Here is a 56213-nt window from a genome sequence, read left to right on the forward strand (position 1 = left end):
AACGGCGACCTCGCCACCCTCCTCGCCGGCAACGACACCTGGATCGTGCCCTGACCGTCCACTGATCGTCCGCTGACACCCGCGGGGACGACCTCCGACCAACGAACGTGAGGGACAACGTGCCGCCTGCAATGACCGGTTCCGTCACCCGGGCGTGGGTCCGGCGCTTCCACCCGATGGCGGACGCGCCGGTCCGCCTGGTGTGCTTCCCGCACGCCGGCGGCGCCGCAAGCTTCTTCCACCCGCTGTCCGCGCAGCTGCGGCACCGCGCCGACGTGCTGTGCCTGCAGTACCCGGGGCGGCAGGACCGATGTCGCGAGCCGCTGCTGGACTGCATCGCCGACCTCGCGGACGGCGCGATGGAGGCGCTCGCCCCCTGGCGGGGCCAGCGCCTCGCGCTGTTCGGGCACAGCATGGGCGCCGTCATCGGCTACGAGGTCGCGCGGCGGATGGCGGCGGACGGCCGCGGCCCGGTGCGGCTGTTCGCGTCCGGCCGCCGCGCACCCTCGGCGTACCGCGACGAGAACCTGCACCGCGCCGGCGACGACGCGCTGCTCGACGACATCCGCGCCCTGGACGGCACCCCGCCCGAAGTGCTCGCCGACGAGGAGGTGCTGCGGATGGCGCTGCCGGTGCTGCGCAGCGACTACCGGGCCGTCGAGACCTACCGCCACCCGGCGGGTCCGGTGCTGGACTGCCCGGTCACCGTGCTGACCGGCGACCGCGACCCGCGGGTGACCGACCCCGAGGCGCGGGCATGGGCCGGCCACACCACGGCCGGCTGCGAGGTGCGCACCTACGCCGGCGGGCACTTCTTCCTCGCCGAGCGCTGGCCGGAGATCGGCAGCCTGGTCCTCGACCGGCTGACCGCCGCGCCCGTCACCACCGGCTGAACCGCACGCCCCCTCGCACGCCGCGGGGGGACGACGGGAGCCCGGCACCACCGGTGCCGGGCTCCCGCCGCGCCCGGGGCGCGGGCGCCGGGATCAGGCCATCGCGCTCGCCGCCGGGATGAGCGCGGCGTCGTCGGTCAGAACGGTCTGGTGCGCCATCCGCAGCTCCACGCCCGGCTCGATGCCCAGCTCCTCGACGAGCTGCGCGCGGGTGCGGCGGTAGACGTCCAGCGCCTCGCCGCTGCGCCCGCTGCGGTGCAGCGCGAGCATCAGCCGGGCGCAGAAGCCCTCGTTGAGCTGGTCCTCGGCCAGCAGCCGGCGCAGCTCGCCGATCAGCTCGTGGTGCCCGCCGAGCGTGAGGTCGACGTCGATCCGGCGCCGCAGCGCGGTCGTCCACGCCTCGTCGTACTGCAGCGCCGCGCCGGCGAGCGCCGGGCCGTCGCGCAGGTCCTCCAGGGTCGGGCCGCGGCGCAGCGCCAGCGCCTCGCGGTACAGCCCGGCCGCCGCCTCCAGGTCGCCGACGTCGGCCCGCTCGCGGGCGCGCAGGCACAGCCGCTCGAACCTGACGGTGTCCAGCACCCGGTCGTCGACGGTGAGCTGGTAGCCGGGCGTCCTGGTGCGCAGCGTGCAGAACGCGTCCAGGCCGTGCCGCACCAGGAACTTGCGCAGCTGCGAGACGTACACCCGCAGCGCCGACAGCGCGGTGGCCGGCGGCTGGTCGCCCCACAGGTCGCGGATGAGCGACTCGCTGGAGACGGTGGCGTTGGGGCGGATCAGCAAAGTCGCCAGCAGCTGGCGCAGCTTGCGCTGGGGGAGCGGTACCTCGGTGGAGCCGGCGACGACCTCCAGCGGGCCGAGCAGGCGCAGCGCCACCGCGGGCGCCGCCCGGTCGGCCGCGGCGCGGTCGGTCTGCGCGCGGTCCACGGCGGACCGGCCGCGCAGGGGACCGGTGCCGGGCCGGCAGGTCAGATCACGTACCGCAGCGCCGCCGGCCCGCACCGCGTGCGGGAACTTGGATTCGAAAACGCTCAGGCTGTCCACGTGGTCCCCTCTGAACGATCGCATGCACTCCGTCCCCGTGACGGAGTGGCCGGTCGCCGGGAAGGCCGAAAGGCCGGTCCAGGCCGTGCTGATTGCGCATACGGACAGGGTGTGCCGTACCAAACGAATTGGTAACCCGTGGTGCGGATGCCCATGAGCTTACCGAGCGGCCGACGCGCTGCCTATGGCCCCAGGGATGAAGGGGCGCCGTACTTTCGGGCAGTACGGCCCCCCGTCAAGGGGGTGCCGGCGCCGGGCAAAGGCAATCGAATCACCCGAAGGCGCCCGCCGGGCTGCGTTTTTGCCGCCCCTCATGCGCGCTTTGCAGGCCGCCGCGAATCTGATCGGGTCGCTTCTTTGCGCGGCGCCCATGAGTGGAGGAATGACATGCGCAGCACGCTCATTGTGGCTCGGATGAAGCCGGACTCGGCAGCGGAAGTCGCCAGAATCTTCGGCGATTCGGATTCCGGTGAACTCCCGCACCTCATCGGTGTGCGGGAACGCCGGCTCTTTCGATTCCACGATCTGTACATGCATTACATCGCCGCCGAGGAAGAGGTCCGCAGGCCGCTCGCGGAGGTGCGCGACCACCCGCTCTTCACCGACGTCAACCAGCGGCTGGCGGCGCACATCGCGGCGTACGACCCGCAGACCTGGCGCGGCCCCGAGGACGCGATGGCGACCGAGTTCTACACCTGGCAGGCGGACTGAGAGGAGTCGGCGATGGCCGACGCACGGATGACCAAGATCGCGGCGGACGACGTGGAGCCCAACCGGCGCCGCGGCGGTGACCTGCGGACCCTGCTCAGCCCCAGCACCGCCGGCGCGACCAGCGGCTTCATGGGCGTGCTCACCCTGGAGCCCGGCGAGGTCGTCACCGAGCACTACCACCCGTACTCCGAGGAGTTCCTCTACCTCGTCGAGGGCGACATCACCGCCCGGATCGACGGCGAACCGGTGGAGCTGACCACCGGGGACGCGCTGCACCTGCACATCAACGTCAAGCACCGGCTGGAGAACACCGGCGGCAGCGTCGCGCGCCTGGTCTTCCAGTTGGGACCGCTCGCACCGCGGCCCGAGCTCGGCCATGTGGACACCGAGCCGCTGCCGGGGACGGAACAGGGGGACTCATGAACCAGCGCCGAGCCGTGGTCACCGGGATCGGCGTGGTCGCTCCCGGCGGCGTCGGCACCAAGGCGTTCTGGAAGCTGCTCACCGACGGCAGGACCGCCACCCGGGCGATCTCGCACTTCGACGCCTCGGGCTTCCGCTCCCGGATCGCCGCCGAGGCCGACTTCAACCCCGCCGCGTGCGGGCTGACGGCCGAGGAGACGGTCCGCATGGACCGCGCCGCGCAGTTCGCCGTCGTCGCCGCGCGCGAGGCGCTCGCCGACAGCGGCGCCGCGCCGGAGGAGGTGCCGGCGCACCGCATCGGGGTGTCGGTCGGCACCGCCGTCGGCTGCACCGTCACGCTGGAGCAGCAGTACACGCAGGTCAGCGACAACGGCAGCCGCTGGGTGGTGGACGCCGCCGACCCGTTCCCGCACCTGTACCGGGCGCTGGTGCCCAGCGCCATCGGCGCCGAGGTGGCGTGGGCGGCCGGCGCGCAGGGACCGGTGCGTACCGTCTCCACCGGCTGCACCTCGGGCCTGGACGCGGTCGCGCAGGGCGCGCAGTACATCGAGGACGGCACCGCCGACCTGGTGCTCGCCGGGGCCACCGACGCGCCCATCTCGCCCATCACCGTCGCCTGCTTCGACGCCATCAAGGCGACCTCGCCCAACAACGACGACCCGGCGCACGCCTCCCGGCCCTTCGACCGGGACCGCGACGGCTTCGTCCTCGGCGAGGGCTGCGCGGTGCTGATCCTGGAGGAGGCCGGCGCCGCCCGCCGCCGCGGCGCCCGGATCTACTGCGAGATCGCCGGCTACGCGCAGCGCAGCAACGCCTTCCACATGACGGGCCTGCGCCCCGACGGGCTGGAGCTCGCCGAGGCGATCAGGGTCGCGCTGGACCGGGCCCGGCTGCCGGTGGACAGCGTCGACTACGTCAACGCGCACGGCTCCGGCACCCGGCAGAACGACCGGCACGAGACGGCCGCCTTCAAGGCCACCCTCGGCGAGCACGCCTACCGGGTCCCGGTCAGCTCCATCAAGTCGATGGTGGGGCACTCGCTCGGCGCGATCGGCGCCATCGAGGTGGCCGCGTGCGCGCTGGCCATCGAGATGGACACCGTCCCGCCGACCGCCAACCTGCACACCCCCGACCCGGAACTGGGCCTGGACTACGTGCCGCTGGAGGCCCGCGAGTACCCCGTCGACACCGTGCTGAGCGTCGGCAGCGGCTTCGGCGGCTTCCAGACCGCGATGGTGCTCACCGCGCCCCGCCCGGAGGTGGGCCATGACTGACACCCAGGCCGCCCCCACCGCCGTCCCCGCCGCCTCCGCCGCCACCGGGGTCGCCGTCGTCACCGGCGTCTCGGCGCTGGCACCGGGCGGCATCGGGACGGCGGACTTCTGGGACGCGCTGCTGGAGGCCCGCAGCGGCCTGGGAGCCGTCACCCGCTTCGCCGCCGACGGCTTCCCCGTCCGGGTGGTCGGCGAGGTCGCCGGGCCCGAGACGGTGCCGGGCGTCGACCCGCGGCTGGCCGTGCAGACCGACCGCTGGAGCCAGCTGGCGATGGTCGCCACCGACGAGGCGCTGCACGACGCCGCCCTCGACCCGGCCGCGCTGCCGCCCTACGACCTCGGCGTCATCACCGCCTCGTCCTCCGGCGGCAACGCCTTCGGGCAGCGGGAGATCGAGGCGCTGTGGTCCAAGGGACCGCGCTACGTGGGCCCGTACCAGTCCATCGCGTGGTTCTACGCGGCCACCACCGGGCAGCTGTCCATCCGGCACGGCATGAAAGGCCCCTGCGGGGTGCTGGTCGCCGAGCAGGCCGGCGGCCTCGACGCGATCGGCCAGGCCCGCCGCACCGTCCTGCGCGGCGACGCCCGGGTCGTGCTGACCGGCGGCACCGAGGCGCCGCTGAGCCCCTACGCGCTGACCTGCCAGCTCGCCTCCGGGCTGCTGAGCCCCGGCGCCGACCCGCAGCGCGCCTACCTGCCCTTCGACGAGGCGGCCACCGGCCACGTCCCCGGCGAGGGCGGCGCCCTGCTGCTCGTCGAGGACGCCGGGCAGGCCGCCGCTCGCGGGGCGCCGCGGCCGTACGGCGAGATCGCCGGCTACGCCGCCACCTTCGACCCGCCGCCCGGTGTGCGGCCGGGCGGCGGGCCCACCGCGCTGCGGCGGGCCGTGGAGGGCGCGCTGGCCGACGCCGGCGCAACGCCCGGCGAGGTCGACGTCGTCTTCGCCGACGCCGCCGGCAGCCCCGACCTGGACCGCGCCGAATCCGCCTGCCTGGCCGAGGTGTTCGGGCCGCGCGGGGTGCCGGTCACCGCGCCCAAGTCGCTGTACGGGCGGCTGTACGCCGGCGGCGCGCCGCTCGACGTGGTCACCGCGCTGCTCGCGCTGCGCCACCAGGTGATCCCGCCGACCAGCCCGTACGTCACCCGCGCCGCCGCCCACCCGATCGACCTGGTCGGGCGGGCCCGGCCGGCCCGGCTGCGCACCGCCCTGGTCGTCGCCCGCGGCTACGGCGGCTTCAACGGCGCCATGGTGCTGCGCTCCACCCCGCCCACCGACAGCCACCGGATACCGAAAGGACGGGTCCGATGACCCTGCCGCCCCTGGCGTACAACGAGTTCCTGAACATCATCCAGCGCTGCACCGGCGTCCCCTCCGAGGTCCTGGCCACCGCCGCCGACCCCGCGGTGACCATCGAGGACATGGGCGTCGACTCGCTCGGCCTGATCAACGTGCTCACCGAGGTCGAGAACCGCTACGACATCACGCTGGACGCCGACGGCGTGCAGTGCTTCCCGGAGATCTACCAGCTGATCAACGACCAGCTGGCGCCGGCCGCCGCCCGCACCGAGAACGCCGTCGTCATCGACGCGCCCTTCGACCTGGTGTGGGAGATGACCAACGACGTCGCGAACTGGCCCCGGCTGTTCAGCGAGTACGCCGAGGCCACCGTGCTGCACCGCGAGGGCGACACCGTGCGCTTCCGGCTGTCGCTGCACCCCGAGGCCGACGGCAAGGTCTGGAGCTGGGTGTCGGAGCGCACCATGGACCGCGCCGCGCGCAGCGTGCTGGCCCACCGGGTCGAGACCGGGCCGTTCGCCTTCATGAACATCCACTGGACGTACCGGGACGCGCCCGGCGGCGTCGAGATGCGCTGGGTGCAGGAGTTCCACATGCGGCCCGACGCGCCGGTCGACGACGCCACCATGACCGCCCGGATCAACGGCAACTCCAAGGTGCAGATGGCGCTCATCAAGGACCGTATCGAGCAGGCCGCCAAGGCACGCGCGGCCGGGGAGCTGGTGGGGCAGTGATCGACCTCGACCTCAAGGGCGGCAACGTCATCGTCACCGGCGGCTCGCGCGGCATCGGCCGGGCCATCGTGCTCGCGCTCGCCGCGCAGGGCGCCACCGTCACCGCCGCGTACGTCCACGAGTCCGACGCCGTCACCTCGCTGCGAGGGGAGCTCGCCGCGCTCGGCGCCCGCGCCGAACTGGTCCGGGTCGACGTCACCGACGCCGCGCAGACCACGGTGCTGGCCGCCCGGGTCGCCGAGGCGCACGGGCCGGTCACCGGCCTGGTCAACAACGCCGGCGTCATCAGCCACCTGCCGCTGGCGGCCCTCACCCCCGACGAGTGGCAGCGCATCCTCGACACCAACCTCACCGGCGTCTACCACCTCTCGCGCGCCACCCTGCCGCACTTCGCCGACACCGCCGCGATCGTCAACATCAGCTCCGCCGTCGCCCACCACGGCATGCCCGGCGCCGCCCACTACGTCGCCTCCAAGGCCGGCGTGATGGGCCTGACCCGGGCGCTGGCCAAGGAACTCGGCCCGCGCGGCATCCGCGTCAACTGCATCGCCTCCGGGCTGGTCGAGACCGACCAGATGCAGGCGGTCAGCGAGGAGGGCAAGGCACGCTACCGGCAGATGATCGCGCTCGGCCGGCTCGGGCAGCCCGACGAGATCGCCGACGCCGTGCTCTTCCTGCTCTCCCGCGCCGCCCGCTACATCACCGGCGCCACCCTCGACGCCGACGGCGGCATCTGATGCTGCGCACCGTGCTGCGGATGACGGTGCGGGCCGGCGCCACCGAGGAGTTCCGGCAGGCGTGGTCGCGCACCGCGAAGCTCGCCGCCGCGATGCCCGGCAGCGTCGCCCAGACCCTGCTGTGCGACCCCGCCGACCCGGCCGTCCACCTCATCATGGCCGACTGGGCCGACCAGGCCTCGCTCGACGCCTTCCAGGGCAGCGAGCACCGCCGCGCACTGAGCGCGCAGCTGGACACCTTCCGGGAGTCCGCCGACAAGAGCGTCCTCGACGTCGTCGAGTACGTGCCCGGCACCACCCGCCCATGACCCCGGACCGGCCGCCGAGCAGGGCGGCCCGGCCCGACCCCACCGAGCGAGAGGCACACCGTCATGCCCGTACGCGTCATGGTCTCGGCCACCATCGAGGAGCAGCACCGGGAGGCGTTCGAGGAGGCGTACCGCCAGGTCACCTCCGTCGTCCGCGGCACCCCCGGCCATCTGCGCGACGAGCTGCTGCGCGACACCGAGCAGCCCGGCCGCTACATCCTGCTCGCCGAGTGGGAGAGCGAGCAGGCCTTCCGCGCCTGGGAGGACGCCCCGCAGCACATGCAGATGGCCGCGCCGATGTTCCCGTACTGGAGCAACGGCGGCATCGAGCGGCACATCTACGACGTCCGCGCGCGGCTCGACAGCGTGCCCACCCCCGGCTGAGCGGAGGGCGACGATGGCGCGCATCGGCAAGGCCCTGGTCATCGGGGCCGGACTCGGCGGCCTGACCACCGCGGCCGGCCTGCTGCGGCAGGGCGTCGAGACGGAGGTGTTCGAGGCCCGGCCCACCCCCGGCCGGCTGCTGACCGGCGGCGGGTTCATGCTCTGGCACAACGTCTTCCTGTCCCTGCGGCGGATCGGCCTCGACGAGGCCGTCGCGGCGAACGCCGTGCGCATCCGCCACCACGAGTTCCGCTCCGACAAGAACCGCAGGCTCGCCCGCTGGGACCTCGACGGGCCCACCGACAAGTGCGGCGCCCCGGCGTGCGTGCTGCGCCGGTCCTCGCTGCACAAGGTCCTCACCGAGGCGGTCGGCGACCACCGCATCCGGCTCGGCGCCCGCTGCACCGGCTACACCCAGGACGCCGACGGCGTCACCGCCCACTTCGCCGACGGCTCCACCGCCCGCGGCGACGTGCTGATCGGCGCGGACGGCCTGCGCTCCACCGTCCGCGCCACCATGCGCAAGGGCTTCGAGCCGCCGCCCCGCTACGCCCGCTACACCGCCTGGCAGGCCATCACCCAGCTGCCCGGCGAGGACGTGGTGCCCACCGGGACCTTCTTCAACCTGTGGGGGAGGGGCGGGCTGCGCTTCCTGTACTGCCGGCTGGGCGAGAACGAGGTCTACTGGGACGCCGTCACCAGCGACCGCGCCGCCGCGGCCGGTATCGACACCATCGGCTCCACCCGGCGCGACGCCATGGCCCACGCCTACCGGCACTGGCCCGCGCCGGTCCCGCAGATCATCGCCTCCACCGAGGAGGAGGCGATCCTGCCCGTCCCGATCCACGACCGGCCCCCGGCCGGCGGCTGGAGCCAGGGCCGGGTGGTGCTCACCGGCGACGCCGCCCACCCCATGACGCTCAACCTCAGCCAGGGCGCGGGCCAGTCCATCGAGAGCGGGGTGGTGCTCGCCGGGCTCCTCGGCCGCGCGGACAGCGGCGACGTGCCCGGCGTCCTGCGGCAGTTCGAGCAGACCCGCCGCGAGCGCACCGCCGACATGGTCACCACGTCCTGGAAGATCGGCACCCTCGGGCTGATCCACCACCCGCTGCTGTGCGGGCTGCGCGACCTGTTCATGCGCACCACCTTCGACAGCATCGCCCGCGGCCAGAGCTACGCGCTGATGCTCGACGGGCGCTTGGAGCGCGGGCCCGTGCTGCCGGCCGGCGGGGGAGGCGAGTGACGCCGTGGACGCGCTGACCGCCGCGCTCGCCGTGGTGTTCGTGCTGTGCACCGGGGTGCTGGCCGGCGCGCTGGTCGCGGTGGAGCGGGCCGTGGTGCCCATGCTGCTGCGGCTGCCCCGGCAGACCTGGACGCAGGTCCACCGGCTGCTCGACCCCGGCTTTGACCCGCTGATGCCGACGGTCAACAAGGTAGCGCTCGCCACCGGGTTCGCCCTGGTGGTGCTCGCGCCGGGCGCCGCGGCCAGGGCGGTCTTCGGCGCCGCCCTGGCCGGCGTCGCCGGGGTCGCGCTGGTCTCGGAGCTGCGCAACGTCCGGATGAACCGGCGGATCGACGCATGGGTGGCCGCCGGTGAGATCCCCGACGCCTGGCAGGGCCTGCGCGCCCGCTGGGCCCGCGCCAACGCCTGGCGCACCGCGTGCGCCCTCGCCGCGTTCTGCGCGGCGCTCGGGGCCTGCTGGCTGGCCTGGGGGTGACGCCCCGCCCGCCCTGTCCGCCCCGCCCGACCCGTCCGTACCGACGTCTTCTTCGACGCGAGGAGCTGACCGATGAACGAGTTCGACGGCAAGGTGGCGCTGGTGACCGGCGCCGCAAGCGGCATCGGCGCGGCCACCGCGCGGCTGCTGGGGGCGCGCGGCGCCCGGGTGGCGGTCAACTACCGCTCCGGCGCCGGACGCGCCGAGGACGTCGCCGCCGCCATCCGCAAGGACGGCGGGCAGGCCGTCGCCGTCCAGGGCGACGTCACCGACCCGGAGTCGGTACGCGCCCTGGTGGCGCGGACCACCGCGGAGCTCGGCGACATCGACGTCCTGGTGCTCAACGCCATGGGCCTGGGCGCGCACGAGGCCCGGATCGCGCCAGTGCAGCAGCTGGTGTGGGAGGACGTCGAGCGCATCGTCACCCAGCAGCTGAAGTCGCTGTTCCACCTCGCGCACGAGGTGCTGCCCGGTATGCAGGCCCGCGGCCGGGGCGCGGTCGTCGCGGTCGGCGCCGCGCTCGCCCGCCGCTCCGCGCCCGGCTTCCTCGCGCTCGCCGCCGCCAAGGCCGGCGTCGAGGCGGTCGTCCGCACCCTCGCCCTGGAGGCCGGGCCGCACGGGGTGCGGGTCAACGCGGTCAACCCCGGGCTGATCCTCACCGAGCTGTCCGGCATGATCCCCCAGGAGCAGCGCGCCGCGGCTGCCGCCCGCGCGGCCGTCCGCCGCAACGGCACCCCCGACGACGTCGCCGAGCTCATCGCCTTCGCCGCCAGCGACCGGGCCGGCTACCTGACCGGCGCGAGCCTGATGGCCGACGGCGGCACCGCGATGATCTGACGCCCCGCCCGCCGGCCCGCGACCGCCGGCCGCCCCGGGGTTTTCGCCCGCTTTGCCGATCCCTTTACCCGCTGCTGATTTCCTGGCGCACAAGCGCCGCGCACCACGACCCGGAGAAACCACACGGAAAGGCCAGGTCTGCCGTGAAGAAACCGGAAAGGAAAGTCGCCAGCCGAGACGGCGTCGAAGCCGTCTGCTGGCTCGGCGAGGAGGGCCGGTTCCTGCTCAACAAGGAGGACACCGGTGGCCTCTACAGCTTCTACCAGATCACCACACAGCCCGGCAGCGGCCCGCCGCTGCACATTCACGAGACCGCGGACGAGGCTTTCTTCGTCAATGCCGGCACCTATGAATTCGAGGTCGGCGGGGTCACCGAGGTGATACCCACCGGTACGGTGATCTTCGGCCCGCGCGGGGTTCCGCACCGTTTCCGCAATATCGGAGAAGAGCCCGGGCAGCTGCTGGTGATCGCCACGCCCGGCGGTGTCGAGAACTTCTTCATCGGGCTCAGCAAGCTGGTCTCCGACGGCCCGCCGGACTGGGACAAGATGGCCGAACTGGCCCGGGCCAACGAGATGCAGGGCTTCCGCCCGCCGCCCGGCACGCACGGCGGCCTCGGCGGCCCGCCGCTGGGCGCCAGGGCCGGCGGCAGCGCGGCCTGACCCTCCGCCGGCCCACCGCCGAGCACGGCCCACCGGGGCACCGCGCGACGCCGCGGTGCCCCGGTGCGCGTCACCGGCCGTTTACGACCGGAACCGTACGACCGGACCCCTACGACCCGATCCGATCCGATCCGACCCGTACGACCGACCGACCGATTCCCGTGTCCTCCAGGAGGCTCCCATGCCCGGACAGCAGTCCGGCCACCGCTCCACCCCCCGGCCCGCCGCCCCGCAGCGCTACGACGTGATCATCCTGGGCTCCGGCATCGCCGGCTCGACCCTCGGCGCGATCCTCGCCCGCAAGGGCGCGTCGGTGCTGCTGCTGGACGCCGGGACGCATCCGCGGTTCGCCGTCGGCGAGTCGACCACCCTCTACACCCTGAAGGTCTTCCGGCTGCTGGCCCGCCGCTACGACGTCCCCGAGCTGGAGCCGCTCACCTCCTACGACGGCTGCCGCGACGAGATCGGCCCGACCAGCGGCACCAAGCGGCACTTCGGCTTCATCCGGCACGAGGAGGGCAAGGAGCCCGACCCGGCCGAGTTCAACCAGTTCAGCCCGCCGTCGAAGGTGCTGCAGACCAGCCACCTGTTCCGGCAGGACACCGACGCGTACCTCTTCCACACCGCGATCCGCTACGGCTGCACCGTCCGGCAGGCCTTCCGCGCCGAGGAGGTCGAGCTCGCCGACGACCACGTCGCCGTCGTGGGCCCCGGCGGCGAGCGGTTCGAGGGCCGCTACCTCGTCGACGGCAGCGGCTTCCGCTCGCCGCTGGCCCGCAAGCTCGCGCTGCGCGAGGACCCGGCGAAGATCAAGCACCACTCGCGGTCGATGTTCACCCACATGATGGGCGTGCGGCCGACCGACGAGTGCCTGCGTGTCGAGGCCGCCGACCGGCCGCCGATCCCCTGGGTCGAGGGCACCATGCACCACCTCTTCGAACGCGGCTGGTTCTGGTCCATCCCCTTCAACAACACCGCGGACTCCAAGAACCCGCTGGTGAGCGTGGGCCTGACGCTGGACGAGCGGAGGTACCCCAAGGCCGAGGGCCTCAGCGCCGAGGAGGAGTTCCGCGCCTTCGCCGCCCGCTTCCCCGCCGTGGAGCGGCTGTTCGCCGACGCCCGCACGGTACGGCCGTGGGTGTCGGCCGGCCGCATCCAGTACGCCTCGACCCGTACCACGGGCCACCGCTGGGCGCTGCTGTCGCACGCGGCCGGCTTCATCGACCCGCTCTACTCGCGCGGCCTGACCAACACCGGCGAGGTCGTCAACTCGCTGGCCTGGCGGCTGCTGGAGGCGCTCGCCGACGACGACTTCGCCGAGGAGCGCTTCGCCTTCGTCGACGAGCTGCAGCGCGGGCTGATCCGCTACAACGACGAGCTGGTCAACTGCTCGTTCATCTCCTTCGCCGACCACGGCCTGTGGAACGCGGTCTACCGCGTCTGGTGCGCCGCCGAGGTCCCGATCAACCTGCGCTTCGACCGCTTCACCGAGCGCTACACCGAGTCCGGCGACGACGGTGTCCTGCGCGCGATGGAACGCGCGGCCCATCCCGGCCTGCTGGTGCCGGGCTCGGTCGGCTACAAGGCGCTGTTCGACGACATGGTCCGGATCTGCGAGGCCGTCGACCGCGGCGAGCGCCCCGCCGCCGACGCCGGCCGCGAGCTGATGGCCGTGGTGCGGAACTCGCCGGTGGTCCTGGACCACATCGGGGTACGCGACCCCGAATGCCGCTTCATCTACCCGCAGAACGCCGACCTGCGGAAGATGTCGCACTGGCTGGCCCACGAGGGCCCCGACGAGCTGCGCTACCTGACCACCGGCGTCGACGTGCACGGCAACGCGCTGCCCGCGCCGGTGTCCGGCCCGGCCCGCGAGGAGATGGCCGTCCCGCACTGAGCGCCCCGCCGGCCGCGTACCAAGGAGCCGCCCCCGGAAGGTGACTTCCGGGGGCGGCCCCTTCACGCGGTGGGCGCCGGTGCGCGCCGGGGTACGGCGGCGGGCGCGCCGGCGCTCAGCCGGGCTTGCGGGCGATCAGCGCCGTGTTGTGCGCCGGCACCCGCAGCGTCGCGGTGACCTCAAGTCCCGCGTCGGTGAGCCACCCGGCGCACTGCCGCGGCGTGAAACCGGTCGCCTGCGCCGACTGCATCATCATGATCAGGCTCAGCACCAGGCTGTCGGTCCTGCTGCGGTCGTCGTCGAGCATCGTGTCGTAGACCACCAGCGCGCCGCCCGGGCTGACCGCGGCAGCGGCCTTGGACAGCAGCAGCGTGCGCCGCTCGCCGGGCCAGTCGTGCAGCACCCCGCCCAGGATCAGCACATCGGCGGGCGGCAGCTCGTCGGTGAAGAAGTCACCGCCCACGTAGCGCAGCCGGCCGGCGACCCCGCGGTCCTCGACCAGCCGGTCGAACAGCGGGTCAAAGCCCGGCCGGTCCAGCACCGTGCCGCTCAGGTGCGGGTAGGCGCCCGCCAGCAGCGCCGCGAGGTTGCCCCGGCCGCCGCCGATGTCGCTGAAGGTCGAGAACTGCGCCCAGTCCAGCGCCTTGACCAGCTCCGCGCCGATCGCGGTGCTGAAGCTGTCCATCGCGCCGAGGAAGAACTCCAGCCGCACCGGATCGGCGAAGATCCGGGTGAAGGGCACCTCGCCGCCCTGGTTCTGCCCGCGGGCGTTGCCCGAGCGTAGCAGCCCGGTCAGCGGCGCCTGGTCCTGGCCGAGCAGCTCGGTGGTGGTGCCGAGGAAGCCGCCCACGTAACCGGGCACGTCCGGCAGCAGGTAGCGCACGGCGGCCGGGCTGTTGCGGTAGCGGTCGCCGTCGCGCACCAGCAGCCCGAAGGCGGCCAGCGCGTCCAGGAACTCCCGGCAGGCGCGCGGGTGCAGCTCCAGCCGGGCGCGGATCTCCGGCTCGGTGAGCGCCTGCTCTCCCAGCCGGGTGAAGAGCCCCAGCTCCAGGGCCGCGGACACCACCCGGCTGCGCATGAACGACCAGCCGAGCATCATCACGTCGAAGGGATCGTCGAGACCGCCGCCGCCCGGGAACTCCCGGCCGGCGGCGGCGATGCCGTCCGCCGTCACCGTACGGCCCCCGCCCTGATCGGCACATCGGTGGCCAGCCGGCCCCGCTGCGGGCTGACCTTGTGGCGCACGTACCGCTCGATCGGCCGCTCCACCACCATGAACAGCAGCGTGGCGACGACCACCGCGATACCGAGCCCGAGCAGCACCCAGCCGAGGTTGCCGCTGGCCGGGGTGACCGGCTGCATGTAGAACTTCAGGATGTTGTTGCGGTGCGTGACGTGCTTGGCGATCTCGAACAGCACGGTGAAGTGGATGAGGTAGAAGGCGAACGACCACTCGCCGAGCATCACCATCGGCCGGGTGCTCAGCCACGACCTGCGCCCGCCGTCGAGCTGCCGCACCGCGAGCGAGACCACCAGCAGCGCGTACAGCGGCGCGGTGACCTGGCTCAGCGCGTCGTACGGCACCGCGACGCGGAACTTCTGGTCGCGCAGCTCCCACAGCACGAACAGGCCCACCGCCAGCAGCGCGGTGGCCAGCACCGGGGGGATCCGCGGGCGCCAGCCGGCCCGTACGGCGGCGGCGGCGACCACGCCGAGCAGGAACTCCCACACCCGGGCTATCGGCGAGTACACCCAGAAGGTCAGGGTGTTCATGTTGGCGTTGAAGTTGGGATGCGCCGGCGGCGGGTACTCCTGCCACATCCAGATCCTGATGCCCCAGCCGACGGCCACCAGCACCACCGCGGCCACCGCCAGCCAGCGCAGCGAACGGCGCAGCGTGAAGCCGGCCAGGAACGGGAAGAGCGCGTAGAAGAACGCCTCGCACGACAGCGACCAGGTGACCGGGCTCGCCCCGCCGAGGATGTCCTTGGGCACCCACGCCTGGTAGAAGAGGATCGCCGCACCCGCGGCGCCCACCATCACGTCGTCCTGGCCGGGGAAGGCGTCCGGCTTCATCAAGATCAGCGGCACGATCGCGCCGATGATCAGCAGCGGCCAGATCCGGCCCAGCCGGCGGGCGTAGAAGGCGGCCGGGCCGTCGTCGGAGGTCCTGGTCCAGGTCAGCACGAAACCGGACAGCACGAAGAAGAACGTGACGCCCGACGAGCCGAGCAGGAACACCTCGCGGGTGTGCGGTACCGGCAGCAGCGTGGCGGTGTGGTTGAGGAACACGCCGAGCGCGGCCAGCCAGCGCAGCCCGGTCAGCGAGTCGAGCCGGGCCGGCCGCGTCGAGCCGGCGCCCTTGGCCGCCGCGGCGGACGGCGGCACGGCCGTGCGGGCGGTCGCGGTCGCGGCAGCCGCGGGCGGATCGGCGGCCGGTCTTTCTTCGGGTGAGATCACGGTGGTCACCAGCCATTTCAGGGACGACGGAGTCGGTGGGTATTTCGGCCACGCGTGTGCCGGTAAATTCCAGCAGTCCGGCGTGAACCCCCCGTTAAACACCGCTAAAACGCGCGTCCCGGCCGCTGGCCCGTAATTCGGAGCAACGATAACCTCGAACTCGTGCATGCCCAATTACCGCAGAGATTCGGGGAATCCGATGGGTGAATTTCCGTACCGCACGGCCATGGTGACCGGCGCGTCCGGCGGGATCGGCGAGGCACTGGCCCGGCAACTGGCCGCCCGCGGGGTCGACATGGTGCTCGTCGCCCGCCGCGCCGACCGGCTCAAGCAGCTCGCCGACGAGCTGCGCGAGCGGCACGGCGTGCATGTCGACGTCCTGGCGCTCGACCTGACCGACGACGAGAGCTGCGCCGAGGCCGAGCGGCGGCTCGCCGACCCGCACCGCCCGGTGGAACTGCTGGTCAACAACGCCGGCTCCAGCGGCTCCGGGCTGTTCGCCGAGCTCCCGCTGCGCCGCGAGCTGCAGACCGCGGTGCTCAACGCGGTCGTCCCGCTGCGGCTGACCCACGCGGTGCTGCCGGCGATGATCGCCCGCGGCGCCGGCGGGGTGCTCAACATCTCCTCCATGTCCGCGCTGCTGCCCCGGCCGCGCTCGGCGACGTACGGCGCGTCCAAGGCGTTCCTGTCCTCGCTCGGCGAGACCCTGGCGATGGAGGCGGGACCGCACGGCGTCCAGGTCACCACCGTGCACACCGGCCTGACCAGGTCGGGCTTCCACCAGGCCGCGGGCGTGCGCACCGACGCGCTGCCCGACATGGCGTGGCTGACGCCCGAGCAGGTGGCCGAGGAGTCGCTGGCCGCGCTGGTGGCCCGCCGGCCCGCGGTCGTGCCCGGCCGGGGCTACCGGCTGCGCTACCCGGTGCTGCGGGTGCTGCCGCGGTGGCTGCTGCGGCGCATCGTCCGCCGCGAGCACCAGGCCTGATGTGCCGTCAGGGCGGCGCGTGATAAGAAGCTCCCCATGACGACGCAGAGTGCGATCAGGCCGAAGGACAAGGTACGCAACCGGGTGGTCGTCCTCCTCCACCGCCTCGGACTGCCGGTCGGCCCCATGCAGTTGCTGACCGTCCCCGGACGCAAGACCGGCATCCCGCGCACCAACCCGGTCGCGCCGCTGGTCATCGACGGCACCACGTACATCTGCCAGGCCTATCCGCACTCGGACTGGGTGAAGAACGCCCGCGCCGCCGGCCACGGCACCCTCACCCGCGGCCGGCACACCCGGGCCGTCGACCTGGTCGAGGTCCCCGAGCAGGAACGCGGCCCGCTGCTGCGGGAGTTCCCGGTGCAGGTCCCGCGCGGCGCGGGCGCCTTCGTCCGCAACGGCCTGGTGTCCGCGGCCACCCCCGAGGCGTTCGCCGCCGCGGCCCCGGGCATCCCGATGTTCCGCGCCGTCGAGCGCGCCCAGGCACAGCGCTGACCGGCCCCGCGGCGGCCTCGTCCGCTTTATGCGGGCTTTGCCGCCGCGGTCTATGTTCGCCGGATGAGACGGATCTCCCGATGGCTGCTCGGCCAGCTGGTGGAAGGGCTCTCCAGCCTCGGCCGATTCTGGTTCCACCTGCCCGACCCGACCGGGGCTTATCCCGAATTGCTTTTCGCGCCCGATGCGGCCGGCCCGCCCGCCGGGCATCCGGAACGATTGTGCCGGGAAATCCCGCTCACCAGGACGGAGCTGATGCTGATGGCCGAACTCGACGGCTTCGGTGACGGCGGCCGGTGACAGCCCCTCGGCGGACCCCGCTTCGGCCGTTAGGCTGACCGTCATGGAAGCCGACATCCTCAGGGGCAATCTGGAAGGGATGCTGCTGTCCGTGCTCGAAGACGGCGGACTGCACGGCTACGCGGTGATCGAGGAACTGCGGCGGCGCAGCGGCTCGGCGATAGACCTGCCGAGCGGCACCGTCTACCCGGCACTGCACCGGCTCGAAGCCGCCCGGCTGGTCCGCAGCGAGTGGGCCGTGGTCGGCGGCAGGCGGCGGCGCACCTACCATCTGACCTCCGCCGGGCAGCGGGCGCTGTCCGACAAGCGCACCGCCTGGCGGGAGGTCTCCTCACTCATCTCGGTGGTCCTGGGAGGCGGTTCGTGAGCACACCCCCGGCACTGGAGCACTACGCCGACCGCCTGGCCCGCCGGCTGGTCGGCCCGCCGGCCCGCCGCAGCGCCATCATCGACGAGGTCCTGGACGGGCTGCTGTGCGCGGCCGAGGAGCACGCCCGCTCCTGCCCCGACCCGGAGGAGGCCGCCCGCGCCGCGGTCGCCGAGTGGGGCCCGCCGGACGAGATCGCCGCCGCCTACAACGACGCCACGCTGCGGCTGTCGGCCGGGCGGCTGTCGCTGCTCGCGGTCGGCGTGCTGCCGCTGCTCGCGGTGTCCTACGCGGTCGCGCTGCTCGGCGGGCCGCGCGGGCCGTGGCCCTCCCACCCGCCGGTGCTGATGGCCGGCATCGGGCTGCTCGGCTTCGGCTGCGTGCTGTGCCTGACCGGCGGCGTCGCCGCGCTGCGCGGCGGCGGGGGACTGCCGGGCGCGGCCGGCCGGCGGGCCGCCGCGGTCACCTCGGGCACCTGCGCGGCGCTGGTCGGCGTGCTGTGCGTGCTGGTCGCGCTCATCGTGCTGCTGCTCAACCGGGGCCTGACGCACCCCGGTTCGCTCGACTGGGGCGCGGTCGCGGCTCCCGCGGCGCTCACCGTGCTGGCGGTCGCGTACTTCTCGGTGGCCCTGCGGCGCTTCCTCGCCGTGGTCCGCCCGGACCGGGCCTGAGGCCCCTGACTCCCCGTCGGCCCGATTCCGCGTCGGCCCGATTCTCCGTCGCCCTGATGTCCCGTCGCCCTGAGCGCCGGTCGGCCCCCTTTCGCCCCTTGTGCTCCCCACGGTCCGTCAACATCACGTGACGGAATCGGAGTTGTGTGTTGCCACCGTGCCGCGCGTACCGCTAGCGTGCTCTCCATAAGTAGCGTCACTACATATGGGAGCAGGAGGTCTCGTCGTGGAGCGCATGACCAGATGGGTGCTGGCACACCGCTGGCAGGTGGTCCTGGTCTGGGTGGTGCTCGCGCTCGCGGGAGGCGCCACGGCGAGCGGCACGGTCGACAAGCTGAGCTACGAGTCCAAGCTCCCGGGCCGCCACTCCCAGCAGGCCAACGACGACCTGAACCGGCAGTTCGCCACCACCGGCGGCAAGAACGCCCCGCTGCTGCTCACCGTCACCCTGCCCGCCGGCACCGGCTTCGACACCCCGGACGTCCGCAACCAGTGGACCGCCCTGGTGGACGGCGTCACCCCGAAGAACGGCCGCAACGTCACCTACGCCAGCGGCGGCGCCGGCAGCACCGACGCAGCGCTGGTCTCCAAGGACGGCCGCACCACCGTCGCCCTGGTCTACCCGCCGGCCAACCCCACCACCGCCCCGTACGACGCCTGGCTGCCCGGCATCAAGAAGGAGCTCGCGCACGCCACGCTGGCCGGCGCGCCCGTGGAACTCACCGGCCAGCCGGTGGTCTCCGGGCGCGACAGCGGCGGGGCGCGCAGCCCCGTCGGCGAGACGCTGGTCGGGGCGCTCGGCGCGCTCATCGTGCTCGCGCTGGTCTTCGCCAGCGGACTCGCCGTGCTGCCGCTGCTGATGGCCGCGGTCGCGATCCCCACCACCTTCCTGCTGGTGCGCGGGGTGGTCTCGGCCACCGACGTGTCCTTCATCGTGCAGTACCTGGTCGCCCTCATCGGCCTCGGCGTCGCCATCGACTACGCCCTGCTCGTCGTCACCCGCTGGCGCGAGGAGCGCGGCAGGCCGGGCGCCGGCGGGCCGGAGCCCGAGGTGCGCAAGGAGGCCATCGTGCGGGCGCTGGCCAGCGCCGGGCGGGCGGTCGCGCTCAGCGGCGCCACCGTCGCGATCTCGCTGGCCGCCCTCGTGGTGATCCCCGTGCCCTTCCTGCGCAGCGTCGGCTACGGCGGCCTGCTGATCCCGATCGTCAGCGTCGCGGTCGCCACCACGCTGCTGCCGGTGATGCTGTACTCGCTGGGCGACAAGCTCGACCGGCCGCGCCGCACGCACAACCCGGACAGCCGGCTGTGGTCGTCCGTCGCCCGCTTCACCGTGCGCCGCCCCGCGATCGCCGCGGTGGTCAGCGGCGCGGTGCTGCTGGCGATCGCCGCCCCCGTGCTGACGATCCGGCTCGGCGCCCCCGAGACCAGGACCCTCGCACACGGCGGGCAGCCGGCCGCGTCCTTCCAGAAGATCGTCGACGCCGGCTTCGGCGAGGGCATCGCCCGCCCGGTCGAGGTGCTGGCCCCGAAGGGCGACGCGGCGTCGCTGACCGGCAGCCTGGCCCGGCTCGACGGGGTCTCCGGCGCCGTCTCGCCCGCCGGGTGGGCGCGCGGCGACCGTACGGTGGTGGACGTGTGGACCACCGCCGACCCGTCCAGCCCGGCCGGCCGCGACGCCGTCTCGGACGTCGTGGACACCGCGCAGCGGACCCCGCAGGTGCTGGCCGGCGGCACCGCGCCCGCCGAGATCGACTTCATCGACGCGGTCTACGGCAACCTGTGGCTGATCTTCGTCTTCGTCGCGCTGCTCACCTTCCTCGTGCTGGCCAGGACGCTGCGCTCGATCGTGCTGCCGATCAAGGCGCTGGTGCTCAACGCGCTGTCCACCTGCGCCGCCTACGGAGCGGTGGTGCTGATCTGGCAGAAGGGCTACGGCAGCGACGCGCTCTACAACACCCCGGCGGTCGGCGCGATCACCATCTGGGTGCCGATGACGGTCTTCGCCTTCCTGTTCGGCCTGTCCATGGACTACGAGGTCTTCATCCTGCACCGCATCAGGGAGACCCACGCCGACCTCGCCGCCCGCGGCGAGCAGGACACCACCGTGCCCGCCGTCGTCACCGGCATCAGCCGCACCGGACGGCTCGTCACCTCGGCGGCCTTCATCCTCTTCCTGGCGTTCGTGTCGCTGTCCACGGTGCCCATCACCGACGTACGGGTCTTCGCCACCGCGCTCGCCGCGGGCATCATCGTGGACGCCACCGTGGTCCGCGGAGTGCTCGCGCCCGCCCTGGTGACGCTCATGGGCCGCGCCAACTGGTGGTTCCCGGACTGGGCCGCCAAGGCGCTGCTGGTACGCGGCCGGCCCCGCCCGGCCGCCGCGGGCGCTCCCGTGAGCGGGGCGACCCCGGACCCGGCGGGCCCCGCCGAGCGCCGCCGCGACCCCGTCTGACGGCCCGCCGGCCCGTACCGTACGACCCCCGGTACGCCTCCCGTACGACCCCCTCCGGCGGCCCCTGACGCCCCGCCGGACCAGCTGACCGCAGGCCACCGCCTCCCCCGTGCATGGGCGGTGGCCTGCATTATGCGTGCTTTCTCTGCCCTTCACGCCCCGGTGACATCGTCAGAAGGCGGACGTCGGCCCGACTGGGTGTCCGCGATCCGACAACCGGGAGGCATTCCTTCATGTCCACTTCCAGGCCCGAATACGACGTGGCGATTCTCGGGGCCGGCATCGCCGGGTCCTCGCTGGGCGCCGTGCTCGCCAAGCAAGGCGCGAAGGTGCTGCTCGCGGACGCGGGCAGCCATCCGCGGTTCGCCGTCGGGGAGTCGATGATCCCGCAGCTGACCGCCTGGATGGAGGTACTGGCCCTGCGCTACGACGTCCCGGAGCTGTTCGCGCTGGCCGACGCCAACGTCATCAACGAGAAGGTCAGCAACACCTTCGGGCGCAAGCGGCACTTCGGCTTCATGCTGCACCACCCCGGTGAGGAGCCCGACCCGTCCCAGGCCCACCAGTTCGTCATCCCCAAGCAGCTGTCGGAGTCCAGCCACCTGTTCCGGCAGGACAGCGACGCGTTCCTGTTCCGGCTCGCGGTGAGCAACGGCTGCGACACCCGGCAGAACTGGATGGTCACCAAGGTCGCCTTCGACGACGACCGGGTCACCCTGCTCGGCGGCGACGGCCGCGAGGTCTGCGCGCGCTACCTGGTCGACGCCAGCGGCTTCCGCTCGCCGCTCGCCGAGCACCTGGAGCTGCGCGAGAAGCCGGCCCGCTTCCGGCACCACGCCCGCTCGATGTTCACCCACATGGTGGGCGTCACGCCGTTCGACGACGTCGTCGACACACCCGACGCGCTCAAGCCGCCGGCCCGCTGGCACGAGGGCACCATGCACCACCTCTTCGAGCGCGGCTGGTTCTGGATCATCCCGTTCGACAACCACGACAAGTCCCGCAACCCGCTGTGCTCGGTCGGCGTGACGCTCGACGAGCGGCTGTACCCCAAGCCCACCGACATCACCCCGGACGAGGAGTTCGCGCAGCTCATCGCGCGCTTCCCGGCCGTGGAACGGCAGTTCACCGGCGCCCGCAAGGTGCGCGAGTGGGTGTCCACCGGCCGGATGCAGTACTCGTCGAACAAGACGGTCGGCAAGCGCTGGTGCCTGATGTCGCACGCGGCCGGCTTCCTCGACCCGCTGTACTCGCGCGGCATGTCCAACACCTTCGAGCTGATCAACGTCCTCGCCCCGCGGCTGCTCGCGGCGCTGAAGGACGACGACTTCAGCGAGGAGCGCTTCGCCTTCGTCGAGGAGATGGAGCAGGGGCTGCTGAACTGGAACGACATCCTGGTCAACTGCTCGTACATCTCCTTCACGCACTTCCGGCTGTGGGACGCGGTCTTCCGCGTCTGGGGCAGCGGCACCACCCCGGGCACGCTGCGGATCAACAACGCGATCCGGGCCTTCCGCGCCACCGGCGACCCCGCCGTCTTCGAGGCGCTGGAGAAGGCCCCGCACACCGGCCTGTGGTGGCCGGACAGCGACGCGTTCAAGGAGCTGGTGGAGGCCACCGAGCGGGCCTGCCTGCTGTACGAGTCCGGGGAGATCGACGGCGACACCGCCGCGGACATGATCCTGCGGATGGTGGAGTCCAGCGAGGCGGTCTCCCGCAGCTTCGGCTGGAAGGACCTGGACCACCGCTTCGTCTTCCCCAGCCAGAGCGACATGCTGCACTACCTGGAGGAGATCTCCGGCTCGCCGCTGCCCGAGCTGTCCGCGCTGGGCACGCAGGCGCTGGCCGCCTTCCGCGCGCAGGCCGCCAAGGGCGGCTGGACGGGCCGGTGAGCGGCCACGCCCGGCCGGCCGTCGTCGACCGGCACCGCGGTGTCGACGAGCAGCAGGCCAACAAGGACCTCGCGCGCTACTGGTTCGAGGAGGGCTGGACGCGCGGCAACCTCGACGTGGCCGACGCCGTCTTCGCCCCGGACTTCGTGCTCGGCGGGAAGCCGGTGGGCCCCGAGGGGCCGCGGGCGAGCGTACGGGGCCGCCGGACGGCCTTCGCGGGCCTCCAGGTGTCCATCGGCCTGCAGATCGCCGAGGGGCCGTGGGTGGCCACCTGGTTCACCACCCGGGCCACCCATGTCGCCGAGTTCGCCGGGGTGCCGCCGACCGGGCGGCTGGTGGTTTCCGAGGGCATCCAGCTGTGGCGGGTGGCCGGCGGGCTGGTGGTCGAGGACCGCAATGTGTTCGACCGCTGGGCCGTGGTCTCACAACTGCGCGGCGCCGGCTGACGGAAATTCCCTCGGTTCCCCGGCATAGGGAGGCGGATTCTCCTGCTTTCGTATGCCGGGGGCCCTGGAAATACGTCAGGAGCGGGAGTGCACGATATTGCGCTCATAGGCGAAAATGACCGCGTGCACCCGGTTGCGCAACCCCAGCTTGTCCATGAGATGTTGAATGTGGGACTTCACCGTGCTTTCGCTCACCTGGAGCGAACCGGAGATCTCCGCATTCGAGTAGCCCCGGGTGATGAGCCGGAAAATCTCCACCTCGCGGTCCGTCAGCCGGGCCAGCGGGGAATCACCCCTGCCGTTTTCCGCCGGCAAAAGCAGCGAGGTCCCGGTCGCCGTCAGGCGCACTCCGGCGGCAAGTTCCGCCGCGCTGCTGCGATTGGGCAGCAGCCCCTTCGCGCCCGCCCGCAGCACCTCGTGCGCCTCGCCCGCAGGGCCGCTGATCAGCACCAGGACGTTGGCCGGAGCTGCCGGAGGATGCATCGCGGTCAGCGCCACGACCGTGCGGTGCGCCTCCGAGGCATGGGCGTGGGTATTGACTATCACCACATCCGGCAGGAGTTTCCGGTATGCGGACTGCACGTCCTGGTCGTCCTCCAAGGTGCCCACCACTTCCAGATCCTGGTAGTTATCCAGGATTGTCCGCAATCCGGCGAGCGAGATCGGATGGGAGTCGACGATCAGAATCCTGGTGGCCGCCGTACCTGGCATGAGTCCCCCCGGGCTTGGATGGCGGCGCAGATACGGCCGGCTGCCGCAACGGCGCCGTGCTAAATCCGTTTCAGGGTGCGGGGGCCGTCGGCCGGCTGTCACCGCTCAGATTGCTGTCCGGGCGACAGATGCCGAGATGGCCGGAACCGTAAAACTAAACAGCTGTATAGTTTTTATGGTCACCACGTCAGCCTGTTGTTCCGTACAACCGCGTGGAGGTTCCATGTCCCTGGAAGACAAGGTCGCCCCGGCGCGCGTCGCCGCGGAGCCGTTGCCCGGAACGCGCCATCCCGCACTGGCACTCTTCGTCCTGACTGGCGCCGAGCTCATGGTCGTGCTCGACGCCACCATCGTGAACATCGCGCTGCCCAGCATCCGTGACGCCTTCGACATCTCCGAGAGCAACCTCGCCTGGGTCGTCAACGCCTACGCCCTCGCCTTCGGCGGGCTCATGCTGCTCGGCGGCCGGGCCGGCGACCTGTTCGGCCGCCGCCGGATGTTCCGAGCCGGCGTCACCTTCTTCACCCTCGCCTCGTTACTCGGCGGCATCGCGCCCAACTCCGCCGTCCTGATCACCGCCCGGGTCCTGCAGGGCGCGGGCGCCGCCGTCGCCGCACCCACCGCGCTCGCCCTGATCGCCACCACCTTCGCCGAGGGCAAGCCCCGCAACCGCGCCATGGGCCTGTACGCCGCCATGGCCGGCGTCGGCTCCGCCGTCGGCCTCATCCTCGGCGGCGCCCTCACCCAGTACCTGGACTGGCGCTGGGTGCTGCTGATCAACGTCCCCATCGGCATCGCCGTACTGATCGGCACCGCCGTGCTCCAGGAGCCCCGCAAGGTCAACGGCCGGCTCGACGCCCCCGGCGCCGCCGTCGGCACCCTGGGCCTGGTCTCCCTCGTCTACGGCATCAACCGCGCCGGCATCGAGGGCTGGGGCGACCTCGGCACCCTGATCTGCTTCGCCGCCGCCGCGGTGCTGCTGCCGGCCTTCGTCCTCACCCAGATCCGCGGCAGCCACCCCATGCTGCCCATGAACGTCCTGCGCGACCGCAACCGCGGCGGCGCCTACGTCGTCCTGCTGTGCACCGGCGTCGGCATGTTCTCCACCTTCTACTTCACCACCCTCTTCCAGCAGCAGATCCTCGGCTACGGCGCCGTCAAGACCGGGCTGTGCTACCTGCCCTTCACCGCCGCCATCGGCCTGGCCGCCACCGTCAGCTCCCGGCTGGTGTCCAAGGTGCCGCCCCGCGTGCTGCTGGTGACCGGCCTGCTGCTCGCCGCCGTCGGCATGCTGATCCTCAGCTCCCTGCGCCCCTGGTCCAGCTACGCCGGCGGGGTGCTGCCGGGCACCATCATCACCGCGCTCGGCCTGGGCAGCACGTTCGTGCCGCTGACCGTGCTGTCGGTACGCGGCGTCAGGCCGCACGAGTCGGGCAGCGCGTCGGCGATGCTCAACACCTCCCAGCAGATCGGCGGCGCGCTGGGCCTGGCCACCATGACCACCCTGGTCACCGCCGTCGCCAACCACCGGCTGGCCGACGCCGGCGACAAGCTCATCGACGCCTTCAAGAACCACGACACCAAGATGATGTACCGCGCCGCCGACGCCATCACCCACGGCTACGACCGCGGCTACCTCGTCTCGCTCGGAGTGTTCCTGGTCGGCGCGGTCTTCGCCGCGTTCGTGCTCGACGCACCCCCGCAGGAGGGCACCGAGGGCGGCGCGCACGGCGGCCACTGACGCCCGCGAGCCGCTGCCGCCGGCTCCCCCCGGGGCCACGTACGCCCCTTCGGCCCCGGGGGGAGCCGGCGGTGTCCTCTACAGTCGGGCGGGTCCACCGAGGAGCTGATGCCATGACAGGTGCCGACACCCACGAGGCCACCAGGCCCCGGGCCGGGACGACCGCCAGGACCCTGGCCGGGACGACCGCCGAGCCGACCGCCCCGGCCAGGGCCGAGACCAAGGGCGAGCGCACCCGGCGCCGTATCCTCCAGGCCGCCCGCGCCGAGTTCGGCCGGCACGGCTACGAGAAGGCCACCATCCGCGGCATCGCCCGGGCCGCCTGCGTCGACAAGGCGTCGGTCATCGGCTACTTCGGCACCAAGGACGCGCTCTTCCGGGAGGCCGTCCACTGGCACGCCCGGATAGACGAACTCGCCGACGCCGACCCCGACCGCACCGCCGACAACTACCTGCGCGCCCTGCTCGGGCGCTGGGCCGCCGAGGAGGACAGCCCCATGTCCGTCCTGCTGCGGGCCAGCATGACCAGCGCCGAAGCCGCCGAACTGCTGCGCCGGCACATCACCGGCGAGGTCGTCGACCGGGTCGCCGCCCGTATCGAGGGCCCCGACGCGCGGCTGCGGGCCGCCGTCTTCGCCGCGGTGATGATGGGCGTGGTCTCCCAGCGCTACCTGCTGCGGCTGCCCGACCTCGCCGAGGCGCCGCTGGAGGACGTGCTGCGGATCGCCGTCCCGCTGGTGCGGGCCGTCATGGCACCGGAGGAGTGACCCACCCCGGCCCCGGCTGCCGCGGCAGCGCCCCGTCCGCGGCGCCGTCGGCGTCGTCCAGCATCGCCCGGTGCAGGTTCTCCACCCACGGCGACGGCTCCAGGCCCAGCTCGTCACGCAGCACCCGGCGCAGCCGCTCCATCGTCTCCAGCGCCTGCGCGCGCCGGCCCGAGCGGTGCAGCGCCAGCATGTACTGCGCCTGGACGTACTCCTCCGACGGCTCGTTCGCCGCCAGCCCCGCCAGCTCCGCCAGCAGCTCGCGATGCCGGCCCAGGCTCAGGTCGGCGTCGATGCGCTGCGTCCTGACGCTCAGCAGCTCCTCGTGCAGCACCGCCAGCTGCTGCTCCAGCACCGGCCCGGCCGGCACCCCCGCCAGCGCCGGGCCCTGCCACAGCTCCAGCGCCATCCCCAGCAGCCGCGAGGCGCCCCGGTCGTCACGGTGCATCAGCGCGCTGCCGCGCCGGGCGAGCGCCCGGAACCGCCCCAGGTCCAGCGCGTCGACCGGCACCACCAGCGAGTAGCCGTTCTCCCGGGTCTCCAGCAACCGCCGGGCCGCCGCCGCGCTCCCGACGCTCGGCATCGCCGCCAGCATCCGCCGCAGCGACAGCACGTACGACTGCAGCGTGGCCGCCGCACTGCTCGGCGGCGCGCCGCCCCACAGCTCGGCCACGCAGCGGCTCGCCGGGACGACGTTCCCGGCGTCGAGCAGCAGCAGGGACAGCAGCTGCCGCTGCTTGGGGGCGGTGGGCGTGTGGTCACGGTCCGCGTCGCGGACCCGTAACGGACCGAGTACACCGAACTCCAAGCGGGGTCACTCCTCGCGGCGTCGTGGCGGATCCCGGCGGCCGGGGCCGGCCGCACGATCGCCCGAGTCTACCGGCGCTCCCGTCGCGCGCCCCCGCCGTTGAACGCCCGCAGCCGCCGCCGTGCCGGGAGGGGCTGCTATGGTCGAAGGTGCGGAAGATCGAGGTCCGGGCCGGGGAAGGCCCGGACGGCAGCCAGGGAGGGCCCGCGTGGCGGGTGACGACGACATCTCCGGGTGAGTCCGGAGCCCCGGGCCACCGGTAGGGCGCGCAGGGCGCCGCACCGGGTGGCCGTCCCGTCGTTCCCCGAGTGCCTTCCTTCTCCCGTTCACGTGCCCCGGCCCGCGGCCGGCGCGCGGCCATGCGCAGCGAGGTCCCGCCATGTCTCCTTCGTCCACTTCCCCTCCTTCCCCGCCTTCCTCCCCTTTCTCGGCGTCCGCCGCTTCCCCCGCCGACGCCCGCGTCATCTGCTCCCGGCTGTCCTTCGGCTGGCCCGACGACACCCCGGTCTTCCAGGAGCTGTCCTTCACCGCCGGCCCCGGCCGCACCGGCCTGGTCGCCCCCAACGGCGCCGGCAAGTCCACCCTGCTGCGGCTGATCGCCGGCGAGCTGCGGCCCACCGCCGGCACGGTGACCGTCGACGGCGTGCTCGGCTATCTGCCGCAGACGCTGCCGCTGGCCGGCGACCTCAGCGTCGCCGACGTCCTCGGTGTCGCCCCCGTCATCGCCGCCCTGGACGCCATCGAGGCCGGCGACACCGACGAGCGCCACTACGCCGCCATCGGCGACGACTGGGACGTGGAGGACCGCAGCCGCGCCCAGCTCGACCGCCTCGGCCTGGCCGACGTCGCCCTGGACCGCCGGCTGCACACCCTCAGCGGCGGCCAGACCGTGAGCCTGGGCCTGGCCGCCCGGCTGCTCGCCCGCCCCGACGTGCTGCTGCTCGACGAGCCGACCAACAACCTCGACGGCGACGCGCGCGCCCGGCTGCACACCGTCGTCGAGGAGTGGACCGGCTGCCTGCTGCTGGTCAGCCACGACCGCGAGCTGCTGGACCTGATGGACCGCACCGCCGAGCTGCACGCCGGTGAGCTGCGGATGTACGGCGGCGGCTTCACCGCCTACGAGCAGGCCCTGCAGGCCGAGCAGGAGGTCGCGCACAAGAACCTGCGCGCCGCGGAGGCCGAGGTCAAGCGGGAGAAGCGGGAGATGCAGCAGGCCAGGGAGCGCGCCGAGCGCCGGGCGAGCACCGCGGCCCGCAACCTCGGCAGCGCCGGCCTGCCGAAGATCGTCGCCGGCGGCCTCAAGCGCCGCGCCCAGGAGTCCGCGGGCCGGGCCGGCGGTGTGCACGCCGCCCGGCTCGGCGACGCGCGGGCCCGGCTGGACGAGGCGGGGCGCGCGGTACGCGACGACGACCGGATCGCCCTGGACCTGCCGCTGACCCGGGTGCCCGCGGGCCGTACCGTCTTCGCCGGCGAGCATCTGCGGATCAGCCGCGGGCAGCGGCAGATCTTCGCCGGCCAGGGCGCCGACCTCATCGTCCGCGGCCCCGAGCGCATCGCGCTGACCGGCCCGAACGGCGCCGGCAAGTCCACCTTGCTGCGGCTGGTCGGCGGCGACTTGGAACCGGACTCCGGCGAGGTCACCCGGGCCGCGGGCCGCACCGCGTACCTCACGCAGCGGCTCGACCTGCTCGACCCCGCCCTCAGCGTCGCCGCCAACCTCGCGGCGTTCGCGCCGGCCATGCCCGAGCCCGAGCGGATGAACCTGCTGGCCCGCTTCCTCTTCCGCGGCCCGCGCGCCACCCGGCTCCCGGTCGGCGCCCTGTCCGGCGGCGAACTGCTGCGCGCGACGCTGGCCTGCGTCCTGCATGCCGAGCCCGCGCCGCACCTGCTGCTCCTGGACGAGCCCACCAACAACCTCGACCTGGCCGGTGTCGCCCGGCTGGAGGCGGCGCTGACGGCGTATCAGGGCGCCTTCGTCGTCGTCAGCCACGACGAGCGCTTCCTCGCCGGCATCGGCGTCACCCGCCGGCTGGACCTCACGGACGGCGTCCTGCGCGAGGCGAACCCGCCGGGGGAGTGACACCGAAGCCGCCGCGCCCGCGGCGCCCGCCCGCCCCGCCTGCCCGCCGCGGGCGCGGGCGGCGGCGCGGGTTTGCGCGGGAGGCGTTGACGGGGCGTGGGAGCGCTCCCATCATGACTGCGGGTCACGCTCCTTCCCCCCACCCCTGGAGGACTCCATGACCACCCCCCACCCCCGCGCCCGGCGCCGCCGCGCCTGGGCGGCGACCACGGCGGGCGCGCTCGTCGCGGCCGGCGCCGCATGGGCCGTGCAGGCACCGCCGGGCGCCGCGGCGGCCACCGCCGGCTGCGCGGTCGACTACACCGTCACCAGCTCCTGGCAGGGCGGCTTCGGCGCCTCCGTGACGATCCACAACCTCGGCGACGCGGTGTCGTCCTGGACCCTGAAGTGGACCTTCGGCGCCGGCCAGACCGTCACCCAGGCGTGGAACGCCGACGTGACGCTCGGCAGCGCCCAGGTGACGGCCACCAACGCCGCCTACAACGGCGCCGTCCCGTCCGGCGGCACCGCCACCTTCGGCTTCAACGGCGCCCTCACCGGCTCCGCCACCCCCACCACCCCGGCCGGCTTCACCCTCAACGGTGCCGCCTGCACGGGCGCCCCGACCGGCCCGCCCACGTCCCCGCCGACCACGCCGCCGACCTCCCCGCCCAGCAGCCCGCCGACCTCCCCGCCCACGAGCCCGCCCTCCTCCGGCCAGGGCCGCCAGGTCGAGAAGCTGGACCGCGGCGTGATCTCCGTCCGCAGCGGCTCGGCCAACCTCGTCTCCTGGCGCTGGCTGGCCACCGACCCCGACGACGTCGCCTTCGACGTCTTCCGCGACGGCACCAAGCTCAACTCCGCGCCGCTGACCGGCGCGACGGACTACCTCGACAGCGGCGCCGCGGCCACCGCCTCGTACACCGTGCGCGCGGTCGTGGGCGGCACCGAGCAGGCCGCCTCGCCCGCCTCGCTGTCCTTTGCGAACGGCTACCACGACGTCCCGATCTCCCCGCCGCCCGGCGGCACCACCCCCGACGGCGTCGCCTACACCTACGAGGCCAACGACGCCAGCGTCGGCGACCTCGACGGCGACGGCCGCCTCGACCTGGTCCTGAAGTGGTATCCGACCAACGCCAAGGACAACTCCCAGTCCGGCTACACCGGCGACACGATCCTCGACGGCATCACCCTCGACGGCACCCGGCTGTGGCGGATCGACCTCGGCCGCAACATCCGCTCCGGCGCCCACTACACGCAGTTCCAGGTCTACGACTACGACGGCGACGGCCGGGCCGAGGTCGTCATGAAGACCGCCGACGGCACGGTCGACGGCGCGGGCCGTACCATCGGCAGCGCGAGCGCGGACTACCGCAACTCGTCGGGCTACGTCCTGTCCGGCCCGGAGTTCCTGACCGTCTTCGACGGCCGGTCGGGCGCCGCGCTGCAGACCGTCGACTACGACCCGCCGCGCGGCAGCGTCTCGTCCTGGGGCGACTCCTACGGCAACCGCGTCGACCGCTTCCTGGCCGGCACCGCCTACCTCGACGGCTCGCGCCCCTCGATCATCATGGCCCGCGGCTACTACACCCGTACCGTCATCGCCGCCTGGGACTGGCGCGGCGGCAGGCTCACCGAGCGGTGGCGGTTCGACACCGACGACGCCGGCAACGGCTCGTACGCCGGCCAGGGCGACCACCAGCTCGTCACCGCCGACCTCGACGGCGACGGCAGGGACGAGATCGAATACGGCGCCATGGCCGTCGACGACAACGGCACCCGGCTGTGGAACACCGGCCAGGGCCACGGCGACGCCCTGCACGTCGGCGACCTCGACCCCAACCACCCGGGACTCGAGGTCTTCAAGGTCGACGAGGACACCTCCAAGCTCGCCGCCTGGTTCGCCGACGCGAAAACCGGCGCGATCCTGTGGTCCAACCCCAGCTGCGGCTGCGACAACGGCCGCGGCGTCTCCGACGACGTCTACGCCGGCAGCCCCGGCGCCGAGTCCTGGTCCGCGGGCGTCAGCGGGCTGTTCAGCGCCACCGGGCAGAACATCGGCCGCAAGCCCGGCTCCACGAACTTCCTGGCCTGGTGGGACGGCGACCCGGTGCGCGAACTGCTCGACGGCACGCACATCGACAAGTACGGCACCTCCTCCGACACCCGGCTGCTCACCGCCTCCGGCGTCCACGCGAACAACGACACCAAGGCCACCCCGTCCCTGTCCGGCGACCTGCTCGGCGACTGGCGCGAGGAGGTGATCTGGCCGACGACCGACAACCGGGCGCTGCGGATCTACGCCACGCCCACCCCGACCGACCTGCGGATCACCACGCTGCTGCACGACACGCAGTACCGCACCGCCCTCGCCTGGCAGAACACCGCCTACAACCAGCCGCCGCACCCGAGCTTCTTCCTCGGCAACGGCATGCGCACGCCCCCGCGCCCGCAGGTCCACACCCCCTGACCCGCCGGCGCGGCACGGACGGGGACACGGGGCGCCCCCGTCCGTGCCGCGCGGTGGAGCGGAGGGAAGATGGCGGGATGCCGTTCACACTCAGTCATCCCGCCGCCGTGCTCCCGCTGCTGCCCGCCGGGCGGGCCCGCGGGCCGCTGGTGGCGTCGGCCCTGGTCGCCGGGTCGCTGGCGCCCGACGTGCCGTTCTTCACCGAGTCGCTGGCGCACGGCACCTTCGGCTTCGGGGAGTTCACCCACAGCCCGCTCGGCGTGCCCACCGCGGACGTCGCGATCGCCGCGGTGCTCGTCGCCGGGTGGCACTGGCTGCTGCGCGAGCCGCTGGTGGCGCTGCTGCCGGTGCGCTGGGCGGGCGCCGCGGAAGCGCTGACGGCGCCGGCCGGGCGGGGCCGGGGCCCGGCGGACGCGGCGTGGTTCGCGGTGTCGGCCGCGGCGGGCGCGGCCACCCACGTGGTGTGGGACGCCTTCACGCACGGCGGCCGGTGGGGCGTACGGCTGCTGCCGGTGCTGGACCGCACGGTGCTGGGCCGGCCGCTCTTCTACGACCTGCAGTTCGGCACGTCGGTGCTGGGGCTCGGCGCGATCACCTGGTATGCAGCCGGGGTGCTGCGGCGGGCGGCGCCGCCGGACGCCGCGCCCGCGCCCGTACGGTCCCGGCTGCGGCTCGCGCCCCGGACGAAGGCCGCGGCGACGGTCATGGTGGGCGCGGCGACGGCGGCCGGCGTGGTGGCGCGGCTGGCCCGCTGGGGGCCGGGGCCGCTGCGGGACGCGACCGTCCTCGACCTCATCCCCGCGGTCGCCTTCGGCGGCGGCGCGGGCGCCGCGGTGGGCCTGGCCGGCTACGCGGCCCTCGCACGGGCGGCGGTGGCCCGGCGGGGGCGGGCGGTGTGAGCGGGGCGTGACGCGCGCGGCGGCCGGCGGGGTGCCACCGGCCGGCGGCGTTGTCCGGCGCCTTCTCGCAGGTCCGAGGCAACCCGCGGGTGGCGCCAGCAGGTTGCAAGAGGTATGGCCACTGATTCACGCCGCCGGGGCGGCGGCACCGCGGGCAGCCGCCCGGCCGGTGGCGGTCCGCCGCCCGCGTGCCCGGCTCCTCCGCACCTCCCCGACTGACGTGCGCGGCAGCGGGTAGGCGCGCCCGCGTGCCGTAAATCGCCGCTGTTCGCGCACTTTTGACACTTCCGCACCGAAGGGCCCCACCTCATGGCTTCCCCCTCCCCGCGCGCCCTGCTGTCCGGGCTGAGCGTCGCCGCGCTCACCGTGCTCGCCGGCTGCGGCACGGCCGTCGGCACGAGCGCGCAGGACCACGCGGTGCCCGCGACGGCACCGGACTCCCCGCCGGCCGCCGCCCCCGCGGCAACGCCGTCCGCGACGGCCCCCGCGCCGCGCGCGCTGCCCGGGCTCGGGCCGCAGACGCTCGCCCGGATCCCGCGCGAGGCGCGGCAGGTGGTCTTGGTGACGGGCCGCGGCATCGACTCGCCGGACGCCACGGTGACGCTCTACCGGTGGACGGCGAGCGGTTGGCAGCCCGGCGCGTCCTGGCCCGCGCACAACGCCAAGGACGGCTGGACCGCCGACCACCACGGCGGCGACCTGCGCTCGCCAATCGGCGTGTTCACCCTCTCCGACGCCGGCGGCCTGCGCTCCGACCCCGGCACCAAGCTGCCGTACCACCACTCCGGCGGCTTCCACATCGGCGGGCGCGGCTTCGAGGGCGAACCGCTCGCCGGCTCCTTCGACTACGTCGTCGCGATCGACTACAACCGCAAGCCCGGTACGTCCCCGCTGGACTGGACCCGGCCGATGGGCCAGTCCAAGGGCGGCGGCATATGGTTCCACGTCGACCACGGCGGCCCCACCCACGGCTGCGTCAGCATCGCCGAGTCCCACATGAAGTCCCTGCTGGCCACGCTCGACCCGGCCCTCCACCCGGTGGTGGTCATGGGCGACGCGGCGTCGCTGGCGGCCTGAGCCGGACCCCGCGCCGGGCGACCTGTCCGGGCGGCCCCCTCTGCCGCCCGGACGGGCGGATCAGGCGTCGGCCGCCGCGCGGAAGACGCCGGCGTGCCGGGCGCACCAGTCGGCGAAGCGGGCGGGCTTGCGGCCCAGCAACTCCTCGACGGTGTCGGTGCGCAAACCCTCGGTGTCGTCGCGCATCAGGCGGAAGCCCTCCACGACCGCCTCGGCGAGGGCGGGGGGCGCGCCGTTCGGGAAGCGGGCCGCGACCGCCTCTTCGGGGGTGGCGACGGGGCGCGCGGTGATGGTCCTGCCGATGGTGTCGGAGATGACCGCCGACTGCTCGGCGACGGTGAACAGCTCCGCGCCGGTGATCTCGTACGCCTTCCCCTCGTGGCCGCCGGTGGTGAGCGCGTGGGCGGCGACGGCCGCGATGTCGGCGGGGTCGATCGGCGCCATCCGGCCCGGGCCCACGGGATCGAGGACGTAGCCGGCCTCGCGGATGGTGGGCAGCCAGTCCAGCGCGTTGGTCATGAAGCCGCCGGGCCGCAGGACCGTCGCCGGGATGCCGGACGCGCGGACGATCTCCTCGCGGGCGTGGTGCCACAGGCCCATCTTCGGCATCGGGTCGCCGAGCACGTTCGTCGAGGACAGCAGGACGATGTGCCGCACTCCGGCGGCCTGCGCGGCGGTGACCGCGAGCTCGGCGGCCTCGGTGCCGATGCCGGGGGTGAGCAGGAACATCCGGTCGACGCCGGCGACCGCGCCGGCCAGCGACCGCGGCGAGAGCAGGTCGCCGGTGAAGCGCTCGGCGCTGCCGGGGAGGGCCGCTGCCCGGACCGGGTCGCGCACCAGGATCCGTACCGCGGCGCCTGCCGCGTCCAGTTGGCTGACCAGCTCACGGCCGATGTTCCCGGTCGCACCGGTGACCAGTATCATGAGGTCCCCCTGAATCGTTTGCCGTCTAATGATCGGTTCGAGGGGAACGTTAGCCGGTTAATCATTAGCCGTCAATCGATTGCCGGGGCGGCGGGTGCCGCCGTGGCCGACGGAAGGCCGATCGCCCATGCCCGACTTCCTCGACCTGCACAGCAGGACCACCAAGGCGCTGCGCGCGCTCGCCGAGGAGGGCATGCGCCGGCACGGCCTGCACTACGGGCAGCACCACCTGCTCGCCGCGCTGTGGGAGCAGGACGGCAGGACGCCGGGCGAGGTCGCGGCGAAGCTGCACGTCACGACGCCGACGGTGGTCAAGATGGCCGACCGCATGACGGCGAGCGGCCTGCTGGAGCGGCGCCGTGACGAGCGCGACGCCCGGCTGGTGCGGCTGTGGCTGACCGACGCCGGGCGGGCGCTGCGCGAACCGGTCGAGTCCGAGCGCCGGGAGCTGGAGCGGCAGGTCACCGCGGGCCTCAGCGCGGCCGAGCGCGACCGGCTGATGGCCGCGCTCGGCACCGTGCTGCACGCGGCGGAGGAGCTGCTCGGCGCGTCCTGAGCGGCGGCTGCGGCCTTCTCCCGGCTCAGTCCGCGAGCCCGGCGAGCCGCAGCAGCAGGTCCTTGACCTCGGTGACGTGGTAGCGGTCCCTGCCGTACGCGGCCTGCGAGCACACCAGCACCGGCCCGTCGCGCGGATCGTCCGGCAGCCGCCCGTGGCTGCCCCGCACGCAGGACGGATCGAGCCCGACCACCCGCAGCGAGGTGCGGATGCCGAGCTTCAGACCCGCCACCGACAGCGCCGCCCGCAGTCTCACCGTGGGGTCGGACGGGTCCAGGAACAGCTCGGCCGGGTCGTAGCCGGCCTTCCGGAAGATCTCCACGCCGGTCGCGAAGTCCGGCGCGAGGTCGTCGTCGAGCCAGTAGTAGTACGTGAACCACGCGTCCGGCTCGGCGACGGCCACCAGCTCGCCGGCGCGCTCGTGCCCGATGCGCAGCCCCGCCTGCCCGGCCCGGTCCAGCACCTGCGCCACGCCGGGCAGCGCCCCGAGCACGTCCCGCACCCGGGGGACGTCGGCCGGGTCGCGGACGTAGACGTGCGCCACCTGGTGGTCGGCCACCGCGAACGCCCGTGACGTCCACGGGTCCAGGTTCTCCATGCCCTGCTGCACGTACACCCGCAGCAGGCCCTCGCGGCGCAGCGCCCGGTTGACGTCGACCGGGCGGCGGGCGGCGGTGATGCCGTACTCGCCGAACGCCACCAGCTGGCTGCCCTCGGCGCGCAACCGCTCCAGCAGCGGGGCGAGTTCGGCGTCCACCGCACGGGCCGCGGCGATCGCCTCTGGGCCGTCGGGGCCGTACCGCTGGAGTTCGTAGTCCAGGTGCGGGATGTAGACCAGCAGCGTGTCGGGCGCGCGGGTGTCGAGCAGGTGCCCGGCGGCGCCGACGATCCACCGGGTCGAGGCGATCCCCGCTCCCGGTCCCCAGTAGGAGAACAGCGGGAACCGGCCCAGCCGCGCGGTGAGTTCGTCGTGCACGGACTGCGGGTGGGCGTAGCAGTCCGCGGACTTGCGGCCGTCGTGGTGGTAGACCGGGCGCGGGGTGACGGTCACGTCGACGTCCATGCCCATCGCGTACCACCAGCAGATGTTGCCGACACGGTAGCCCGGGTCGCGGCGGCGGCCGGCGGCCCACAACTTGTCCCCGTGGACCAGGCTGTTGGACTGCCGCCAGTGGAAGATCTCCCCGGCGTCGCGGAAGAACCAGCCGTTGCCGACGACGCCGTGCTCGTCCGGCATCGCGCCGGTGAGCATGCTCGACTGCACCGGGCAGGTCAACGCCGGGAAGACGGTGGTCAGTTCGGCGCTGAAGCCGTCGGCGGCGACCTTCCGCAGCGCCGGCATGTGCGCGAGCGTCCGCGGTGTCAGCCCCACCACGTCCAGGACGACGGTCCGTTGCCGCGCTCCTGCCGTCATGCCCCGGCCTCCTTCAGCCCGAGCCCGGTCAACTTCCCCGCCGCCCACGCCACTTCCGCGGCGATCCCGGCGGCCAGCGCCGCGTCGCCGGCCGGCCGCTGCGCCGGCGGCAGCACCGACCACGTGTACGTCTCGACCTCGATGTGGTCGGCCAGCGCGGCCGGCCCGCCGAGCAGCAGCGCGAGGGTGTCCTCCAGCACGGCGGAGGTCCCGGTCAGCGGCGGCTGCGGAGGGGCGTGCAGCGGCACATGGAAGTGGACCCGCCAGGGCGCGGCGCCGGGCAGCGCGTGCGGCCCGGCGAGCGCGTCGCCGAGGTCGTCGGCGGCGAGCACGGCGGCGGTTCCTGCGGCGGAGGCGGAGCCGGTTCCGGCGGCGGGGACGGTCCCGGGGCCGGGCGGCGCGGCCGGCTCGCGGGTCTGGTGCAGGAAGCGCGGCTCGACGAAGCCGGCCAGCGCCTCCCGTACGGCCGGGTCCGCCGGGTCGTCGGCCTGGAGGGCGCAGGACGCCTGCACCTTGACCACCGCGAGCCCGGCCGCCGCGAGCCGGGCCAGCACCCGCGCCGGGTCCTCGAACGTCACCGCGAGGTGGCAGACGTCCAGGCACAGCCCCAGCAAGTCCGGCCCCAAGCCCGCCAGTTCGCGCTCGACCTGGGCCACCGTCTCGACCGCGCAGCCCGGTTCGGGCTCGAAGCCCACCCGTACGGGCCGGCCGTCCCGGGCGGCCCGGGCGGCAAGTCCCGCCTCCAGGGCCCGGATCCGCTCCCCGGCCGCCGCCCGCCGCGGGCCGTCCCACGGCTCGCGCCAGGCCAGCGGCAGCGTCGAGATGCTGCCGTGCGGCACGTCGTCCGGGAGCAGCACGCCGAGCACGTCGGCCAGGTCCAGGGTGTAGCCGAGCCGGTCCCGCGTCGTCCAATCCGGGTGGTAGACCGCGCCCTTGACGACCGGGTCGTGGAAGCCCCGGTAGGGGAAGCCGTTGAGGGTCACCACTTCCAGGCCGCGCGCGTCGAGTTCGGCCCGCAGCGCGGTCGACGCGGCGCGGTCGGCGGCGAGTTCACGGGCCACGTCATGCGCGAGCCACAGGCCGAGGCCCAGCCGGTCGGCGCCGAGCCGTTCGCGCACCGGCACGGCGTAGCGGTCGAGCTGGCCGACGATGCCGGCCAGGTCCTCGGCCGGGTGGACGTTGGTGCAGTAGCCGAGATGGACGGTGGTGCCGTCCCGGTGGAGCAGCCGCATCGTGGATCTCCTTCCGTCAACGGGAGCCGCGCTGGACGGAGTTGCCCGCGAAGAGCAATGCCGGGTCGGGGTCCTGCGGCCTCACGTCGAGCCGGCCGCTCGCGCCGTAGAAGGCCACCGGGTTCCGCCACAGCACCCGGTCGACGTCCTCGGCGGTGAAGCCGGCGGCGAGCATCGCCTCGCCGGTGGCGCGCGTCCGCAGCGGGTCGCTGTGGCCCCAGTCCGCCGCGGAGTTGACGAGGATCCGCTCGGTGCCGTACTCGCGCAGGATCGCCACCATGCGGTCCGGCTCCATCTTCGTGTCGGGGTAGATCGAGAAGCCCGCCCAGCAGCCGGCCTCCAGCACCTGGCGCACCGTCAGCTCGTTGAGGTGGTCCACCACGACCCGCTCCGCCGGGATGCCCGACTCCCTGATCACGTCCAGCGACCGGGCGGTGCCGGCCGCCTTGTCCCGGTGCGGGGTGTGCACCAGCGCCGGCAGCGCGTGCTCGACGGCGAGCGCGAGCTGCGCGGTGAACGCCTTCTCCTCCGCCGCCGTCACCGAGTCGAAGCCGGTCTCGCCGACCGCGACCACCCCGTCCTTGGCGAAGTAGCGCGGCAGCAGCTCCAGCACCTCCGCGCAGCGCGGGTCGTTGGCCTCCTTCGGGTTGAGCGCGAGCGCGCAGTGGTGCCGCACGCCGAACTGCGCCGCGCGGTACGGCTCCCAGCCCAGCAGGCCGTCGAAGTAGTCCGTGAAGCTGCCCGCGGAGGTCCGCGGCTGCCCCAGCCAGAAGGCCGGCTCCACCAGTGCCCGTACGCCCGCCGCGTACATCGCCCGGTAGTCGTCCGTGGTGCGCGAGGTCATGTGGATGTGCGGGTCGAAGATGCGCATGCGGTGCTCCTGACGTGGGGGGTTGCCGGTGGGGGACGGCGTGGGGAGTCGGGGGCGATGAGGGGGGTCAGCCCAGTTGGGCCAGGACGCGGCGGGCGGCCTCGGCCCTGCGGGGCTCGGGCGAGCCGGCTTCCGCGTGGATCGGGGAGGCGGCCAGCAGATCGGGGTGCCGGCGCAGCAGCGGGAGCACGTCGGCGGGGACGTCCCGGCCCGCGGCCACCCGCTCGTGCGCGAAGTCCAGGAGCATGCGGGCGAGTTCGGCGTCCGCACGCTCGTCGAGGCCGGCGACCGCGCTCAACGGCACGCCCAGGAACACGCACTTGAGCACGCCCTGCCGCCAGGCCGCCGCGTCCAGCGCGGTCGCGGCGGGGCCGAGGGCGGCGGCAACCAGGGCGGTGTCGTTGGTCCGCAGCGCGTCCTCCAGCAGCGGCGCCACGGCCCCGGCGCCCAGCTCCAGATACGGCAACGCCCTGAGCACCGCCCGGCGTTCGGCCCGGTCACCGCGTGCGTAGAGGTCCGCGACGGCCGGCGCCGGAGCGGCGGCGAGCAGCACCGCCCGTACCGCCTCGTCCACCGTCCAGCCCTCCCACCCCGGCGCCGCCAACGGGCCCCGCCCGCAGGCCCGTCCGGCGGCGGCGAAGTCGGCGGCCAGCGCGGCGGGTTCTGCGGCGGCCCGGGCCGCCGCCGCGGCGAGCCAGGTCCTGCCCTGCGCGGTGAGCGCGGCGTCCACCGCCTGAACGGGCGTCGCCCGCACGGGGGTTGCGTGCTCGCGCAGGAAGGCCAGCGAGCGGCGTGCGGTGTCCGGGGCGCTGTGGCTGTGCCGCGGCAGCTCGACCGCGACGAGCCCCCGGTAGCCGGCATCCGCCAGGGCGGCGAGCACGGGGGTGAAGTCGATCTCGCCGGCGCCGAATTCCAGGTGCTCGTGCACCCCGCGGCGCATGTCGTCGATCTGCACGTTCACCAGGTCGGTCGCGGCCCGGCGTACGCAGTCGGCGACCGGCAGCGGCTCAAGGCAGCGGCAGTGGCCGATGTCCAGGGTCAGCCGGAAGGAGGCCGGGGCGCCCAGCGCGTCGCGCAGCCGCCGGTATCCGGCCAGGTCCTCGACCAGCATGCCGGGTTCCGGCTCGAAGCCCAGCACCACGCCCGCGCGGGCGGCGGTGTCCGCGAGGCGCGCGCAGCCCTCGGCCAGCAGCTCCCAGCCGCGCTCCGGCGCGGTGCCTTCCGGCAGCACGCCGGACCAGAACGACACGGCTTCCGCGCCCAGTTCGGCGCCGATCCGGACCGCCCGCTCCAGGAAGTCCAGCCGGGCCCCGCGGCCGTCCTCGTGCAGCAGGGTGGGGGAGTGCTTGCGGCGGGCGTCCAGCAGGTAGCGCGCACCGGTCTCGACGACGACCGCGAGCCCGAGGGCATCCAGCCGGCGGCGTACGGCTTCCAGCCGGGCGGGCAGGTCCCGGTCGTACGGGTCGAGGTGCGCGTGGTCGAGGGTGAGCGCGACGCCCTCGTAGCCGAGGCCGGCGATCACGTCGAGGGCGTCGTCGAGGCGGTGGTTGGCGAAGCCGTTGGTGCCGTAGCCGAAGCGCAAGGTCGTGGGCTGAGGGTGGGTGGGTGTCATGTCGGTGGGACCTTCCGGGAGAGCCGGCGGGCCAGGGGCAGCGCCGCGAGCAGCGGGAGCGCGGCCCGGACGCCGCCCGCGCGGCAGGCCAGGGCCGCCTGGAGCGGCAGGAGGCCGTGGATGCCGGCGCCGACCGCGCGTTGCAGCCGGCGGGCGTCGGGCCTGCGGATCGCGGCGAACTGGCTGCCGCCGAAGGTGCGCAGGTAGACGGCGAGGGCCGCGGTGGCGGCGGCGCGGTCCTTCGGTGCGGCGCCCGGTGCCGCCCTGACCGCCGCGACCGCCGCGGCCAGGGCGGTGGTCGCGGCGAGCGTCGCCTCGGGCAGGCGGTGGGAGGCGCCGGTCGCCTCGCGGCGGCTGAGGGCCATGACGACGCCGGTGTGCGCGGCGATCACGGCTGCCGCCGGGGCCGCCGCACGCCGGCCGTGCGGCCCGGCGCCGAGCAGGACGTCCAGCCCGCGGGCGGCGGCCATCGCCGCGGGTCCGAACGCGGTGTCCTTGAGCGCGAGGTCGTACGCCCATGCCGCCGCGGCGACCGCAGCCGCACCGCCCGCCGCCGGCCGCCCGCCGGCCGCCGCGGCGAGCCCCACCCCCGCGACGGTGAGCCCCGCGGCGACCCCCAGCGCCTCCGCCGGCCTCACCCGCCCCGCCGGCACCGGTCGCGCGGGGCGCTCCACGGCGTCGACCTCGCGGTCGGCGTAGTCGTTGAGCGCCATGCCTCCCCAGTAGAGCAGCACGGACGCGGCCCCCAGCCCCGCGCTCCCTCTCCCGTACGGCCACCCCGCGGCGCACCCCCCGACCACGACGTCCCCCGGCACGGTGAGCCCCGCCGGCCCCCGCACGATCTCCCACACGTCCTTACCGCGCATCCCTCGCCCTCCTCGCCACACCGTCCCCGGCCCCCTGCCGAACCTTTCGCCCCGGGCTGCTGCTTGCTGTTGTCGTGCGACCTTCCGCAGCGCTGTGGCTGGTCGCGCAGTTCCCGCACCCCTGGGGGGTGACCCTGCGGCGCCGGGGACAACCAGGGGCGCGGGGAACTGCGCGACAAGCCCGCCACCGGGGGAAGGTCCCGGGAGTGGGGAAGTCCCCCGCCCGGGGGGCGTCAGGCCGGGGGGTCGGGTATGCCCGGGGAGGCCCAGGTCCGGAGGAGTTCGTACTGCGGGACCAGGCGATGCTCGTCCGAGCCCAGCGGGTCCTTGAAGAAGAAGGCAAGGTGCGGCTGCACCCCCACCGCGCCGCGGGCCATCGCCCGGCCCAGGAGCCGCACCAGGTCCAGGACCAGCGGAGCGGCAAGCGCCGAATCGCAGCCCTGCCAGGTGAATTGCATCGTCATCCGCACGCCGAGGAAACCGTCGAAGGCGATGTGGTCCCACGCCGTCTTCCAGTCGCCGAGCGCGGGCACCTCGTCGATGTGGACCTCGCCCTCCACCGGCTCGGGAAGCAGCTCCGCCAGGCTCCGCGCCTTGGACGCGTTCTTGCTGGCCGCGGCCCGCGGGTCCGCGAGCGTCGCCCCGTCGCCGCCGCCGAGCAGATTCGTGCCGGACCACGCCCGCACCCGCAGCGCCCGGTGCGCGAACATCGGGGCCAGCGCGCTGCGCGCCAGCGTCTCGCCGGTCTTGCCGTCGTTGCCGGCGTACGGCACCCCGGCCTCCGCCGCGAGCTCGGCCAGCGCGGGCAGCCGCATCGCGCCGGACGGCGTGAAGTCGACGTAGCCGCACCCCGCCCCGAGCGCCGCGTACGCGTACAGCGCGTGCGGCGGCAGCACCGGCTCGGGCCCGTCCAGCGCGGCCCGCAGCGCGGCGAGGCTCGCGTAGGCCGGGTGCGGCCCGGGCTGCGGCGCGGTCGAGGAGAGGTTGACGACCACCACGTGCGCCAGCCCGTGCCGCTCCCGGAAGCCGGCCAGTTGCGCGGCGATCGCGGTGGCCTGCGGCGCCTGCCGCCCCGCCGCCGCGGCCACGCCCGGCCGGATCTCCCGCTCGGCCGCGGCGAGCGCGCCGCCCACCGCGGCCGGCAGGTCCGCCGGGACGACGCCCGCCGCGACCAGCTGCTCGGCCCGCTTGGCCAGCGGCACGCCGGTGATGTCGCAGCCGCCGAAGACCAGCCGGCCCACGGGCGTGAGCCCGGCGCCGCGGAAGTCGGGGAGTTCGGTGACGCAGCCGACCGGCGGGGCGAGACCCGCGGCGACGGCGGCTGCGCCTACGACGACGGTGGTGGCGACCGAGCCGCGTGCGCCGACGATCCACACCCCCAGCCGATCTCCCGCTGCGGTAGGGACCATGCCTTCACCTCCGGGTGTTCCAAGCGTTCCGGGCGTACCGGGTATCACCTGCCGCGGGCGGGGCCGGGCAGGGGTCAGCGCGTTGCCTGGCGGTGCGGGAGAACTCGTGAGCGCGGCCTGCGTGCCGCGGGTGTGCCTGGCGGGCTGGTGGGGGGAGCGGCCCGGCCGCCGGCCGGACCGCGGGGAACGGGGCCGGCCCGGCCGCCGCCCACGACGCCCGCGTGACCGTTCGTCAGTTCAGCAAATAAACTAATCACCCCCCATCGCTGCGGCAAGAGGCGGTCAAGAATCCGTCGAACCCACCACGCGCCGCCGCGGCTTCGGCAACCCTGAGGCCAGGCCCCGGCGACCCGCGGGGGCCGGATACGGGCGCGCGGAAGTCGCCGCGTAAGGTGCGTTCCCGGCATCCGCAGCGATCACCGCCGGCGCGCTCCTGGTGGTGCGGGCCGCGCCTGCCCGCGTACCGCCCCGACGGCTCGCCCCGCCGTGCCAACGGCTTCCTGTGAGTGTTCCGGAGGCCGTTGACCTGCGGTGGGGCGGCTATTAGTTTGCTGAATGAATAAATGGGCCTAAGAGGTTTCCGGGCCGGACCCGTCGCGGTCCGCAGCCGCGGAGAAAGGTCGCAGTGTGATGAACGGCGGCGGGCAGCCGGCCAGCAAGCAGAGCATGCGCCGGCACAACCTGGCCCTGGTGCTCCGTCAGGTCGCAGCCGGCGGGAGCGCCTCGCGGGCCGCCGTCGCCGCCCGGGTCGGGCTCACCAAGGCGACCGTGTCCTCGCTGGTGGAGGAGCTGCGGCTGGCCGGCCTGGTCGTGGAGCACGTCCCGGAGAACCAGGGCCGGGTCGGCCGCCCCGGTGGCGCGCTCGCGCTCAACCCGCAGGGCGCGGCCGGTGTCGGCGTCGAGGTCAACGTCGACTACACCGCGGTGTGCGTCACCGACCTGACCGGCGCCCCCCGGGTCCGGCTCACCGAGCGCGCCGGCAACCGCAGCCGGGACGCCGCCGAGACGCTGCACTCGGCCGGCCGGCTCGCCGCCCGGGCCATCACCGCCGCCCGGCGCGCCGGGCTCAGCCCCGTCCAGGTGACGCTGGGCGTGCCCGGCCTGGTCCACGACGACAAGGTGCTGCACGCCCCCAACCTCGACTGGCGGCACGTCCCGGCCGCCGACCTGCTCGGCCGGGGCCTGGGCCGGCAGCGCCCGCCGGTCTCGGTCGACAACGAGGCGAACCTCGCCGCGATCGGCGAGTTCCAGGCCCGGCCGGCCGGCGCCGGCGCGAGCTTCCTGTACATCTCGGGCGAGATCGGCATCGGCGCCGGCCTGATGGTGGACGGCACGCTCTTCCGCGGCGGCGGCTTCGCCGGCGAGATCGGCCATGTCACCGTCACCCCGGACGGGCCCGAGTGCGGCTGCGGTGCCCGCGGCTGCCTGGAGCGGTACGCCGGCCAGGACGCGCTGCTGGAGGCCGCCGAGCTGGACACCGTGAGCGCCACCCGGCTCGGCTCCGCCCCGGCCCCGGTCCCGGCCGCCGCGACCCGCCCCGGCGCCACCCGGCGGCAGGCCGTGCAGGAGGCACCCGCCGACGCCGGCGCCCCGGTGGAGCGCCTGGCGGCGCTGGCCGCCGACGGCGACGAGGCGGCGGTGCGGGCGCTGGCCGTCGCCGGCCGGGCGCTCGGCGTGGCGCTGTCCGGCGCGGTCAACCTGCTCGACCCGCCCGAAGTGGTGATCGGCGGGATCTACGCCCGGCTCGCGCCCTGGCTCGTGCCCAGCCTCCAGGTGCAGCTGCACGAGCGGGTCACCTCGGGCCGCTGGCGCTCCGACCGGCTCCAGGTCTCGGGCCTGGGCACCGAGGCGGCGGTCCTGGGCGCCGCGGGCGCCGGCGTCCAGGCGATCCTGCGCGACCCGTCGGCGTACATCGACGTGACCGGCCCCGCCGTCTGACGCCGCCTCAGGCGCCGCCTGATCGCCCGTCAGGACCCGTACCGGCATGTCTGTGACAACCCTTGACGCTCCGCGTCCCCGCAATTAGTTTTTTGACCCAACGAACCAATCCAGTACCCCGCTTGCGGTTTGCGCTGATCAGCGCCCCGCCGGCGGGCAGAAAGCATCCCTTGTCCCGTGCAACTCCCAAGGTGATGCTCCCATGCCGCGGGACGGACCGGTCGCCGCCCGGTGTGCGCCCTCCGCCGCACCGCGCCCCGGACCGGTGCGTCGTTGCGCGCGGTCCATCCCCCCATGCACGTGCGTATCCCCGAGGAGCCGCCATGCGCACGCCCCGCCCACGCACCCGTCTCGCGCTGCTCGCCGCCCTGAGCCTGTCGGCGGCGGCCGTCCTGACCGCCACCGCCCCCGCGGCGGGCGCCGCGCCCGCCCCGGCGCCCGCGCCCGCACCCGCCGCGGGGGCCGCCGCGGCGCCGTACAAGGTCCTGGTGTTCTCCAAGACCACCGGCTTCCGGCACGACTCCATCCCGGCCGGGATCGCCGCGATCCAGCAGCTCGGGCAGCAGCACGGCTTCACCGTGGTCGCCACCGAGGACGACACGGCCTTCACCGACGCCAACCTCGCCCAGTACGCGGCCGTCGTCTTCCTGTCCGCGACCGGCGACCCGGTCAGCACGCAGGCCGAGAAGGACGCCTTCCAGCGCTACATCGAGCACGGCGGCGGATACGTCGGCGTGCACGCCGCCTCCGACAGCGGCTACAGCTGGGCCTGGTACGGCAACCTGGTCGGCGCGTACTTCAAGCAGCACCCCGCGATCCAGCCGGCGACCGTGCATGTCGAGGACCATGTCCACCCGTCCACGCAAGGGCTGCCGGACACGTACACCCACACCGACGAGTGGTACGACTTCCAGACCGACCCGCGCCCGCAGGTGCACGTCCTGACCTCGGTCGACGACAGCAGCTACGCCGGCTCCACGATGGGCGCCGACCACCCCACCACCTGGTGCCACGCCTACGACGGCGGCCGGGCCTGGTACACCGGCATGGGCCACACCGCCGAGAGCTACGGCGAGCCGCAGTTCCTGCACCTGCTGCTCGGCGGCATCCAGACCGCCGCCGGGGTGCTCCCCGCCGACTGCTCGGCCACCTCCACCCCGCCGCCCGCCGAGCACGGCGTCAGCCTCAAGGCGCACGCCAACGGCAAGTACGTGACCGCGCCCGGCGCCACCCAGCCGCTCATCGCCGACGCCACCGCCGCCGGCACCGGCCAGACCTTCGACGAGATCGACCTCGGCGGCGGCAACATCGCGCTGCGCGCCCACGCCGACAACCAGTACGTGACGGCGGAGAACGCCGGCGCCGCGGCGCTGATCGCCAACCGCGCCGCGGTCGCCCAGTGGGAGACCTTCCAGCTGATCCACAACGGCGACGGCAGCATCAGCCTCAAGGCGGCGGCCAACGGCAAGTACGTGACGGCCGAGAGCGCCGGAGCCCAGCCGCTGATCGCCAACCGCACGGCCATCGGCCCGTGGGAGGAGTTCGACCTGACCACCCGCTGATCCCGTACGACCCGCGCCCGCACGCCCGCACCCGCCATCCGCGGCCGTGCCGAGCTGTCATGCCCATGACCTGCCCCAAGCGACAGAGCGACAGAACGACAGAGCGACCGCATGACCGAACGACCTCCCGCTCCCCTTCCCCTCCCGAGGAGACCCCCGTGCTGCCCGTAGACCCACGACCACGCCCCCGGCCGGGCCGGCGCCTGCGCGCCTGGCTCGCGCTGCTGGTGGCGCTGCTCGCACTGCCGGCCCTCGCGGTGCTCACCACCGCCCCCGCGGACGCCGCCGCCCCGCACCCCGCCGCCGCGGCACCGGCCGTCGCCGGCGTGCCCGACAGCAGCTTCCAGAAGGTGCTGCTCAACAACTCCGGCGGCAACCCGCTCCAGTTGGACATCGCCGCCGACGGCCGGGTCTTCTTCATCGACATGCTCGGCGACGTCCGGATCATCAACACCGGCGGCACCACCGTGACCGCCGGCCACCTCGACGTCTTCACCGCGAACGAGAGCGGCCTGCTCGCGATGGCCCTCGACCCGGCCTTCACCACCGACCACTGGCTGTACGTCTACTACTCGCCGTCCGCGGCGAGCGTCGACCGGCTCAGCCGCTTCACGGTCAACGGCTCCACCCTGGACATGTCCAGCGAGAAGGTGCTGCTGGAGGTCCCGGTGCAGCGCGCCGAGTGCTGCCACCACGGCGCCGGCATGGCCATGGACCACAAGAACGGCAACCTCTGGCTCTCCACCGGCGACAACACCAACCCGTTCGCCTCCGACGGCTACGCCCCGATCGACGAGCAGTCCGGCCGCGCCTACTGGGACGCCCAGCGCACCTCCGGCAACACCAACAGCCTGTCCGGCAAGGTGCTGCGCATCCACCCCGAGGCCAACGGCACGTACACCGTCCCGGCCGGCAACCTCTTTGCGCCCGGCACCGCCAAGACCCGCCCCGAGATCTACGCGATGGGCTACCGCAACCCCTTCCGGCTGGCCCTCGACGCCAAGACCGGCAACCCGGTCGTCGGCAACTACGGACCCGACGCCGGCGCGGCCGACTCCGCGCGCGGCCCGCAGAACACCGTCGAGTGGGACCTGCTCACCAAGCCGGTCAACGCCGGGTGGCCGTACTGCATCGGCAACAACACCCCGTACATCGACTACAACTTCGCCACCAAGACCTCCGGCCGGCCCTTCGACTGCGCCGGCGGCCCCACCAACGACTCGCCCAACAACACCGGCCTGACCAAGCTGCCGCCCGCCACCCCGGCGACCGTCTGGTACCACTACAGCGCCGACCCGAACAACTTCCCGCTGCTCAGCGGCGGCGCGCCGATGGCCGGCCCGGTCTACCGCTACGACGCCGCCCTCAACTCCGACCGCAAGTGGCCGCAGGCCATGGACGGCCAGGCGATCTTCTCCGAGTGGAACACCAGCAAGGTCTACACCTTCCACGTCAAGGCCGACAGCAGCGGCGTCGACGACATCCAGACCTTCCTGCCCTCGGTGGCGTTCAAGAAGCCGATGGACATGAAGTTCGGCCCCGACGGCGCCCTCTACATGGTCGAGTGGGGCACCGGCTACGGCGGCAACAACGCCGACGCCGGCATCTACCGCATCGACTACCTCAACGGCGGCGCCCTGCCCGTCGCCGCGGCGAGCGCCAACCGCACCAGCGGCCCGGCCCCGCTCGCGGTGAACTTCTCCAGCAGCGGCTCCAAGGACCCGGCCGGCGGCAGCCTCACCTACACGTGGGACTTCGGCGACGGCGCCACCTCCACCGCCGCCAACCCCGGCCACACCTACACCGCGGTCGGCAACTACACCGCCGTCCTGACGGTCACCAACGCCGCCGGCAAGTCCGCGACCGCGAGCCTGGCCGTCACCGCCGGCAACACCGCGCCCACCCTCACCATCAACTCCCCGCCCAACGGCGGGCTGTTCGACTGGGGCGACAAGGTCGGCTTCTCGGTCACCGTCACCGACCCCGAGGACGGCACCGTCGACTGCGGCCAGGTCAAGATCCAGGCCATCCTCGGCCACGACACCCACGGCCACCCGCTCGACCAGTACACCGGGTGCAGCGCCACCGTCAGCACCACGCTGTCCAACGGCCACAGCGACGGCGACAACGTCTTCTACGTCATCGAGGCCAGCTACACCGACAAGGGCGGCGCCGGCGGCGCGGCCCCGCTCACCGGACGCGCCCAGATCACCCTGCAACCCAAGCACAAGCAGGCCGAGTTCTTCACCGACACCGGCCGGGCGAGCGACGGCCAGGGCACCGACACCCCCGGTGTCACGGTCGAGAACGGCGCCGACAGCGCCGGCGGCGGCCAGGACATCGGCTTCATCGAGGACGGCGACTACTGGACCGAGTCGCCCATCGCCCTGAACAACACCACCGCGGTGACCTTCCGGGTCGCCTCGGCCAACTCCGGCGGACGTATCGAGGTCCGCTGGAACGCCGCCAACGGCCCGCTGCTCGGCACCGCGACCGTGCCCGGCACCGGCGCGTGGCAGACGTACACCGACGTCACCGCGGCCCTCGGCAATGTGCCCGGCGGCAGCGGAAAGATCTACTACGTCGCCCGCAACCCCTCGGGCAAGACCGGGCCCGGCGCGCTGATGAACGTCAACTGGATGGTCTTCACCGGCGCGGGCGTCGGCACCCCGGGCACCCCCGGAGGCACCGGCGGCATCAGCCTCAAGGCGCACGCCAACGGCAAGTTCGTGACCGCCGACAACGCCGGCGCCGCCCCGCTGATCGCCAACCGCGACGCCGTCGGCCCCTGGGAGACCTTCGACGAGATCGACCTCGGCGGCGGCAACATCGCGCTGCGCGCCCACGCGAACAACCAGTACGTGACGGCGGAGAACGCCGGCGCCGCGGCGCTGATCGCCAACCGGGCGACGGCCGGCTCCTGGGAGACCTTCCAGCTGGTCCACAACGCCGACGGCAGCGTCAGCCTCAAGGCGACCGTCAACGGCAAGTACGTCACGGCGGAGAGCGGCGGGGCCCAGCCGCTGATCGCCAACCGCACGGCCATCGGCCCATGGGAGGAGTTCGACCTGGCCACCGTGTGACGCGCCGGCCACCCAAGGGCGTGCCCCGGACCCGTGGAGGTCCGGGGCACGCCCCTGCGGGGGCCGCGGTGCCGCGGGACGGGCGGCTCAGGTGAAGGACGTCGGCAGGTACTGGTCCACGTTGTCCTTCGTCACCGTCGCGGAGAACAGCGTGATCGACGTCGGCACCTCCTGCTCCACCAGGTCGCCCACGCCCTTGCCCTGCCCGATGAGCCGGGCCAGCGTGATCGCCGAGGCCGACATGCTCGACGGGTAGACCACGGTCGCCTTCAGCACCCCGCTGTCCGCCTTGATCTGCTGCATCGCGTGCTTCGAGCCCGCGCCGCCGACCATGAAGAACTCGCTGCGGCCGGCCTGCTTGACGGCCGCCTCCACCCCGATGCCCTGGTCGTCGTCGTGGTTCCACACCGCGTCCAGCTTCGAGCGGGCCTGCAGCACATTGCTCATCACCTGCTGCCCGCTGTCGGCGGTGAACTGCGCGGCCTGCCGGATGCTCACCGAGAATCCCGCCTTGGCCAGCGCGTCCTTGAAGCCCTGGCTGCGCTGCTTGGTCAGGTCCAGGTTGTCGATACCGGCGATCTCGGCGATCACCGGCTTGCCGACCCCCTTGGCCTTGAGCGTCCTGACGATGTACTGCCCGGCGTTGACGCCCATGCCGTAGTTGTCGCCGCCGATCCAGGTGCGGTAGGCGAGCGAGTTGTCGAAAACCCGGTCCAGGTTGACCACCGGGATGTCGGCGTCCATCGCCTGGGCCCCGATCGAGGTGAGCGCCTTGCCGTCGAAGGGCAGCACCACCAGCACGTCGACCTTTCTGTCGATCAGCGTCTGGACGGCGCTGATCTGCGCGTTGACGTCATTGGTGCCCTCGGCCGCCTGGAAGCTGACGTCGGTGTACCGCCCCGCCTGCGCCTTGGCGTTCTTGGTGATCGCCGCCATCCAGCCGTGGTCGGCGGCGGGCGCGGAGAAGCCGATGGTGACGTGCTTGCCCGGCGTGCCCGCCGAGCCCGCCGCGGGGCGGTCGGCCGTGACGCCGGCCTGGTCCGCGCCGTCGTCGGTGGAGTTGCTGGTGCACGCCGACAGCAGCAGGCCGCTGCCCAGGGCGCCCGCGCCGAACAGCATGTTTCTGCGCCCGATCGAACCGGCTCCGGAGTCTTTCATGCGCGTGTTTCCCTTCGGTGCAGGAGGAAGTGCGGGAAGAGGAGGGGCACAAGGGCAGGGGCGGCGGATCAGGCCGGCGAGCGGGCGCCCTGGAAGCGCTGCAGCAGCACCGCGGCGATGATGATCAGCCCCTTGGCGATCTCCTGGATGTCCGTGGTGAGGTTGTTCAGCACGAAGATGTTGGTGATCGTGGTGAAGACCAGGACGCCGAGGATCGACCCGACCAGCGAGCCGCGCCCGCCGGCGAGCAGCGTGCCGCCGATGATGACCGCGGCGATCGAGTCCAGCTCGTAGAGGTTGCCGAGGTTGCTGGCGCCGCTGGTGGTACGGGCGGTGAGCATGACCGCCGCGACTCCGCAGCACACCCCGGACAGCAGGTACAGCAGCACGGTGTGCCGCCGTACCGCGATGCCCGCCAGCCGCGCGGCCTCCGGGTTGCCGCCGACGGCGAAGGTGCGCCGGCCGAAGGTCGTACGGTTCAGCAGCAGCCAGCCCAGCACCACGATCGCGGCCATCAGGTAGACCAGCAGCGGGATGCCGAGGAACTTGTCGGTGGCGATGCGGTTGAAGGAGTCCACGGTGACGACCTGGGACTGCCGGTCGGAGATGCGCTCGGCGACCCCGCGGGCCGAGGCCATCATCGCCAGCGTGGTGATGAAGGCGACGATCCTGCCGTACGCGATCAGCAGGCCGTTGAGCAGCCCGACCGCCGCGCCGACCACGACCGCGGTGAAGAGCATGCCGGCCAGGCCGTGCGACTGGGTGGCGACCGTGGTGCACCACACCGAGGCCACGGCGACGATCGCGCCGACCGACAGGTCGATGCCGCCGCCGATGATGACGAAGGTCTGGCCCACCGTGATGACGCCGATGACGGCCGCCCCGGTCAGGATGGTGACGATGTTGTCGCCGGTCAGGAAGTTGCCCGAGGTCGTGGTGCCGACCACGCCCAGCAGGACGAGCACCACGAGCAGCCCGAGGCTGTGCACCTGCGCGAGCGGCAGCAGCCGGCGCAGCGCCGGCCCCGCGGCGGCCCCGCGCAGCGCGCCCGGGCGCGCCTTCACCGGGGGCGGCGTGCCGGGGAGCGCGGTGACTGCGGCGCCCGGCCCGGTGTCCGCACCGGGCGCGCCGGGGTCCTGGGCCGGTCTGGGCGTGGTCCGGTCACTCATGGGCGGCTGCCTTCCATCACCAGGTCGAGCACATCGGATTCCTTGAGCGAGGCGGCGTCCGCCTCGTGGACGACCCGGCCCTCGCGCAGCACCAGCGCGCGGTCGGCCAGGCCCAGCACCTCCGGGACCTCGCTGGAGACGAACAGCACCGCGACGCCGGAGTCGGCCAGCGCCCGCACCAGCGCGTACAGCTCCGCCCGCGCGCCGACGTCCACCCCGCGGGTCGGCTCGTCGAGCAGCAGCACCCGGCAGCCGCGCAGCAGCCAGCGGGCGAGCACCGCCTTCTGCTGGTTGCCGCCGGACAGGGTGCGCACCGCGCGGTACGGGTCGGCGGGGCGCAGGTCCAGCTCCGTGACCCGCGCGGTGGCCGCCGCCCGCTCCCGGCCGCGGTCCAGCCAGCCGAACCGGGCGAAGCGCGACAGCGAGGAGACGCTGACGTTGCGCACCACGCTGTCGTGCAGGAACAGCGCCTGGCTCTTGCGCTCCTCGGGCGCGAGCCCCACCCCGGCCCGTACCGCGGCGGTCACCCGGCCCGGCGGCAGCGCCTTGCCGTCGACGGTGACCGTGCCGGACGCCGGGCGCAGGGCGCCGTAGACGGCGTGCAGGATCTCCGAGCGGCCGGAGCCCACCAGCCCGGCCAGGCCCACGATCTCGCCGGCGTGCACGGTGAAGGTGACGTCCTCGAAGCTGCCGGGCAGCCGCAGCCGCTCCACCCGCAGCACCTGCGCCCGCTCCCCGGCGCCGGCCGCGCCCGGGCGCTCGGGGAAGTCGTACACGCCCTCCCGGCCCGTCATCAGCGCCACCAGCTGCGCGGTCGGGGTGCTCGCCGGCAGGCCCGCGGCGACCGTGCGGCCGTCCTTGAGCACCGTCACCCGGTGGCCGATCGCCCGGATCTCGGCCATGCGGTGCGAGATGTAGAGGACGGCGACGCCCCGGGCGGTCAGCTCGCGGACGACCCGGAAGAGGTTGCCGACCTCGTCCTGGGTGAGCACCGCGGACGGCTCGTCCATCACCATCAGCCGGGTGTCGTGGGACAGCGCCCGCGCCATGCTGACGATCTGCTGCTGCGCGGGGGACAGGCTCCCCACCCCGGTGCCGGGCGCGATCTCCGGGTGGCCGAGCGAGCGCAGCAGTCCACGGGCCGCGGCGGCGGTCTCGCCGCGGCGGGTCAGGCCGAAGCGGGCGCGTTCATGGCCGAGGAAGATGTTGTCGGCGACCGACAGCCCGTCCACCAGGTCGAGTTCCTGGTAGATGGTCGAGATGCCGTGCCGCATCGCAGCGGTCGGGCCGGACAGCACGACCGGCTCACCGTCCCACACCAGCTCGCCGCCGTCCGGCTGGTGGGCGCCGGCCAGCACCTTGATCAGCGTCGACTTGCCGGCGCCGTTCTGCCCCAGCAGGCAGTGCACCTCGCCCGCGCGGACCTCCAGATCCACGCCGTCCAGCGCCCTGGCACCGGGAAAGACCTTGGTAATTCCCCGCATTCGAAGCAGAGGAGAACTCACATCGCCACCTAGGGAGGGGGAGAACTGTGCGTGCCGAGAAGGGCACAAAGCGTTCGTTCGTCAGTTCAGCGAACAAACTAATGAGCAGGTCAAGTCAGGGCAAGAGTGAGGACGGCACCAGTTTGGAAAACCGACGCCGCGTCAGTTGCCGTGCGGCGGACGTGCGGCGGCGGTGCGGCGGTGCCGGGGCGTGTACGGGACGGCGATGTGTACGGTGTATAGTTTACGGTGTATACGCCGACGCAAGGGGCTGACGCCGATGACCGCCGCGACCTCTCCGACTCCCCCGACCACCCCCCGCACCCTCCACACGTCCGCCGGGCCGGTCGACTACCAGGACACCGGCGGTACGGGACCCGTCGTCGTCCTGCTGCACGGACTGCTGATGGACGGCACGCTGTGGGACGCGGTGACCGAGCGGCTGCGCACCGGCCACCGGGTCCTGGTGCCGACCCTGCCGATGGGCGCGCACACCCGGCCCGCGCACGAGGACGCCGACCTCTCACCGGCCGGCCTCGCCCGCCTGGTGGGGGAGTTCCTGGACCGCCTCGACCTGCGCGAGGTGACCCTGGTCGGCAACGACACCGGCGGCGCCCTCGTCCAGCTGCTCATCGCCGAGGGCGCCGAGGACACACTGCGCCGGATCGGCGCGGTGGTGCTCGCCTCCTGCGACGCCTACGGCAACTTCCCGCCCGGCCTGACGGGGAAGACCGTGGTGCTCGCCGGCAAGCTGCCGCCCGCCCTTTTCGGCCTGTTCATGCAGCAGATGCGGCTGCGCCCGATGCGCCGGCTGCCGGTCGCCTTCGGCTGGCTCACCCGGCGGGGCGACGCCGCCACCGCCCGCTGGACCCGCGCGCTGCTGGCCGGGCCGCAGGTGCGGCGCGACGCGGTGAAGGTGCTGCGCGGCATCGCCGCCGACCGGCACGCCCTGGAGCGCGCCGCCACCCGGCTGCCCGCCTTCGGCCGGCCGGCGCTGGTGGTGTGGGCCGAGGGCGACCGCGTCATGCCGCCCGAGCACGGCCGCCGGCTCGCCGCCGACCTCCCCGCGGCCCGGCTGGTCGTCGTGCCCGACAGCTACACGCTGCTCCCGCTGGACCAGCCGGGCCCGCTGGCCGCCGCGATCCGCGAGCTGACGTCCGCCGGCTGACGTCCGCGAGCCGGCGGTACGGCCCCGCGCCCGCGCGGGCCCGGGACCGTACCCCTCAGGAACCGCAGGAACCTCAGGTGGTGGCCTCGGCCGCGACCGGGCCGCCGCCCAGCGCGTTGCGCAGCTCCGGCCCGGGCATCGTCAGCGAGACCATCCGCCGCCAGCCGGCGACCCGCTCGTACGCGTAGACGGCGTTGATGCCCGCCCGCAGCAGCGCCGACTTCGCCGGGGACCAGCGCAGGATCTCGCCCATGTGCGCCATCACCGCGATGCTGACGTCGCGGTAGATGCGGATCTCGGCCATCGCGCAGTCCTTGAGGGTGCGCTGGATGGTGCGGGCGTGGCCGGCGCGGGCCAGCCGCAGCAGCTCCTCGTGGCAGTAGGCGAGGTGGTTGTCCTCGTCGCGGGCGATCTGCCGCACCGCGCGGCCGATCTCCGGGTGGTCGCCGAACAGCCTGAGCAGCAGCGCCATCTGCTCCGACGCCCGCTGCTCGGTCACCCGGCTGTGCGCGAGGTAGGTGACGATGTCGTGCTCGCCCAGCGGCTCGTCGGCCTTGAGCCGGGAGTGGGCCAGGCCGATGCCGGAGCGCTCCAGCAGCATCGTGTAGTCGGTGTCGGCCGGCACCGGGGCGGGCTCCAGGTGGCGCCCGTGCAGCAGGCCGTTGAAGATCCGGCCGTGCTTGTCCTCGTCGGCGCCGTGCCGGGCGATCTTCGGGGCCAGCCCGGCCAGCGCCGGCGGCACCAGGGCCGCGATCCGGCCGTTCTCCCAGCCGCCTTGCGTCTCACCGCTCGCGGCGATGGAGCAGAAGAGCCGGAAGGACTCGTCGTTGTCGAGGATCTCCGTGAACAGGCTGCGCGCCGACAGCATCGCGCCTCTCCTCTCGCCGTCACCGGGTGTCACGTCGAGTCAAGGCCGGGCCACCGGGCCCCGCAACCCGACGGCCCCGGCGGCTGGGCCGTCCGGGGCACGCGGTGCCGCCCGGGGTCCCGTGGGGCGGCGGCCCCGCCAGGTCCGGACCGAGCCGCCGGTCCGGACCTGGCGGGGAGCCGGGAAGGTCAGCGGCCGGCGAGCCGCAGGTCCTGGGAGAGCGCGGTGTAGGCGGTCTTGGGCTGGTAGTTCTCGTCGAAGATGTTCGCCTGGCCCTCACCCTTGAAGGTGCTCGGCACCCACGAGTACTTGTCAGTGAAGCCCCACACCGTGAAGTCGGTGCAGTTGCGGGTCAGCAGGCAGCCTTCCAGCAGCGTCTGGTACGCCTCGTTCTGCGCCTCGACCTCGGTGTTGTCGGCGGGCAGCGGGATGCGCACATCGGCCTCGGTGATCGCGGTCTGCACACCGAGCTTGTCGAAGCGCGCCATGTTGGTGGCGATGTCGTGCGGCGCCGGGTACTGCGTGTCGAGGTGGCCCTGGATGCCGACGCCCTGGAGCGGCACGCCCTCCTTGCGGAGCTTGGCGACCAGGTCGTAGACCGCGGTGCTCTTGGCGTTGACGCCCTCGATGTTGTAGTCGTTGATGAACAGCACGGCCTTCGGGTCGGCCTGGTGGGCCCAGCGGAAGGCGTCCTCGATGTAGCTCGGCCCGAGCTTTTGCAGCCAGATGTCGTCGCGGTAGGAACCGTCGTCGTTGAAGGCCTCGTTGACCACGTCCCACTGCCAGATCTTGCCCTTGAAGTGCTTGACCTCGCTGGTGATGTGGTCGTGCAGCACCTGCCGCAGCTGGTCGGCGGTGAAGTCGCCCGAGGTCACCCAGGACGGCAGCTGGTTGTACCAGACCAGGGTGTGGCCGCGGACCAGCTGGCCGTGCGCCTTCGCGTACGACACCAGCGCGTCGGCCTGCGTGTAGTTGTAGGTGCCGCGGGCGGGCTCCACGGTGTCCCACTTCATGACGTTCTCCGGCGAGACCGAGGAGAACTCGGAGCCGACCTTCGCCTCGTAGGGCGCCTCGTCCGCCAGCGCGTCGGAGTTCACGGCGGTGCCGATGCGTATCCCGGCCTTCTGCGCCAGGGCCCTCAGGGGCGCCGGGTCGGAGCCGCCCGGCTTGGAGTGGCCGGGGGCGGGCTTGGCGGGGTGCTCGTGGCCGGGGGAGTTGGCCATCACGTTCGGCACGACGACGGCCAGCAGTCCGGCGGCGGCTGCACCCACCGTGACGGCACGGGTCATTTTCCTCATGGGGGGTCCTTCGAGCAGGCGGAACGGCGTCGTTCCGGCACAACGGTCTTCGAATGTTTCGGGACCGACTACGCAACTTGCGGAC

At 73.7% G+C, this 56213-nt stretch carries 50 protein-coding genes and 2 pseudogenes; 34 read left to right on the plus strand and 18 right to left on the minus strand.

The genetic code is table 11. The features are described 5' to 3' along the window. Positions 1–131 precede the first annotated feature (131 nt). Complete coding sequence (locus tag HCN08_RS28525) at positions 132–893, plus strand: thioesterase II family protein (protein WP_167986164.1); 762 nt, start codon at positions 132–134, stop codon at positions 891–893. 93 nt (positions 894–986) lie between these two features. On the opposite strand, the gene HCN08_RS28530 is transcribed toward HCN08_RS28525, so the two are convergent. Continuing rightward, entirely contained in the window at positions 987–1934 is a 948-nt protein-coding gene (locus HCN08_RS28530; RefSeq protein ID WP_167986165.1) for an AfsR/SARP family transcriptional regulator, read from the minus strand. Between the two features lie 387 nt (positions 1935–2321). Here HCN08_RS28530 and HCN08_RS28535 point away from each other — a divergent pair, with 387 nt between their 5' ends. The 14 genes and pseudogenes from HCN08_RS28535 to HCN08_RS28595 all read left to right on the plus strand — a co-directional run bounded on the left by HCN08_RS28535 (position 2322) and on the right by HCN08_RS28595 (position 12916). Continuing rightward, a complete protein-coding gene (locus HCN08_RS28535) occupies positions 2322–2645 on the plus strand; it encodes a TcmI family type II polyketide cyclase (RefSeq protein ID WP_167986166.1) in 324 nt (107 codons plus the stop codon). A gap of 12 nt (positions 2646–2657) precedes the next feature. Further along, positions 2658–3068 carry a cupin domain-containing protein gene (locus tag HCN08_RS28540; RefSeq protein WP_167986167.1) on the plus strand — a complete coding sequence of 137 codons (411 nt, stop codon included), beginning with the start codon at positions 2658–2660 and terminating at the stop codon, positions 3066–3068. Next, complete coding sequence (locus HCN08_RS28545; RefSeq protein ID WP_167986168.1) at positions 3065–4342, plus strand: beta-ketoacyl-[acyl-carrier-protein] synthase family protein; 1278 nt, start codon at positions 3065–3067, stop codon at positions 4340–4342. Before HCN08_RS28540 ends, HCN08_RS28545 begins: the two co-directional genes overlap by 4 nt. Beyond that, positions 4335–5651 (plus strand): ketosynthase chain-length factor, encoded by a 1317-nt coding sequence (locus HCN08_RS28550; RefSeq protein ID WP_167986169.1) that lies wholly within the window; start codon positions 4335–4337, stop codon positions 5649–5651. Before HCN08_RS28545 ends, HCN08_RS28550 begins: the two co-directional genes overlap by 8 nt. After that, positions 5648–5827, plus strand: a pseudogene (locus HCN08_RS35795) (acyl carrier protein); the annotation flags it as partial. The gene HCN08_RS28550 and the pseudogene HCN08_RS35795, both read left to right, overlap by 4 nt. 57 nt (positions 5828–5884) lie before the next feature. Then, entirely contained in the window at positions 5885–6373 is a 489-nt protein-coding gene (locus HCN08_RS28555; RefSeq protein ID WP_265738283.1) for an SRPBCC family protein, read from the plus strand. Continuing rightward, complete coding sequence (locus tag HCN08_RS28560) at positions 6370–7110, plus strand: 3-oxoacyl-ACP reductase family protein (RefSeq protein WP_322974740.1); 741 nt, start codon at positions 6370–6372, stop codon at positions 7108–7110. Before HCN08_RS28555 ends, HCN08_RS28560 begins: the two co-directional genes overlap by 4 nt. Further along, entirely contained in the window at positions 7110–7418 is a 309-nt protein-coding gene (locus HCN08_RS28565) for an antibiotic biosynthesis monooxygenase family protein (protein ID WP_167986170.1), read from the plus strand. Before HCN08_RS28560 ends, HCN08_RS28565 begins: the two co-directional genes overlap by 1 nt. Before the next feature lie 63 nt (positions 7419–7481). After that, entirely contained in the window at positions 7482–7802 is a 321-nt protein-coding gene (locus HCN08_RS28570) for an antibiotic biosynthesis monooxygenase family protein (protein WP_167986171.1), read from the plus strand. 13 nt (positions 7803–7815) lie between these two features. Beyond that, positions 7816–9045, plus strand: coding sequence for an FAD-dependent monooxygenase (locus tag HCN08_RS28575; protein ID WP_167986172.1), 1230 nt, complete (start codon positions 7816–7818; stop codon positions 9043–9045). A 4-nt stretch (positions 9046–9049) separates the two neighbouring features. Continuing rightward, complete coding sequence (locus tag HCN08_RS28580) at positions 9050–9520, plus strand: anthrone oxygenase family protein (RefSeq protein WP_167986173.1); 471 nt, start codon at positions 9050–9052, stop codon at positions 9518–9520. Between the two features lie 72 nt (positions 9521–9592). Beyond that, on the plus strand, positions 9593–10357 hold the full coding sequence (locus HCN08_RS28585; protein ID WP_167986174.1) for an SDR family NAD(P)-dependent oxidoreductase: 765 nt from the start codon (positions 9593–9595) through the stop codon (positions 10355–10357). Positions 10358–10500: 143 nt separating this feature from the next. Then, positions 10501–11019: a cupin domain-containing protein gene (locus HCN08_RS28590; RefSeq protein WP_206319362.1), complete on the plus strand. Its 519-nt coding sequence runs from the start codon at positions 10501–10503 to the stop codon at positions 11017–11019. 181 nt (positions 11020–11200) lie between these two features. Next, positions 11201–12916, plus strand: coding sequence for an NAD(P)/FAD-dependent oxidoreductase (locus HCN08_RS28595; RefSeq protein WP_167986175.1), 1716 nt, complete (start codon positions 11201–11203; stop codon positions 12914–12916). Positions 12917–13031: 115 nt separating this feature from the next. Here the strand turns inward: HCN08_RS28595 and HCN08_RS28600 are convergent, their stop codons facing one another. Together HCN08_RS28600 and HCN08_RS28605 are read right to left on the minus strand one after the other, a co-directional pair. Beyond that, positions 13032–14090 (minus strand): methyltransferase, encoded by a 1059-nt coding sequence (locus tag HCN08_RS28600; protein ID WP_167986176.1) that lies wholly within the window; start codon positions 14088–14090, stop codon positions 13032–13034. Continuing rightward, complete coding sequence (locus tag HCN08_RS28605; protein WP_167986177.1) at positions 14087–15385, minus strand: acyltransferase family protein; 1299 nt, start codon at positions 15383–15385, stop codon at positions 14087–14089. Before HCN08_RS28605 ends, HCN08_RS28600 begins: the two co-directional genes overlap by 4 nt. 190 nt (positions 15386–15575) lie before the next feature. On the opposite strand from HCN08_RS28605, the gene HCN08_RS28610 reads away from it, so the two are divergent. The 8 genes from HCN08_RS28610 to HCN08_RS28645 all read left to right on the plus strand — a co-directional run bounded on the left by HCN08_RS28610 (position 15576) and on the right by HCN08_RS28645 (position 22984). Further along, on the plus strand, positions 15576–16361 hold the full coding sequence (locus HCN08_RS28610) for an SDR family NAD(P)-dependent oxidoreductase (RefSeq protein WP_167986178.1): 786 nt from the start codon (positions 15576–15578) through the stop codon (positions 16359–16361). A 36-nt stretch (positions 16362–16397) separates the two neighbouring features. Beyond that, positions 16398–16856, plus strand: coding sequence for a nitroreductase family deazaflavin-dependent oxidoreductase (locus HCN08_RS28615; protein ID WP_167986179.1), 459 nt, complete (start codon positions 16398–16400; stop codon positions 16854–16856). A gap of 63 nt (positions 16857–16919) precedes the next feature. Then, entirely contained in the window at positions 16920–17156 is a 237-nt protein-coding gene (locus HCN08_RS28620) for a DUF6059 family protein (protein ID WP_167986180.1), read from the plus strand. A 43-nt stretch (positions 17157–17199) separates the two neighbouring features. After that, positions 17200–17523, plus strand: a complete 324-nt coding sequence (locus HCN08_RS28625) for a PadR family transcriptional regulator (protein WP_167986181.1) — start codon at positions 17200–17202, stop codon at positions 17521–17523. Next, positions 17520–18194: a hypothetical protein gene (locus tag HCN08_RS28630; protein ID WP_167986182.1), complete on the plus strand. Its 675-nt coding sequence runs from the start codon at positions 17520–17522 to the stop codon at positions 18192–18194. Before HCN08_RS28625 ends, HCN08_RS28630 begins: the two co-directional genes overlap by 4 nt. Positions 18195–18399: 205 nt before the next feature. Beyond that, positions 18400–20646: an MMPL family transporter gene (locus HCN08_RS28635; RefSeq protein ID WP_206319363.1), complete on the plus strand. Its 2247-nt coding sequence runs from the start codon at positions 18400–18402 to the stop codon at positions 20644–20646. A 233-nt stretch (positions 20647–20879) separates the two neighbouring features. Beyond that, positions 20880–22538: an NAD(P)/FAD-dependent oxidoreductase gene (locus tag HCN08_RS28640; protein ID WP_167986183.1), complete on the plus strand. Its 1659-nt coding sequence runs from the start codon at positions 20880–20882 to the stop codon at positions 22536–22538. Then, positions 22535–22984, plus strand: a complete 450-nt coding sequence (locus tag HCN08_RS28645) for an ester cyclase (RefSeq protein WP_167986184.1) — start codon at positions 22535–22537, stop codon at positions 22982–22984. Before HCN08_RS28640 ends, HCN08_RS28645 begins: the two co-directional genes overlap by 4 nt. 75 nt (positions 22985–23059) lie before the next feature. Here HCN08_RS28645 and HCN08_RS28650 read toward each other — a convergent pair whose 3' ends face one another. Beyond that, positions 23060–23695, minus strand: coding sequence for a response regulator transcription factor (locus HCN08_RS28650; RefSeq protein ID WP_167986185.1), 636 nt, complete (start codon positions 23693–23695; stop codon positions 23060–23062). Between the two features lie 223 nt (positions 23696–23918). Here HCN08_RS28650 and HCN08_RS28655 point away from each other — a divergent pair, with 223 nt between their 5' ends. Together HCN08_RS28655 and HCN08_RS28660 are read left to right on the plus strand one after the other, a co-directional pair. Beyond that, a complete protein-coding gene (locus HCN08_RS28655; protein ID WP_167986186.1) occupies positions 23919–25436 on the plus strand; it encodes an MFS transporter in 1518 nt (505 codons plus the stop codon). Between the two features lie 113 nt (positions 25437–25549). Then, entirely contained in the window at positions 25550–26203 is a 654-nt protein-coding gene (locus tag HCN08_RS28660) for a TetR/AcrR family transcriptional regulator (protein WP_167986187.1), read from the plus strand. On the opposite strand, the gene HCN08_RS28665 is transcribed toward HCN08_RS28660, so the two are convergent. Beyond that, positions 26184–27008, minus strand: coding sequence for an AfsR/SARP family transcriptional regulator (locus HCN08_RS28665; RefSeq protein WP_167986188.1), 825 nt, complete (start codon positions 27006–27008; stop codon positions 26184–26186). The two genes, HCN08_RS28660 and HCN08_RS28665, sit on opposite strands and share 20 nt — an antisense overlap. A gap of 379 nt (positions 27009–27387) precedes the next feature. Between HCN08_RS28665 and HCN08_RS28670 the strand changes: the two genes are divergently transcribed. The 4 genes from HCN08_RS28670 (at position 27388) to HCN08_RS28685 (ending at position 33516) form a co-directional block, all read left to right on the plus strand. After that, positions 27388–29091 carry an ABC-F family ATP-binding cassette domain-containing protein gene (locus tag HCN08_RS28670; RefSeq protein WP_167986189.1) on the plus strand — a complete coding sequence of 568 codons (1704 nt, stop codon included), beginning with the start codon at positions 27388–27390 and terminating at the stop codon, positions 29089–29091. Between the two features lie 157 nt (positions 29092–29248). Next, the gene (locus tag HCN08_RS28675; protein ID WP_167986190.1) at positions 29249–31540 is read left to right on the plus strand and encodes a rhamnogalacturonan lyase family protein; all 2292 of its coding nucleotides are present in this window, start codon (positions 29249–29251) and stop codon (positions 31538–31540) included. 77 nt (positions 31541–31617) lie between these two features. After that, positions 31618–32439 carry a DUF4184 family protein gene (locus HCN08_RS28680; RefSeq protein WP_167986191.1) on the plus strand — a complete coding sequence of 274 codons (822 nt, stop codon included), beginning with the start codon at positions 31618–31620 and terminating at the stop codon, positions 32437–32439. A 309-nt stretch (positions 32440–32748) separates the two neighbouring features. Next, entirely contained in the window at positions 32749–33516 is a 768-nt protein-coding gene (locus HCN08_RS28685; RefSeq protein WP_167986192.1) for a L,D-transpeptidase family protein, read from the plus strand. A 60-nt stretch (positions 33517–33576) separates the two neighbouring features. On the opposite strand, the gene HCN08_RS28690 is transcribed toward HCN08_RS28685, so the two are convergent. Beyond that, entirely contained in the window at positions 33577–34440 is an 864-nt protein-coding gene (locus HCN08_RS28690) for an NAD(P)H-binding protein (RefSeq protein ID WP_167986193.1), read from the minus strand. Between the two features lie 127 nt (positions 34441–34567). Between HCN08_RS28690 and HCN08_RS28695 the strand changes: the two genes are divergently transcribed. Beyond that, positions 34568–34996: a MarR family winged helix-turn-helix transcriptional regulator gene (locus tag HCN08_RS28695; protein ID WP_167986194.1), complete on the plus strand. Its 429-nt coding sequence runs from the start codon at positions 34568–34570 to the stop codon at positions 34994–34996. 25 nt (positions 34997–35021) lie between these two features. Here HCN08_RS28695 and HCN08_RS28700 read toward each other — a convergent pair whose 3' ends face one another. The 7 genes and pseudogenes from HCN08_RS28700 to HCN08_RS28725 all read right to left on the minus strand — a co-directional run bounded on the left by HCN08_RS28700 (position 35022) and on the right by HCN08_RS28725 (position 42400). Further along, on the minus strand, positions 35022–36410 hold the full coding sequence (locus tag HCN08_RS28700) for an alkaline phosphatase family protein (RefSeq protein WP_167986195.1): 1389 nt from the start codon (positions 36408–36410) through the stop codon (positions 35022–35024). After that, positions 36407–37642, minus strand: a complete 1236-nt coding sequence (gene eboE, locus HCN08_RS28705) for a metabolite traffic protein EboE (protein ID WP_167986196.1) — start codon at positions 37640–37642, stop codon at positions 36407–36409. The genes HCN08_RS28700 and eboE overlap by 4 nt, the downstream gene beginning before the upstream one ends. A 16-nt stretch (positions 37643–37658) precedes the next feature. Continuing rightward, the gene (locus HCN08_RS28710; protein WP_167986197.1) at positions 37659–38513 is read right to left on the minus strand and encodes a TatD family hydrolase; all 855 of its coding nucleotides are present in this window, start codon (positions 38511–38513) and stop codon (positions 37659–37661) included. A gap of 67 nt (positions 38514–38580) precedes the next feature. After that, positions 38581–39267, minus strand: coding sequence for an EboA domain-containing protein (locus tag HCN08_RS37000; protein ID WP_407648908.1), 687 nt, complete (start codon positions 39265–39267; stop codon positions 38581–38583). 6 nt (positions 39268–39273) lie between these two features. Next, a pseudogene (locus HCN08_RS37005) lies at positions 39274–40125 on the minus strand (sugar phosphate isomerase/epimerase family protein); the annotation flags it as partial. Beyond that, the gene (locus HCN08_RS28720; protein ID WP_167986199.1) at positions 40122–40991 is read right to left on the minus strand and encodes an SCO3242 family prenyltransferase; all 870 of its coding nucleotides are present in this window, start codon (positions 40989–40991) and stop codon (positions 40122–40124) included. The gene HCN08_RS28720 and the pseudogene HCN08_RS37005, both read right to left, overlap by 4 nt. Positions 40992–41224: 233 nt before the next feature. Further along, positions 41225–42400 (minus strand): inositol-3-phosphate synthase, encoded by a 1176-nt coding sequence (locus tag HCN08_RS28725; RefSeq protein WP_167986200.1) that lies wholly within the window; start codon positions 42398–42400, stop codon positions 41225–41227. A gap of 630 nt (positions 42401–43030) precedes the next feature. On the opposite strand from HCN08_RS28725, the gene HCN08_RS28730 reads away from it, so the two are divergent. The 3 genes from HCN08_RS28730 (at position 43031) to HCN08_RS28740 (ending at position 48983) form a co-directional block, all read left to right on the plus strand. Beyond that, positions 43031–44338, plus strand: coding sequence for an ROK family protein (locus HCN08_RS28730; RefSeq protein WP_167986201.1), 1308 nt, complete (start codon positions 43031–43033; stop codon positions 44336–44338). A gap of 323 nt (positions 44339–44661) precedes the next feature. Beyond that, complete coding sequence (locus tag HCN08_RS28735) at positions 44662–45900, plus strand: ThuA domain-containing protein (protein ID WP_167986202.1); 1239 nt, start codon at positions 44662–44664, stop codon at positions 45898–45900. A gap of 158 nt (positions 45901–46058) precedes the next feature. Further along, positions 46059–48983: a PQQ-dependent sugar dehydrogenase gene (locus HCN08_RS28740; RefSeq protein ID WP_206319364.1), complete on the plus strand. Its 2925-nt coding sequence runs from the start codon at positions 46059–46061 to the stop codon at positions 48981–48983. A gap of 87 nt (positions 48984–49070) precedes the next feature. On the opposite strand, the gene HCN08_RS28745 is transcribed toward HCN08_RS28740, so the two are convergent. From HCN08_RS28745 to HCN08_RS28755, 3 genes are all read right to left on the minus strand, one after another. Next, the gene (locus HCN08_RS28745) at positions 49071–50141 is read right to left on the minus strand and encodes a substrate-binding domain-containing protein (protein WP_167986204.1); all 1071 of its coding nucleotides are present in this window, start codon (positions 50139–50141) and stop codon (positions 49071–49073) included. 68 nt (positions 50142–50209) lie between these two features. Then, entirely contained in the window at positions 50210–51310 is a 1101-nt protein-coding gene (locus HCN08_RS28750) for an ABC transporter permease (RefSeq protein ID WP_167986205.1), read from the minus strand. Continuing rightward, entirely contained in the window at positions 51307–52794 is a 1488-nt protein-coding gene (locus tag HCN08_RS28755; protein WP_167986206.1) for a sugar ABC transporter ATP-binding protein, read from the minus strand. Before HCN08_RS28755 ends, HCN08_RS28750 begins: the two co-directional genes overlap by 4 nt. A gap of 280 nt (positions 52795–53074) precedes the next feature. On the opposite strand from HCN08_RS28755, the gene HCN08_RS28760 reads away from it, so the two are divergent. Continuing rightward, positions 53075–53962 (plus strand): alpha/beta fold hydrolase, encoded by an 888-nt coding sequence (locus tag HCN08_RS28760; protein WP_167986207.1) that lies wholly within the window; start codon positions 53075–53077, stop codon positions 53960–53962. A gap of 73 nt (positions 53963–54035) precedes the next feature. Here HCN08_RS28760 and HCN08_RS28765 read toward each other — a convergent pair whose 3' ends face one another. Both HCN08_RS28765 and HCN08_RS28770 read right to left on the minus strand, forming a co-directional pair. After that, positions 54036–54830, minus strand: coding sequence for a ferritin-like domain-containing protein (locus HCN08_RS28765; RefSeq protein WP_167986208.1), 795 nt, complete (start codon positions 54828–54830; stop codon positions 54036–54038). A 188-nt stretch (positions 54831–55018) separates the two neighbouring features. Further along, positions 55019–56128, minus strand: coding sequence for an endo-1,4-beta-xylanase (locus HCN08_RS28770; protein WP_167986209.1), 1110 nt, complete (start codon positions 56126–56128; stop codon positions 55019–55021). Between the last annotated feature and the right edge of the window lie 85 nt (positions 56129–56213).

The sequence above is a fragment of the Actinacidiphila epipremni genome, from assembly GCF_012034175.1.
Taxonomy (GTDB): Bacteria; Actinomycetota; Actinomycetes; order Streptomycetales; family Streptomycetaceae; genus Actinacidiphila; species Actinacidiphila epipremni.

What these genes read in the sequence shown, in the direction of transcription:
- HCN08_RS28625 (WP_167986181.1), top strand. Translation starts at nt 17,200, where the DNA reads ATGGAAGCCGACATCCTCAGGGGCAATCTGGAAGGGATGCTGCTGTCC.
- HCN08_RS28750 (WP_167986205.1), bottom strand. Translation starts at nt 51,310, where the DNA reads ATGAGTGACCGGACCACGCCCAGACCGGCCCAGGACCCCGGCGCGCCC.
- HCN08_RS28660 (WP_167986187.1), top strand. Translation starts at nt 25,550, where the DNA reads ATGACAGGTGCCGACACCCACGAGGCCACCAGGCCCCGGGCCGGGACG.
- HCN08_RS28565 (WP_167986170.1), top strand. Translation starts at nt 7,110, where the DNA reads ATGCTGCGCACCGTGCTGCGGATGACGGTGCGGGCCGGCGCCACCGAG.
- HCN08_RS28610 (WP_167986178.1), top strand. Translation starts at nt 15,576, where the DNA reads ATGGGTGAATTTCCGTACCGCACGGCCATGGTGACCGGCGCGTCCGGC.
- HCN08_RS28535 (WP_167986166.1), top strand. Translation starts at nt 2,322, where the DNA reads ATGCGCAGCACGCTCATTGTGGCTCGGATGAAGCCGGACTCGGCAGCG.
- HCN08_RS28745 (WP_167986204.1), bottom strand. Translation starts at nt 50,141, where the DNA reads ATGAAAGACTCCGGAGCCGGTTCGATCGGGCGCAGAAACATGCTGTTC.
- HCN08_RS28655 (WP_167986186.1), top strand. Translation starts at nt 23,919, where the DNA reads ATGTCCCTGGAAGACAAGGTCGCCCCGGCGCGCGTCGCCGCGGAGCCG.
- HCN08_RS28525 (WP_167986164.1), top strand. Translation starts at nt 132, where the DNA reads ATGACCGGTTCCGTCACCCGGGCGTGGGTCCGGCGCTTCCACCCGATG.
- HCN08_RS28540 (WP_167986167.1), top strand. Translation starts at nt 2,658, where the DNA reads ATGGCCGACGCACGGATGACCAAGATCGCGGCGGACGACGTGGAGCCC.
- HCN08_RS28755 (WP_167986206.1), bottom strand. Translation starts at nt 52,794, where the DNA reads ATGCGGGGAATTACCAAGGTCTTTCCCGGTGCCAGGGCGCTGGACGGC.
- HCN08_RS28640 (WP_167986183.1), top strand. Translation starts at nt 20,880, where the DNA reads ATGTCCACTTCCAGGCCCGAATACGACGTGGCGATTCTCGGGGCCGGC.
- eboE (WP_167986196.1), bottom strand. Translation starts at nt 37,642, where the DNA reads ATGCGGCTGCTCCACCGGGACGGCACCACCGTCCATCTCGGCTACTGC.
- HCN08_RS28710 (WP_167986197.1), bottom strand. Translation starts at nt 38,513, where the DNA reads ATGCGCATCTTCGACCCGCACATCCACATGACCTCGCGCACCACGGAC.
- HCN08_RS28735 (WP_167986202.1), top strand. Translation starts at nt 44,662, where the DNA reads ATGCGCACGCCCCGCCCACGCACCCGTCTCGCGCTGCTCGCCGCCCTG.
- HCN08_RS28550 (WP_167986169.1), top strand. Translation starts at nt 4,335, where the DNA reads ATGACTGACACCCAGGCCGCCCCCACCGCCGTCCCCGCCGCCTCCGCC.
- HCN08_RS28570 (WP_167986171.1), top strand. Translation starts at nt 7,482, where the DNA reads ATGCCCGTACGCGTCATGGTCTCGGCCACCATCGAGGAGCAGCACCGG.
- HCN08_RS28545 (WP_167986168.1), top strand. Translation starts at nt 3,065, where the DNA reads ATGAACCAGCGCCGAGCCGTGGTCACCGGGATCGGCGTGGTCGCTCCC.
- HCN08_RS28760 (WP_167986207.1), top strand. Translation starts at nt 53,075, where the DNA reads ATGACCGCCGCGACCTCTCCGACTCCCCCGACCACCCCCCGCACCCTC.
- HCN08_RS28675 (WP_167986190.1), top strand. Translation starts at nt 29,249, where the DNA reads ATGACCACCCCCCACCCCCGCGCCCGGCGCCGCCGCGCCTGGGCGGCG.
- HCN08_RS28650 (WP_167986185.1), bottom strand. Translation starts at nt 23,695, where the DNA reads ATGCCAGGTACGGCGGCCACCAGGATTCTGATCGTCGACTCCCATCCG.
- HCN08_RS28720 (WP_167986199.1), bottom strand. Translation starts at nt 40,991, where the DNA reads ATGCGCGGTAAGGACGTGTGGGAGATCGTGCGGGGGCCGGCGGGGCTC.
- HCN08_RS28765 (WP_167986208.1), bottom strand. Translation starts at nt 54,830, where the DNA reads ATGCTGTCGGCGCGCAGCCTGTTCACGGAGATCCTCGACAACGACGAG.
- HCN08_RS28595 (WP_167986175.1), top strand. Translation starts at nt 11,201, where the DNA reads ATGCCCGGACAGCAGTCCGGCCACCGCTCCACCCCCCGGCCCGCCGCC.
- HCN08_RS28725 (WP_167986200.1), bottom strand. Translation starts at nt 42,400, where the DNA reads ATGGTCCCTACCGCAGCGGGAGATCGGCTGGGGGTGTGGATCGTCGGC.
- HCN08_RS28770 (WP_167986209.1), bottom strand. Translation starts at nt 56,128, where the DNA reads ATGAGGAAAATGACCCGTGCCGTCACGGTGGGTGCAGCCGCCGCCGGA.
- HCN08_RS28730 (WP_167986201.1), top strand. Translation starts at nt 43,031, where the DNA reads ATGAACGGCGGCGGGCAGCCGGCCAGCAAGCAGAGCATGCGCCGGCAC.
- HCN08_RS28685 (WP_167986192.1), top strand. Translation starts at nt 32,749, where the DNA reads ATGGCTTCCCCCTCCCCGCGCGCCCTGCTGTCCGGGCTGAGCGTCGCC.
- HCN08_RS28670 (WP_167986189.1), top strand. Translation starts at nt 27,388, where the DNA reads ATGTCTCCTTCGTCCACTTCCCCTCCTTCCCCGCCTTCCTCCCCTTTC.
- HCN08_RS28680 (WP_167986191.1), top strand. Translation starts at nt 31,618, where the DNA reads ATGCCGTTCACACTCAGTCATCCCGCCGCCGTGCTCCCGCTGCTGCCC.
- HCN08_RS28575 (WP_167986172.1), top strand. Translation starts at nt 7,816, where the DNA reads ATGGCGCGCATCGGCAAGGCCCTGGTCATCGGGGCCGGACTCGGCGGC.
- HCN08_RS28620 (WP_167986180.1), top strand. Translation starts at nt 16,920, where the DNA reads ATGAGACGGATCTCCCGATGGCTGCTCGGCCAGCTGGTGGAAGGGCTC.
- HCN08_RS28700 (WP_167986195.1), bottom strand. Translation starts at nt 36,410, where the DNA reads ATGACGGCAGGAGCGCGGCAACGGACCGTCGTCCTGGACGTGGTGGGG.
- HCN08_RS28585 (WP_167986174.1), top strand. Translation starts at nt 9,593, where the DNA reads ATGAACGAGTTCGACGGCAAGGTGGCGCTGGTGACCGGCGCCGCAAGC.
- HCN08_RS28695 (WP_167986194.1), top strand. Translation starts at nt 34,568, where the DNA reads ATGCCCGACTTCCTCGACCTGCACAGCAGGACCACCAAGGCGCTGCGC.
- HCN08_RS28615 (WP_167986179.1), top strand. Translation starts at nt 16,398, where the DNA reads ATGACGACGCAGAGTGCGATCAGGCCGAAGGACAAGGTACGCAACCGG.
- HCN08_RS28635 (WP_206319363.1), top strand. Translation starts at nt 18,400, where the DNA reads ATGGGAGCAGGAGGTCTCGTCGTGGAGCGCATGACCAGATGGGTGCTG.
- HCN08_RS28690 (WP_167986193.1), bottom strand. Translation starts at nt 34,440, where the DNA reads ATGATACTGGTCACCGGTGCGACCGGGAACATCGGCCGTGAGCTGGTC.